Source organism: Bauldia sp. (genome assembly GCF_020442045.1).
Taxonomy (GTDB): Bacteria; Pseudomonadota; Alphaproteobacteria; order Rhizobiales; family Kaistiaceae; genus Bauldia.
Map to the genome: position 1 here is coordinate 1 of NZ_JAGRLA010000145.1, position 56,692 is coordinate 56,692.

At 65.2% G+C, this 56,692-nt stretch carries 54 protein-coding genes, 5 tRNA genes and 1 pseudogene (1 of these 60 cut by a window edge); 16 read left to right on the top strand and 44 right to left on the bottom strand.

Annotated elements, in window-relative coordinates:
- The 19 genes from KDJ86_RS16010 to KDJ86_RS16100 form a co-directional block, all read right to left on the bottom strand.
- Nucleotides 1-1,975: CarD family transcriptional regulator (locus KDJ86_RS16010; protein WP_291748031.1), on the bottom strand; the 1,975-nt coding region annotated here is incomplete at its 3' end.
- Between the two features lie 6 nt (nt 1,976-1,981).
- Nucleotides 1,982-2,323, bottom strand: coding sequence for an FAD assembly factor SdhE (locus KDJ86_RS16015; protein WP_291748034.1), 342 nt, complete (start codon nt 2,321-2,323; stop codon nt 1,982-1,984).
- 66 nt (nt 2,324-2,389) lie between these two features.
- A complete protein-coding gene (locus KDJ86_RS16020) occupies nt 2,390-3,214 on the bottom strand; it encodes an aldo/keto reductase (protein ID WP_291748037.1) in 825 nt (274 codons plus the stop codon).
- A 164-nt stretch (nt 3,215-3,378) separates the two neighbouring features.
- Nucleotides 3,379-3,507: a hypothetical protein gene (locus KDJ86_RS16025; RefSeq protein ID WP_291748040.1), complete on the bottom strand. Its 129-nt coding sequence runs from the start codon at nt 3,505-3,507 to the stop codon at nt 3,379-3,381.
- A 128-nt stretch (nt 3,508-3,635) separates the two neighbouring features.
- On the bottom strand, nt 3,636-4,802 hold the full coding sequence (locus KDJ86_RS16030) for a DegT/DnrJ/EryC1/StrS family aminotransferase (RefSeq protein ID WP_291748043.1): 1,167 nt from the start codon (nt 4,800-4,802) through the stop codon (nt 3,636-3,638).
- Nucleotides 4,802-5,767, bottom strand: a complete 966-nt coding sequence (locus KDJ86_RS16035) for a Gfo/Idh/MocA family protein (protein ID WP_291748046.1) — start codon at nt 5,765-5,767, stop codon at nt 4,802-4,804. The genes KDJ86_RS16030 and KDJ86_RS16035 overlap by 1 nt, the downstream gene beginning before the upstream one ends.
- Before the next feature lie 132 nt (nt 5,768-5,899).
- A complete protein-coding gene (gene mgtE, locus KDJ86_RS16040) occupies nt 5,900-7,315 on the bottom strand; it encodes a magnesium transporter (RefSeq protein WP_291748049.1) in 1,416 nt (471 codons plus the stop codon).
- Nucleotides 7,316-7,436: 121 nt separating this feature from the next.
- Nucleotides 7,437-7,523 (bottom strand) — tRNA-Leu (locus tag KDJ86_RS16045).
- Nucleotides 7,524-7,585: 62 nt separating this feature from the next.
- The gene (locus tag KDJ86_RS16050; protein ID WP_291748051.1) at nt 7,586-8,812 is read right to left on the bottom strand and encodes an MFS transporter; all 1,227 of its coding nucleotides are present in this window, start codon (nt 8,810-8,812) and stop codon (nt 7,586-7,588) included.
- Nucleotides 8,813-8,862: 50 nt separating this feature from the next.
- Nucleotides 8,863-9,849 (bottom strand): thiamine-phosphate kinase, encoded by a 987-nt coding sequence (gene thiL, locus KDJ86_RS16055; protein ID WP_291748054.1) that lies wholly within the window; start codon nt 9,847-9,849, stop codon nt 8,863-8,865.
- Nucleotides 9,850-9,855: 6 nt separating this feature from the next.
- Nucleotides 9,856-10,347, bottom strand: coding sequence for a transcription antitermination factor NusB (gene nusB, locus KDJ86_RS16060; protein WP_291748057.1), 492 nt, complete (start codon nt 10,345-10,347; stop codon nt 9,856-9,858).
- Nucleotides 10,344-10,799 (bottom strand): 6,7-dimethyl-8-ribityllumazine synthase, encoded by a 456-nt coding sequence (gene ribH / locus KDJ86_RS16065; RefSeq protein ID WP_291748060.1) that lies wholly within the window; start codon nt 10,797-10,799, stop codon nt 10,344-10,346. Before ribH ends, nusB begins: the two co-directional genes overlap by 4 nt.
- Before the next feature lie 35 nt (nt 10,800-10,834).
- Nucleotides 10,835-11,440: a riboflavin synthase gene (locus KDJ86_RS16070; protein ID WP_291748061.1), complete on the bottom strand. Its 606-nt coding sequence runs from the start codon at nt 11,438-11,440 to the stop codon at nt 10,835-10,837.
- Nucleotides 11,441-11,450: 10 nt separating this feature from the next.
- On the bottom strand, nt 11,451-12,581 hold the full coding sequence (ribD, locus tag KDJ86_RS16075) for a bifunctional diaminohydroxyphosphoribosylaminopyrimidine deaminase/5-amino-6-(5-phosphoribosylamino)uracil reductase RibD (protein WP_291748064.1): 1,131 nt from the start codon (nt 12,579-12,581) through the stop codon (nt 11,451-11,453).
- Complete coding sequence (nrdR, locus tag KDJ86_RS16080; RefSeq protein ID WP_291748066.1) at nt 12,581-13,063, bottom strand: transcriptional regulator NrdR; 483 nt, start codon at nt 13,061-13,063, stop codon at nt 12,581-12,583. Before nrdR ends, ribD begins: the two co-directional genes overlap by 1 nt.
- A gap of 27 nt (nt 13,064-13,090) precedes the next feature.
- On the bottom strand, nt 13,091-14,398 hold the full coding sequence (gene glyA / locus KDJ86_RS16085; protein ID WP_291748069.1) for a serine hydroxymethyltransferase: 1,308 nt from the start codon (nt 14,396-14,398) through the stop codon (nt 13,091-13,093).
- Nucleotides 14,399-14,651: 253 nt separating this feature from the next.
- On the bottom strand, nt 14,652-15,920 hold the full coding sequence (locus KDJ86_RS16090) for a L,D-transpeptidase family protein (protein ID WP_291748071.1): 1,269 nt from the start codon (nt 15,918-15,920) through the stop codon (nt 14,652-14,654).
- Between the two features lie 246 nt (nt 15,921-16,166).
- Nucleotides 16,167-16,679, bottom strand: a complete 513-nt coding sequence (gene ldtR / locus KDJ86_RS16095; protein ID WP_291748073.1) for a transcriptional regulator LdtR — start codon at nt 16,677-16,679, stop codon at nt 16,167-16,169.
- A 185-nt stretch (nt 16,680-16,864) separates the two neighbouring features.
- Nucleotides 16,865-17,284 (bottom strand): DUF6163 family protein, encoded by a 420-nt coding sequence (locus tag KDJ86_RS16100; protein WP_291748076.1) that lies wholly within the window; start codon nt 17,282-17,284, stop codon nt 16,865-16,867.
- Between the two features lie 151 nt (nt 17,285-17,435).
- Between KDJ86_RS16100 and hemB the strand changes: the two genes are divergently transcribed.
- The 4 genes from hemB (at nt 17,436) to KDJ86_RS16120 (ending at nt 21,788) form a co-directional block, all read left to right on the top strand.
- Entirely contained in the window at nt 17,436-18,476 is a 1,041-nt protein-coding gene (hemB, locus tag KDJ86_RS16105) for a porphobilinogen synthase (protein WP_521085305.1), read from the top strand.
- 125 nt (nt 18,477-18,601) lie between these two features.
- On the top strand, nt 18,602-19,096 hold the full coding sequence (locus tag KDJ86_RS16110; protein ID WP_291748079.1) for an RDD family protein: 495 nt from the start codon (nt 18,602-18,604) through the stop codon (nt 19,094-19,096).
- A gap of 85 nt (nt 19,097-19,181) precedes the next feature.
- A complete protein-coding gene (locus tag KDJ86_RS16115; protein ID WP_291748082.1) occupies nt 19,182-21,017 on the top strand; it encodes an SLC13 family permease in 1,836 nt (611 codons plus the stop codon).
- Nucleotides 21,018-21,041: 24 nt separating this feature from the next.
- Complete coding sequence (locus KDJ86_RS16120) at nt 21,042-21,788, top strand: arginyltransferase (protein ID WP_291748084.1); 747 nt, start codon at nt 21,042-21,044, stop codon at nt 21,786-21,788.
- 87 nt (nt 21,789-21,875) lie between these two features.
- Here KDJ86_RS16120 and KDJ86_RS16125 read toward each other — a convergent pair whose 3' ends face one another.
- The 5 genes from KDJ86_RS16125 to KDJ86_RS16145 all read right to left on the bottom strand — a co-directional run bounded on the left by KDJ86_RS16125 (nt 21,876) and on the right by KDJ86_RS16145 (nt 27,269).
- Nucleotides 21,876-22,961 carry a glycosyltransferase gene (locus tag KDJ86_RS16125; protein ID WP_291748087.1) on the bottom strand — a complete coding sequence of 362 codons (1,086 nt, stop codon included), beginning with the start codon at nt 22,959-22,961 and terminating at the stop codon, nt 21,876-21,878.
- The gene (locus tag KDJ86_RS16130; protein WP_291748091.1) at nt 22,958-23,677 is read right to left on the bottom strand and encodes a hypothetical protein; all 720 of its coding nucleotides are present in this window, start codon (nt 23,675-23,677) and stop codon (nt 22,958-22,960) included. Before KDJ86_RS16130 ends, KDJ86_RS16125 begins: the two co-directional genes overlap by 4 nt.
- Entirely contained in the window at nt 23,674-24,441 is a 768-nt protein-coding gene (locus KDJ86_RS16135; protein ID WP_291748093.1) for a sulfotransferase family 2 domain-containing protein, read from the bottom strand. The genes KDJ86_RS16130 and KDJ86_RS16135 overlap by 4 nt, the downstream gene beginning before the upstream one ends.
- A 272-nt stretch (nt 24,442-24,713) precedes the next feature.
- Nucleotides 24,714-26,975, bottom strand: coding sequence for a DNA topoisomerase IV subunit A (gene parC / locus KDJ86_RS16140; RefSeq protein WP_291748096.1), 2,262 nt, complete (start codon nt 26,973-26,975; stop codon nt 24,714-24,716).
- A 36-nt stretch (nt 26,976-27,011) separates the two neighbouring features.
- Entirely contained in the window at nt 27,012-27,269 is a 258-nt protein-coding gene (locus KDJ86_RS16145) for a hypothetical protein (protein WP_291748098.1), read from the bottom strand.
- Between the two features lie 159 nt (nt 27,270-27,428).
- On the opposite strand from KDJ86_RS16145, the gene KDJ86_RS16150 reads away from it, so the two are divergent.
- The 7 genes from KDJ86_RS16150 to sseA all read left to right on the top strand — a co-directional run bounded on the left by KDJ86_RS16150 (nt 27,429) and on the right by sseA (nt 33,643).
- A tRNA-Asn gene (locus tag KDJ86_RS16150) sits at nt 27,429-27,504 on the top strand.
- A gap of 266 nt (nt 27,505-27,770) precedes the next feature.
- On the top strand, nt 27,771-28,103 hold the full coding sequence (locus KDJ86_RS16155; RefSeq protein ID WP_291748100.1) for a hypothetical protein: 333 nt from the start codon (nt 27,771-27,773) through the stop codon (nt 28,101-28,103).
- 181 nt (nt 28,104-28,284) lie between these two features.
- Nucleotides 28,285-29,307, top strand: coding sequence for an acyltransferase family protein (locus KDJ86_RS16160; protein WP_291748101.1), 1,023 nt, complete (start codon nt 28,285-28,287; stop codon nt 29,305-29,307).
- Nucleotides 29,308-29,369: 62 nt separating this feature from the next.
- The gene (locus KDJ86_RS16165; protein ID WP_291748104.1) at nt 29,370-30,800 is read left to right on the top strand and encodes a cryptochrome/photolyase family protein; all 1,431 of its coding nucleotides are present in this window, start codon (nt 29,370-29,372) and stop codon (nt 30,798-30,800) included.
- Between the two features lie 150 nt (nt 30,801-30,950).
- Nucleotides 30,951-31,991, top strand: a complete 1,041-nt coding sequence (locus KDJ86_RS16170; RefSeq protein ID WP_291748107.1) for a cysteine synthase A — start codon at nt 30,951-30,953, stop codon at nt 31,989-31,991.
- 72 nt (nt 31,992-32,063) lie between these two features.
- Complete coding sequence (locus tag KDJ86_RS16175) at nt 32,064-32,786, top strand: alanyl-tRNA editing protein (protein ID WP_291748110.1); 723 nt, start codon at nt 32,064-32,066, stop codon at nt 32,784-32,786.
- Nucleotides 32,783-33,643 carry a 3-mercaptopyruvate sulfurtransferase gene (sseA, locus tag KDJ86_RS16180; RefSeq protein ID WP_291748112.1) on the top strand — a complete coding sequence of 287 codons (861 nt, stop codon included), beginning with the start codon at nt 32,783-32,785 and terminating at the stop codon, nt 33,641-33,643. Before KDJ86_RS16175 ends, sseA begins: the two co-directional genes overlap by 4 nt.
- An 85-nt stretch (nt 33,644-33,728) precedes the next feature.
- On the opposite strand, the gene KDJ86_RS16185 is transcribed toward sseA, so the two are convergent.
- From KDJ86_RS16185 to KDJ86_RS16200, 5 genes and pseudogenes are all read right to left on the bottom strand, one after another.
- Nucleotides 33,729-34,508 (bottom strand): amino acid ABC transporter ATP-binding protein, encoded by a 780-nt coding sequence (locus tag KDJ86_RS16185; RefSeq protein WP_291748115.1) that lies wholly within the window; start codon nt 34,506-34,508, stop codon nt 33,729-33,731.
- Nucleotides 34,509-34,522: 14 nt separating this feature from the next.
- On the bottom strand, nt 34,523-36,004 hold the full coding sequence (locus tag KDJ86_RS16190; RefSeq protein ID WP_521085307.1) for an amino acid ABC transporter permease: 1,482 nt from the start codon (nt 36,002-36,004) through the stop codon (nt 34,523-34,525).
- Between the two features lie 207 nt (nt 36,005-36,211).
- A pseudogene (locus KDJ86_RS20645) lies at nt 36,212-36,634 on the bottom strand (toll/interleukin-1 receptor domain-containing protein); the annotation flags it as partial.
- Nucleotides 36,635-36,638: 4 nt separating this feature from the next.
- Entirely contained in the window at nt 36,639-37,841 is a 1,203-nt protein-coding gene (locus tag KDJ86_RS16195) for an amino acid ABC transporter permease (protein WP_291748120.1), read from the bottom strand.
- Nucleotides 37,842-37,916: 75 nt separating this feature from the next.
- Nucleotides 37,917-38,933: an amino acid ABC transporter substrate-binding protein gene (locus KDJ86_RS16200; RefSeq protein ID WP_291748205.1), complete on the bottom strand. Its 1,017-nt coding sequence runs from the start codon at nt 38,931-38,933 to the stop codon at nt 37,917-37,919.
- A gap of 220 nt (nt 38,934-39,153) precedes the next feature.
- Between KDJ86_RS16200 and metC the strand changes: the two genes are divergently transcribed.
- Nucleotides 39,154-40,347: a cystathionine beta-lyase gene (gene metC, locus KDJ86_RS16205; protein WP_291748122.1), complete on the top strand. Its 1,194-nt coding sequence runs from the start codon at nt 39,154-39,156 to the stop codon at nt 40,345-40,347.
- Here metC and KDJ86_RS16210 read toward each other — a convergent pair.
- From KDJ86_RS16210 to KDJ86_RS16235, 6 genes are all read right to left on the bottom strand, one after another.
- Entirely contained in the window at nt 40,344-41,222 is an 879-nt protein-coding gene (locus KDJ86_RS16210) for a phosphatase PAP2 family protein (protein ID WP_291748125.1), read from the bottom strand. The two genes, metC and KDJ86_RS16210, sit on opposite strands and share 4 nt — an antisense overlap.
- 114 nt (nt 41,223-41,336) lie before the next feature.
- Nucleotides 41,337-41,413 (bottom strand) — tRNA-Arg (locus tag KDJ86_RS16215).
- Between the two features lie 14 nt (nt 41,414-41,427).
- Nucleotides 41,428-41,733 (bottom strand): ETC complex I subunit, encoded by a 306-nt coding sequence (locus KDJ86_RS16220; protein WP_291748128.1) that lies wholly within the window; start codon nt 41,731-41,733, stop codon nt 41,428-41,430.
- A 119-nt stretch (nt 41,734-41,852) separates the two neighbouring features.
- A tRNA-Pro gene (locus KDJ86_RS16225) sits at nt 41,853-41,929 on the bottom strand.
- Between the two features lie 75 nt (nt 41,930-42,004).
- A complete protein-coding gene (locus KDJ86_RS16230) occupies nt 42,005-43,042 on the bottom strand; it encodes a hypothetical protein (RefSeq protein ID WP_291748130.1) in 1,038 nt (345 codons plus the stop codon).
- A 263-nt stretch (nt 43,043-43,305) separates the two neighbouring features.
- Nucleotides 43,306-44,160 (bottom strand): hypothetical protein, encoded by an 855-nt coding sequence (locus tag KDJ86_RS16235; protein ID WP_291748133.1) that lies wholly within the window; start codon nt 44,158-44,160, stop codon nt 43,306-43,308.
- A gap of 165 nt (nt 44,161-44,325) precedes the next feature.
- On the opposite strand from KDJ86_RS16235, the gene KDJ86_RS16240 reads away from it, so the two are divergent.
- Complete coding sequence (locus KDJ86_RS16240) at nt 44,326-45,345, top strand: spermidine synthase (RefSeq protein ID WP_291748136.1); 1,020 nt, start codon at nt 44,326-44,328, stop codon at nt 45,343-45,345.
- Nucleotides 45,346-45,358: 13 nt separating this feature from the next.
- Nucleotides 45,359-46,012 carry a fused MFS/spermidine synthase gene (locus tag KDJ86_RS16245; protein WP_291748139.1) on the top strand — a complete coding sequence of 218 codons (654 nt, stop codon included), beginning with the start codon at nt 45,359-45,361 and terminating at the stop codon, nt 46,010-46,012.
- Nucleotides 46,013-46,075: 63 nt separating this feature from the next.
- Here KDJ86_RS16245 and KDJ86_RS16250 read toward each other — a convergent pair whose 3' ends face one another.
- Nucleotides 46,076-46,654, bottom strand: coding sequence for a cold-shock protein (locus KDJ86_RS16250; RefSeq protein ID WP_291748142.1), 579 nt, complete (start codon nt 46,652-46,654; stop codon nt 46,076-46,078).
- Between the two features lie 220 nt (nt 46,655-46,874).
- Between KDJ86_RS16250 and KDJ86_RS16255 the strand changes: the two genes are divergently transcribed.
- The gene (locus tag KDJ86_RS16255) at nt 46,875-47,294 is read left to right on the top strand and encodes a VOC family protein (RefSeq protein WP_291748144.1); all 420 of its coding nucleotides are present in this window, start codon (nt 46,875-46,877) and stop codon (nt 47,292-47,294) included.
- Between the two features lie 156 nt (nt 47,295-47,450).
- Nucleotides 47,451-47,526, top strand: a tRNA-Glu gene (locus tag KDJ86_RS16260).
- 226 nt (nt 47,527-47,752) lie between these two features.
- On the opposite strand, the gene KDJ86_RS16265 is transcribed toward KDJ86_RS16260, so the two are convergent.
- The 8 genes from KDJ86_RS16265 to KDJ86_RS16300 form a co-directional block, all read right to left on the bottom strand.
- Complete coding sequence (locus tag KDJ86_RS16265) at nt 47,753-49,219, bottom strand: mannitol dehydrogenase family protein (protein ID WP_291748146.1); 1,467 nt, start codon at nt 49,217-49,219, stop codon at nt 47,753-47,755.
- 153 nt (nt 49,220-49,372) lie between these two features.
- Nucleotides 49,373-50,452, bottom strand: a complete 1,080-nt coding sequence (locus KDJ86_RS16270) for an ABC transporter ATP-binding protein (protein ID WP_291748149.1) — start codon at nt 50,450-50,452, stop codon at nt 49,373-49,375.
- Nucleotides 50,453-50,466: 14 nt separating this feature from the next.
- Nucleotides 50,467-51,294 carry a carbohydrate ABC transporter permease gene (locus tag KDJ86_RS16275; protein WP_291748209.1) on the bottom strand — a complete coding sequence of 276 codons (828 nt, stop codon included), beginning with the start codon at nt 51,292-51,294 and terminating at the stop codon, nt 50,467-50,469.
- The gene (locus KDJ86_RS16280; RefSeq protein ID WP_291748151.1) at nt 51,294-52,118 is read right to left on the bottom strand and encodes a carbohydrate ABC transporter permease; all 825 of its coding nucleotides are present in this window, start codon (nt 52,116-52,118) and stop codon (nt 51,294-51,296) included. Before KDJ86_RS16280 ends, KDJ86_RS16275 begins: the two co-directional genes overlap by 1 nt.
- 138 nt (nt 52,119-52,256) lie before the next feature.
- Complete coding sequence (locus KDJ86_RS16285) at nt 52,257-53,576, bottom strand: ABC transporter substrate-binding protein (RefSeq protein WP_521085308.1); 1,320 nt, start codon at nt 53,574-53,576, stop codon at nt 52,257-52,259.
- 347 nt (nt 53,577-53,923) lie between these two features.
- Nucleotides 53,924-54,691, bottom strand: coding sequence for a GntR family transcriptional regulator (locus tag KDJ86_RS16290; protein WP_291748153.1), 768 nt, complete (start codon nt 54,689-54,691; stop codon nt 53,924-53,926).
- A 9-nt stretch (nt 54,692-54,700) separates the two neighbouring features.
- A complete protein-coding gene (locus KDJ86_RS16295) occupies nt 54,701-56,077 on the bottom strand; it encodes an FGGY-family carbohydrate kinase (protein ID WP_291748156.1) in 1,377 nt (458 codons plus the stop codon).
- 12 nt (nt 56,078-56,089) lie between these two features.
- Nucleotides 56,090-56,692, bottom strand: the 3' portion of a protein-coding gene (locus KDJ86_RS16300) for a class I fructose-bisphosphate aldolase (protein WP_291748159.1). It continues 192 nt past the right edge of the window; only the last 603 of its 795 coding nucleotides appear in the window; the start codon falls outside the window, past its right edge; the stop codon is at nt 56,090-56,092.

Genomic DNA, 56,692 nt, shown 5'->3' on the forward strand with positions numbered 1-56,692 from the left:
CGCGCAGCGCCACCTCGGTCTTGCCGAAGCCGACGTCGCCGCAGATCAGCCGGTCCATCGGCTTGCCGGCGGCGAGATCGTCGAAGACGGCGCCGATCGCGGTATCCTGGTCCTCGGTCTCCTCGTAGGGGAAACGCGCGGCGAATTCGTCATAGGCGCCCTCGGGCGGCGTCATCACCGGGGCGGCCCGCATGGCGCGCTCGGCCGCGACCTTCATCAGCGCCTCCGCCATGTCGCGGATGCGCTTCTTGAGCCGCGCCTTGCGGGCCTGCCAGGCGGTGCCGCCGAGCTTGTCGAGCGGCGCGTCGGCCTGGTCGGAGCCGTAGCGGGAGAGAAGCTCGATATTCTCGACCGGGAGATAGACCCGGTCGTTGCCGGCATAGACGAGCTCGAGGCAGTCATGCGGGGCGCCGGCCGCCTCGATCGTCTTCAGCCCGACGAAACGGCCGATGCCGTGGTCGGCATGGACGACCAGATCGCCCTCGGCGAGGCTGGTGACGTCGGTGAGGAAATCCGCCGGACGGCGCTTGGCATGCGGCCGCACCAGCCGGTCGCCGAGGATGTCCTGCTCGCCGATGATCGCGAAATCGGGGGTCTCGAAGCCATCCTCGATGCCGAGCACCGCCAGCCCGACGACATCCTTCGGCAGCGCCGCCGCTTCGGCCCAGTCGGAAACCGCCTGGATCCCGGTCAGGCCGTGGTCGGCGAGGACCTGCCCCATCCGGTCGCGCGAGCCCTCGCTCCAGCAGGCGACGATGGCGCGCTTGCCGGCCGACTGCAGCGCCGCGACATGGGCGATGACCGCGTCGAAGATATTGACCTCGGCGGCCTGCCGTTCCGCCGCGAAATCACGGCCGCGGCGCGCCTCGAGGTCCATGACATCGGCGCGGGCCGGCTGCGCGAAGGGCGACAGCCGCACCAGCGTGTGGCCCGAGAGCGCCTCGTCCCAGGTCTGCCGGGTCAGGTAGAGGCTGTCCGGCGACAGCGCGTTATACGGAACATGCCCCGTGTCGCCGACCTCCATGACCTGGAGCCGGGCGCGATAGTGATCCTCGATCTGGGCGAGCCGCTCGCCGGTCGCCTCGTCGTCGAGGTGGTCGAGCACCACGGCCGCCCCGCCGGCGTGGTCGAACAGGGTTTCCATGCTCTCGGCGAAGAGCGGCAGCCAGTGCTCCATGCCGACATAGCGCCTGCCCTCGCTGACCGACTGGTAGAGCAGATCTTCCCGGCTCGGTGCGCCGAACGCGGCGACGTAATTCCGGCGGAAGCGGGCGATGGTCTCGGGCGAGAGGTGGAGTTCGTTCGCCGGTACGAGGTCGATCCGCTTCCGCGCCGCCACCGTCCGCTGGCTTTCGGGATCGAAGGTCCTGATCGATTCGAGCGTGTCGCCGAAGAAATCGAGCCGGACCGGTTCGCCCGCGCCCGCCGCGAAGAGATCGACAATGCCGCCCCTGACGGCATATTCGCCCGGCTCGCGGACGGTCGGACTGCGCAGGAAGCCGTTATCCTCGAGCCATCCGACAATCGCATCCATCGGCTTCTGGTTGCCGACGGCGAGCGACATCGAGCCGCGGGAAACGAAGGCGCGGGTCGGCACCTTCTGGAGGACCGCGTTCACGGTGGTGAGGACGATCGAGGGACCCGACGGCGGCACCGTCAGCGCGGCCAACGCCGCCATCCGCCGCGCCACGACCGCCGAATGCGGCGATGCCCGGTCATAGGGCAGGCAGTCCCAGGCCGGAAAGTCGATGATCCCGGTCGCCGGCGCGAAGAAGCGGATCGTCCGCTCGACTTCGGCCAGCCGCTGGCCATCCCGCGCGACGAAGACGACCCGGCGGTCGGCGACCGCGGCGACCTCGGCGAGCGCCTTGCCGACCATCCCGTCCGGGACGGAGGTCAGGGTGACCGGCGCCGAAGCCGCCAGCGCGGCCTTGATCGACGGTCTGGCATACGGCCGGGAAAGCGTTTCGGACATGTCGGGTCAGCGAACCTGGTTGTGAAAGGCGACGAGACGGTCAAGCACCGGTGAAGCGCATTCTTCCGGCACCGGCTCGGCGCCGGTCACCCAATTGAGGATGTCGGGATCGGGCATATCGAGAAGCCTCTCGAACGCCGCCACCTCGCTTTCGGAAAATGATGCCAGGTGGGCATCGGCGAAGCGCCCGAGAATCAGGTCCGTCTCGCGGGTGCCGCGATGCCAGGCACGGAACGCCAGCCGCTTCCGACGCGTATCCAGAGCCGCCCGGACCTGTTCCACGATATCGACCTGCCAATAGAAGACCTGCGCCGAGCCCTGTCCGGCCCGTCGCTCATGTCCGAGCATATAGCGTCCGGGCGGGCAGTTGTCAGCCGTTGCGGCCGTCAGGAACCGAAGACGGGTTGAAAACAGTCAGTCATTCCAGTCGGCGATCAGCGACGAGCCGCAAATCCGCTCGTTCCGGGTCCGGCTGAGAGCGGAAATCGCCGCCATTTCGGCGTCGTCGAGGCGAAAGCCAAAGATATCGAGATTGGTCCGCAGCCGGTCGGCGCGGGTCGTCCTGGGAATGACGACGGCTCCCTGCTGGTTCTCCCAGCGCAGGACGACCTGGGCCGGCGACACCGCGTGCCGGGTGGCAATCTCCACGATCGCCGGCTCGTCGAACGACCGCCCCCGACCCAGCGGACAATAGGCGACGAGCACCGTCCCCTTGTCCTCGCAGGCAGCGATCAGCCGATCCTGGTTGAGATAGGGATGATACTCGCACTGGTTCGCGATGATCGGGAATTCGGTGCTGACCCACGCCTCGTGGAGGCGACGCGGGGTGAAGTTGGACACGCCGATATGAAGCGTCAGCCCGCGGCGGCGAACGTCGTTCAGGGGGCGCATCATCTCGGCAACGCTGAGAGTGGGACTGGGCCAATGGATCAGGACGAGATCGACATGATCCATCCCGAGCCGCTCGAGGCTCGCCTCGAGCGATCGCTGGAAATCGCCGTCGGCGAGGTCGCGGGGACCCACCTTGGTGGTCATGAAGAGCTCGCCCCGCGGGATGCCCGATGCCCGGACGCCCTCTCCCACCCGCTCCTCGTTGCCGTAGGCGGACGCGGTGTCGATATGGCGGTAGCCGGCGGCGATCGCGTCATGCACCAGTCGCGCGCAATCCTCGCCGCCAAGCGTCCAGGTGCCGATCCCGACCGAAGGGATCGCGGTGTCGTAGGAACGGATCGCTTCCATCTCGCTTCCTCCCGGAGGAATAAAGGTTGTCCTCCAACCGGACACGGTCAAGCGCCATCAAAAAGGGCAGCCGCCTTAAGCGACTGCCCTCTCCTGCGTCCACGTCCTGCCGGTGGCTCGGCGTGCCGTGGTCCGCCGCATCTCCATCGACCGTCGACGGCCTGCTAGCCGATCCAGCCGATGTCCTTGCGGATCTCCGGGGGGAGAGCCTCGACCACGCGTCGCGTGTGGCGCCGCCGGCGAGCCTCGTTCACTCGTTCCGCCATGTCGCGAATCCGCTCGAATCCGACCATTCCGTACCTCCTTGCGACGTGCCGAAGGGCCCCGCCGCTCTCGATCTGATTGTCGAATGCGTCAATAGGCAAAGCCCGAGCGCCGGTCTGTGACCGGCTTCACACATCGCCGGAGGCTGTGGATATCCTCAGGCGTCGCGGACGGCAGCCAGCACCGCCTCGATCACCCTGTCCGCCTCCGGATCGGTCAGGTCGGGGTGCAGCGGCAGGCTCAGCACCTCGCCGGTCAGCCGCTCCGAGACAGGGAGCTCGTCGCCGACATAGTCGCGGAAGGCGGGATGCTGGTGGAGCGCCAGACGGTAGAACAGGCCGGTGCCGATGCCCGCCTCGTCGAGGCGCGCCTTGACGCCGTCGCGATCGCGGACGCGGATCGTATAGAGGGCAAATGCGCTTTCCGCGTCCTCGCCGATCGTCGGCACGGTCACCGCCGCCGCAAGCGCCTTGTCATAGCGCGCGGCGATCGCCCTCCGACGAGCCAGTTCCCGCTCGAAAACCTCGAGCTTGGCGAGGAGGACCGCCGCCTGGATGGTGTCGAGACGGCCGGTCAATCCGAGCTCGGTCGCTTCGTCGCCGGTGCCGGTGCGGCCATGGGAGCGGATCCTGCGAACCGCCTCGGCCAGCCCCTCATCCTCGGTGAGGATCGCGCCACCGTCGCCGTAGCAGCCGAGCGGCTTCGTCGGATAGAAGCTGGTCGCCGAGATCGGCGCCAGCGCACCGGACCTGCGCCCACCGAGCTCGCCGCCGAAACTCTGCGCCGCATCGGCGAGCACCGTCAAACCATGGCGACCCGCCACCGCACCGATCGCCGGATAGTCGGCCGGCAGCCCGTAGAGATCGACCGGCATGACCACGCGGGGCACGAGCTTCCCAGCCTTGCTGACGGAGACGATCGCCTCATCGAGCGCCGCCGCGTCCATGTTGAAGCTGTCCTCGTCGACATCGACGAAGATCGGGGTTGCCCCGATCGACGCAACCGACCCCGCGGTCGCCGCGAAGGTGAAAGCCGGCACGAAGACCGCATCGCCGGGCTTCACGCCCATCGCCATCAGCGCGATCATCAGGGCATCGCGACCGCTGGAGACCGCGATCGCATGTCTCGCGCCGGCGAAACGGGCCAGCCGCTCCTCGAGCAACGTTACTTCCGGACCGAGGATGAACTGGCCGTGGTTGAGGACCGCGTCGATCCTGGCCTTGATCTCTCCCTCGAGCCGCGCCTTCTGGCGCTGGAGATCGAAAAGGGCGATCCGGTCGTCATTCGCGGCCGGGAGCACTGTTGCGGTACCGACCGGCGCCATTACGCAGGAACTCCGTTGGTGAGATCGGGGGACGAAATCTGCCCCCTCGAGATTGCGGCGAGGATCATATCAGCGACTTTCATGGCGTCGAGTCCGGCCATCCCGTCCACCGGCGGCGGCGCTCCGTTGCGGACGCTCTCCAGGAACGCGGAGATTTCCGAACCGAGATTGTCGGCGGCGGCCAGGGTCATCGTTTCGGAGCTCGCGGTCCCGTCGACTCCGGTGACGATCGACAGCGTCTGGCCGGAGAGATCGGCGGCAAGATTGCGCCCGATCTCCGAGACGCTGACGGAACGTTCCGCGACGGCCGCGACGCGGCTTGCCGCGAGCGTCGCCACCACGCCATTCGCGAAAACCAGGCGCGCCTCCGCGACATCGTTCGAATCCGTCGCGATGCGCGCTCCCGATGCCTCGGCCGAAACGACCGTCGAACCGGCAACGGTCAGGGCGAGATCGATGTCGTGGATCATGAGATCGAGCACCACATCGACGTCGGTGGCGCGACCGGTCCATGTCGTGTGCCGCACGCATTCGATCAGCCGCGGCGCCTCGACCCGGTCCAGCAATGCGCGAAACGCGGGCGCATAGCGCTCGATATGGCCGACCTGGAGGATAACCCCCGCCCCCCGCGCGCGTTCGACGAGGTCAGCGGCTTCCCGTGCATCGATCGCGATCGGCTTCTCGACGAAGACATGGATGCCGGCGTCGATCAGATCGCCCGCGACGCGATGGTGAAGCGAGGTCGGCACCGCCACCGAGGCCGCCTCGACCTGCCCGATCAGGGCGCGGTGATCGTCAAGCGCGGCGGCGCCGAAGCGTCGCGCCGCGGGACCAGATCGTTCCGGGTCGGAATCGACCACGGCGACCAGCCTGGCCTCCGGATGCGCCGCATAGTGCCGCGCATGGTGCGAACCGAAATAGCCGAGCCCGACAACGCCGACCTTAACTTCACTTCCCGCCGGCATTACCGGAGGCCACCCCTTGCAAACCAGTGCATGTCATCGAATCGGCTGCGAATTTAGACGGCGGCGTCGACGGAGCGAATAAACAATTGCTCACCGGTGAAACATCACGCGAGCGGCCAATTCCCGGTCCCGCTAGAGGAATCCGAACCACCAGCCGGCAAGCCCGAGGAAAACGAAGAAGCCGGTGACGTCGGTCACGGCGGTCAGGATGACGCCGGACGCCACCGCCGGATCAATGCCGAGACGGTCGAGTGCAAGCGGAATCATGGCACCGACGAGCCCGGCAACGACAATATTGACGATCAGCGCGACGGCGATGACCGTGCCCAATGCCGGCGACGCGAACCAGAGCCCCGCCCCGAGCCCGACGCAGAGGGCAACGACGAGCCCGTTGATCAGGCCCACCATCGCTTCGCGGCCAATCACCCGATAGGCCGCCCGCGCCGCGATGTCGCGGGTGGCGATGGCCCGGACGGTGACGGTCATCGCCTGGGTCCCGGCATTGCCGCCCATCGACGCCACGATCGGCATCAGGACGGCGAGCGCGACCATCTGCTCGATCGTCCCGTCGAAAAGGCCGATGACCGCCGCGGCGAGGAACCCCGTCAGGACGTTGACCAGCAGCCACGGAACGCGGCTCCGCGCCACATGCGCCACGGCGTCGGTGGTCTCCTCGTTGCCGATACCGGCAAGGCGGCGGATGTCCTCCTCCGCCTCCTCCTCGATGACGTCGACGATGTCGTCGACCGTAATGACGCCGACCAGGCGCCCGTCATCGTCGACCACCGGCGCCGTCACCAGATTGTAAAGCTCGAAGAGCCGCGCCACGTGCTCCTGGTCGTCGGCCGCCTTGACGGCGTGTATGTCCGAATCGGTGATGTCGCTGATCGCGGTCGGCCGCTTGCTCCTCAGCAGCCGGTCGAGCGCCACCATGCCGATTGGATGGAAGCCGGCATCGATGACGATGAGCCGGTGGAATTCGTCGGGGAGGTCCTCCTCCTCGCGCAAGTAGTCGATGGTCCGCCCGACGTCCCAGAACGGCGGCACGGCGATGAATTCCGTCTGCATCAGACGGCCGGCCGAATCCTCCGGATATTCCAGGCTTCGCGAAACCGCGGCACGGTCCGGATGCGGCAGCCGGCCGAGGATGATCTGCCGCTCTTCCTCCGGAATATCCTCGAGGATCGTCACCGCGTCGTCCGAATCGAGGCGTTTGACCCCCTCGACGATCTGGTCGGGAGGCAAGGCCTCGATCAGGCGGGCGCGGAGCTTGTCGTCCAGTTCGGTGAGGACGGCGAAATCGAAGTCATCGCCGAGCGACCGCACCAGGCCGGTCCGCTCGTCGGGGCTCAGGGCTTCGAGGAGGTCGCCGACATCCGCCTCGTGGAGCGGCGCGACAAGGCTTTTCAGCTCGGCGACATCGCCGGTTTCGATCGCCGGCCGGATCGAGGCGACGAACCGGGGCGAGAGATCGCCCCGCTCGTTGCGGATCGGGGAGGACGCACCTTCGGCAAGCGATTCGTCCACGCTGGCAGATGGTTCGGCCATGATCTTCCTCGACTGCCGCAGGCATGCCGGACGCGCTGGCATCCGACGCCGTCGCCCGGAACCCGAAAAGGCGAACGGCGGCCCGCGGGGGCCGCCGATCATCCAATCGTTCTCAATAGTCTGGTGCGGTCGAGAAGACTCGAACTTCCACGGGTTTTACCCCACAGCGACCTCAACGCTGCGCGTCTACCAATTCCGCCACGACCGCGGGAAAATCGCGGGGTGATGTAGCAAATCGATTCAGTCCTTACAAGGCGGTGCGGGTATCGATCAGACAGGCATCCGCCGCCTGGCGAAAACCGCGACCATCACGCCGAGCAGGCAAAGCCCGACCACCGGGAAGACCACGATGTTGATCCAGTCCCATCCCAGGGTGCTGAACAGCGTCCCGGAGCTGAAAGACGCGACCGCGACGGTTCCGAAGACCAGGAAATCGTTGAGACCCTGCACCTTGCCGCGCTCTTCGGGGCGATAGGTCTGGGTCAGCATCGCGGTCGCGCCGATGAAGCCGAAATTCCAGCCGACCCCGAGCAGAATCAGCGCCAGCCAGAAATTGGCCAGGTCGATTCCGGCGAGCGCCACGGCACCGCAACCGGCGAGCAGGGCGAGGCCGACGGTGATGATCGTTTCGGCACTGAAGCGCGCAATCAACCGCCCGGTGATGAAACTCGGCCCGAACATCGCCAGGACATGCCACTGGATGCCGAGCGCCGCATTGTCCTCGCCGAGGCCGCAGGCGACCATGGCGAGCGGCGCGGCGGTCATCACCAAGGCCATCAGCGCGTAGGATCCCATCGCGCAGACGACGGCGACGATGAACCGCGGCTGGCGGGCGATCTCCGAAAGCGGCCGCCCGCCGGACATCGCTTCGACCTTCGGCGCCTCCCGCGCGCCGCCACCAAGGAGCGTCAGCACGAGGAAGCCGATCACCGCCAACGCCGACATGGCGAAGAAGGAGCCGGCGAAGGGGATCGGGTCGAGGAGGTTTCGGGTGAAGATGACCGTCTGCGGACCGATTATCGCCGCCGCGATGCCGCCCATCATCACCCAGGAAATCGCCTTGGCCCGAAACGCCGCGTCGCCGCTGTCGGCGGCCGCGAAGCGGTATTGCTGGACGAAGGAAGTCGACAGGCCGACGGTCAGGAATCCGGCAAACAGGATCCAGAACTGACCGAGGATCACGGCCATCCCTGCAACGATCCCGCCGATCATCGCGAACAGCGTACCCGTCATGAACCCGTAGCGCCGCCCGATCCGGCGCATGAGCAGGGCGGCCGGTATCGCCCCCGCGGCCACGCCGAGGTTGAAGCCGCTGACCGGCAGCGTCGCGAGCGACTTGTCGGGACCAAGCAGATAGATCCCCGCCAGGCCGCCGAGCGTGATCCCGATCGGCGGGATGCCGCCGTTGATGGCGGAAGCGGCCGACAGGATGAAGGCGTTGCGGCGTGCGTGGGAGTCTTCCGACGCGGAAGAGATTTCAAGGGCCTGTTCGGTCAAGAGACGTCTCCCGTATGGCGGGTATCTGGTCCGCTTCTATCGTTCCGCGGCTAGAAATGTACGTGGCTCGTCCCCTGTAGCGTCAATACGTCGCCCTCGGCATCGCGGACGACCGGCGGCCCCTCGCCCTCGACAATGCGCCCGATCCGGGTCACCGGAACGCCCGCCTCGGCTGCTTCCTCCGCATATTGCTCCGCATCCGGCTCCGGCACCGCCGCGAGGATCTCGTAGTCGTCGCCCCCGGCGAGGATCGTCGCCATCGCCGTCCGGTCGTTCGCGACCAGGGCGCGGGCGCCGGCCGAAAGCGGCACCGCGGCCGCGTCGATCTCGCCGCCGACCCGCGATGCCCGGCAAAGATGGGCGAAATCGCCGACCAGGCCGTCTGAGACGTCGAGCGAAGCGGTCGCAAAGCGCCGCAGGACCGGCGCGAGTTCCGTGCGCGGCTGGGGATAGAGATACCGGTCGAGGAGATGGTCCGTCGCCTTGCCCGCCGGCATGGCGTCGATCGTCCCGAGCCGGACACGCAAGCCGAGCGCCGAATCGCCGACGGTCCCCGAAACGAACACCACGTCGCCCGGCGCCGCGCCCGAGCGGCGTATGACGCCGCCCGCCGGCACGAGGCCGAAGGCGGAGATCGAGACCGTCAGCCCGCCCGCGGCCCGGTTGGTGTCACCGCCAAAGAGGGTGACGCCGAAGCGCTGCTGATCGGCCGCGAGCCCGTCCGCGAATGCCCGGATCCAGTCCTCGGTCCAGTCCTCCCGCAAGGCGATCGACATCAGATAGCCGACCGGCGTCGCTCCCTTGCCGGCAAGATCGGACAGATTGACCCTCAGCGCCTTGGCGGCGATCGCCTCGGGCGGATCCTCCGGGAGGAAATGGATGCCCTCGGCGATCAGGTCGGCCTTGAGGACGAGATCCTCGCCGTGGGGCGGCGCATAGACCGCGACGTCGTCGACGAGGCCGAAGGCACCCGGATCGGAAGCAAGCGGACGGAAATAGCGCGCGATCAGCTCGAATTCGCCGGGACGCTCAGCCATCTCCGGTCACGTCCGTTCGGGCGCGGCTGCAAATTCGGCGGGACGGCTGGATCGGGCGAGCTTGTCGAGGACGGCATTGACCATGCCGGCGGCATCCGCGTCGAAGAAGGCGCGCGCCACATCGACATACTCGGTGATCACGACCCGACCCGGCACGTCCGAGCGGCTTGCCAGTTCATAGGCGCCGGAGCGGAGGATCGCCCGCAGCGTCGCGTCGATCCGGGTCAGCGGCCAGCCCGGGGTCAGCGCCCGGTGGATTTCCGGATCGAGCGTCCTCTGGTCGCGCACGACGCCGGAAACGAGATCGCGGAAGAAAGCTTCGTCGGCGTCGCGATATTGCTCGCCATCAACGACCCGACCGAGCCGGAATGCCTCGAATTCAGCCAGAACGTCGGGAAGCGTCGCCCCCGCCAGGTCCATCTGGTAGAGCGCCTGGACCGCGGCAAGGCGCGCCGCGCCGCGCTGGTTCGCGGGTCTTGCCGATCGGACGGCGTTCATTGCCCGGCGCCAAGTCGTTGCCGGATCGCGATCATGGCAAGCGCCGCCTCGGCGGCGGCACCGCCCTTGTTCTTGCCGTCGACCCGCGCCCGGACCATGGCCTGGTCGCGACTGTCGACGGTCAGGATGCCGTTGCCCACAGCGAGCGGACCGGCAACCGCGAGGTCCATGATCGCCCGCCCGGATTCGCCCGCAACGATGTCATAGTGGCTTGTCTCGCCCCGGATGACGCAGCCGAGCAGCACGAAGCCGTCGTAACGGGTTCCGCCATTCGCCATGGCCGCCGCGGCCATCGCCATCGCCGCCGGGATCTCGAAGGCTCCCGGCACCGAAATATGGTCGTAGGTGGCCCCCGCGGCCGAGAGTGCCGCGTCGGCTCCGCGGACCAGCTCTTCGGCAATGTCCTGGTAGAAGCGGGCGTCGATGATCAGAAGATGCGGCGAAGTCGCCATGGCCGTTCGACCTGTTTCGTGATGCAGGTCGCGACTTAGGCCGTTTCCGCCAGCCGTGCAACATATCGGGCGATCAGATCGACCTCGAGATTGATCCGATCGCCTTTCTTCCGCTCGTTCCAGTTGGTGACCTGGAGGGTGTGCGGGATCAGCAGGCAGTCGAATCGGTCCTCCTTGACCGAGTTCACCGTCAGCGACGTCCCGTCGAGCGCCACCGACCCCTTGGGAGCGACCAGCCGGCCGATCTTCTCGGGCATGTCGAACCAGAAACGCGTCGTCTCCCCGAGATCCTCGCGCTCGACGACGGAGACCACGGCGTCGACATGGCCGCTGACCAAGTGGCCGGACAATTCGTCACCGACCTTGAGCGGTCGTTCGAGGTTGACGCGCCGGCCGATATCCCAGTCGGAAGCCGTTGTAACCTCCAGCGTTTCCGGCGCCGCATCGACCTCGAAGACGGTATCGCCATCGTCACCGCTGTCGCAGGAAACGACGGTCAGGCAGATGCCGCTGCAGGCCATCGACCCACCGATGACCAGGTCCTCCGGCTTGAACTTGCAGGCAATCGCGATGCGTTGGACATCGTTGCGCTGACCGTTGCCGATGACAGTTCCGATGTCCGAGACGATTCCTGTAAACATCGCCCCCCGCTCAGGCTCTCACGTAGCGTCGCATCTGGTCGTCCCCGACGATTGCGGCGTCGATTTGGCGAAACCGCGGACTGCGCTCGATCGCCGACAAGGCATAGCCCTCCAGGGCGCGAACCCCGTCGGGCCCGACCACGACCGGGGCGCGGAAAAGGATGATCTCGTCGAGCAGGTCGTCGGCAAGCAGCGATGCCGCCACCCGCGCACCTCCCTCGACCAGAATTCGCGTCAGCCCCTCCCGTGCGAGCTCCGCCAGGGCTTCCGGCAGGTTGAGCCCGTTCGGCCCGTCCGTCGTCTCGATGACCTTGACCCCGGCTGCCGTGAGCGCCGCCTTGGCGTCGGCGCCGGCCGCGGGGCCCACGACGACGAGGACCGGCACGTCCCCGGCCGTCGTCACGAGCTTGGTGTCGAGCGGCAGCCGCGCCGACGGATCGAGGACGATACGCATCGGAGAGCGTGGCTCGAGACCGGGCAAGCGGACGGTCAACCGCGGATCGTCGACCAGGACCGTCCCGATGCCGATCATCACGGCGTCCGACTCGGCCCGCATCGTCTGTACCGCGGTCAGTGCCGGCTTGCCGGTGATCATCATCCGCTCGCCCTCGCGGCGGCCGATCATGCCGTCGGCGGAGACCGCGAGCTTCAGCGTGACCTGGGGCCGTCCACGGGTCACCCGGGAGATGTGGCCGGCATGGTCGCGCCGCGCGACATCGGCAAGGACGCCGGAATCGACCGTGATCCCGGCTTCCTCCAGCATCGCCCGGCCCTTTCCGGCGACCCGCGGGTCGGGATCCTCGATCGCCATCACAACGCGGGCGACCCCGGCCGATTTCAGCGCCGAGGCGCATGGCGGGGTCTTGCCGTCATGGGCGCAGGGTTCGAGCGTGACATAGACCGTCGCGCCGCGCGCCGCCTCGCCCGCCTGTTCGAGCGCCACCGTCTCCGCATGGGGCCGACCGCCAGGAGCGGTCCAGCCACGACCGACCACGATGGCGTTTCCGTCCTCCACCCGCGCGACGATGGCGCCGACGGCCGGGTTGGGATGGGTACGGCCAAGATTACGCCGGCCGATCCGCAGCGCCGCCGCCATCAGCCGCCGGTCGAGCTCGGCCGAAACGCCAGCGCCGGCGCCCATCACTCGTTGCCTCCCCCGATGCCGACCCGCTGCTCTTCCGAGAGCTCGCCGACAAAAGCTTCGAAATCCTTGGCCTCGCGGAAATTCTTGTAGACCGATGCGAAGCGGACGAACGCCACCGTATCGAGCCCGCGAAGGCCTTCCATGACAAGATGGCCGATCGTCTCGGAGGGAATGTCGCTCTCGCCCGAGCTTTCGAGCTGCCGGACGATGCCGTTGACCATCCTCTCGACGCGGTCCGGATCGACCTGACGCTTGCGCAACGCCACCTGCACCGACCGCATCAGCTTGTCGCGATCGAAGGGCACACGGCGGTTGTTCTTCTTGACGACCATCAGCTCGCGGAGCTGCACCCGCTCGAAGGTGGTGAAACGGCCGCCGCAATCAGGGCATACGCGCCGCCGCCGGATCGCAGTATTGTCCTGGGAAGGACGCGAGTCCTTCACCTGGGTATCGGGGTTGCCGCAGAACGGACAGCGCATGCGTTTTGGCCGTAATCCGCGCTTTGCTCAGTCCGAATAGATCGGGAACCGGGCGGTCAGCGCATGAACCTTCTGCTTCACCGAAGCCTCGACCAGCGGGGCGGCGCCATCCTCCGACTGCGCGACCGCATCGAGGACCTCGGCGATCAATTCACCGACCTGACGGAATTCGGCAATGCCAAATCCACGCGTCGTGCAGGCCGGCGTACCGAGCCGGATGCCCGACGTCACGAAGGGTTTCTGCGGATCGAAGGGAATGCCGTTCTTGTTGCAGGTGAGGCCCGCGCGAACCAGCGCCTTCTCCGAAACGTTGCCCTTCAGCTGCTTCGGCCGCAGATCGACCAGCATCAGATGGTTGTCGGTACCGCCGGAGACGATTTCGAAGCCCGCGCTGCGCAGCGTTTCCGCAAGCGCCCTCGCATTGTCGACGACATTCTTCGCGTAGACCTTGAAGTCCGGGCGAAGTGCCTCGCCGAAGGCAACCGCCTTGGCGGCGATGACGTGCATCAGCGGCCCGCCCTGGAGCCCGGGGAACACCGCCGAATTGAACTTCTTGGCCAGCGCCTCGTCGTTGGTCAGGATCAGTCCGCCACGCGGGCCCCTGAGCGACTTGTGCGTCGTCGAGGTCACGACATGGGCATGCGGGAACGGTGACGGATGCGCCCCGCCGGCGACGAGGCCGGCAAAATGGGCCATGTCGACCATCAGGTAGGCGCCGACCGAATCGGCGATCTCCCGGAAGCGCTTGAAGTCCCAGATGCGCGAATAGGCGGTCCCGCCGGCGATGATCAGCTTCGGCTTTGCTTCCTCGGCGATCCGCTGGACCTCGTCATAGTCGATCAGGTGATCGTCCGGCCGGACACCGTATGGCGCGACCTTGAACCACTTGCCGGAGAGATTGACCGACGATCCGTGGGTCAGGTGGCCGCCAGCGGCGAGATCGAGCCCCATGAAAGTGTCGCCCGGCTCAAGCAGTGCCAGGAAGACCGCCTGGTTCATCTGGCTGCCGGAATTCGGCTGGACGTTGGCGAAGGCGCATCCGAACAGCTTCTTCGCCCGCTCGATCGCAAGCGATTCGGCGATATCGACGAATTCGCAGCCGCCGTAATAGCGCTTGCCCGGGTATCCCTCGGCATATTTGTTGGTGAGGACCGAGCCCTGCGCCTCGAGCACAGCGCGCGACACGATGTTCTCGGACGCAATCAGCTCGATATCGTCCTGCTGCCGCTTCAGCTCCTTGCCGATGACATCGGCGATCTCGGAATCGCTCTCGGCGAGCCCGGCAGCAAAGAAAGCCGGCGGCGCGCCGGCGGCGAGTGAATCGGTCAACGACATCAATCGACCCCAGTGAAGAAGGAGGACCCGACCGCCTCGAACGCGTCTTCCGCGAAACGATCACGCTTGCCGCCCGGCTTAACATATGGCTCGGGACGCGCCAAGGACCGGACACGCCCCCTTCCCCGCCCGTGGGACAAGCCAGGGATGCCGGAGCGGAACGCAAATTGCGGCACGACACGGCACGGCGATTTGCCCGGTCAGTGCGGGATGAGGCCGGCCGGGGTGGCGCGGCGCCTGCAACCGCCCCCGATCAGAGCGGGGCGGAGGCTTGCAGCGCGTACTGATCCAGTCCGTCGAGACCGTAGATGTCGTTCCGGAAGTGAACGACGCCGTCGGGCATCGCCCAGGCGGTGAGGTAGGTCCAGAACAGCGGCACGGGCCTGGCCACCTGGACATCGAGCCTCTGGCCGTCGGCGAATTGCTGGTCGATAACCTCGCGCGTCTGGCCGGGCGTGTCCTTCAGCAGCCAGACGATAAGGTCCCGGATGCCCTGGACGCGAACGCAGCCCGACGAGTCGAAGCGGTATTCGTCGTAGAACAGCCCCTTGTGCGGCGTGTCGTGCATATAGACGCCGTCCGGGCTCGGGAAGTTGATCTTCACGATCCCCAGCGAGTTCTCCTCGAAGGGATCCTGCCGGAACATGTATTTGGTCGCTTGGTCCGAATACCAGTCGATCTGGTTCGGCTGAATCTCGTTGCCCTGCCCGTCGTAGATCCTGATCCGGTACTCCGTCAGGTAGTCCGGCCGCTTCTGCATCGTCGGGATCAGGTCCTTCTTGATGATGCTGGCGGGCACCGTCCAGAAGGGGTGGAAATTGATCTGGGTGATCTTCGAATTGACCAGCGGCGACGGGCGGTCGACCTTGCCGACGATGGCGGTGTGACGCTGCGCCACGTATCCGCCCTCCACGGCCTCCACCTGGGCGGCAGGGATATTCACCATCACGAAGCGGTCCGGAATCTTCCGGGTCAGCTTCTGCAGCCGCTCGAGGTTCTTGCCAAGCTGGTTGAGCCGGACCTCGGCCGGGACATTCAGGGCGGCGAAGGTGGTTTTGCCGACCACGCCGTCCGCCGGTATGCCGTGACGGGCCTGGAAGCGCTTCACCGCGGCGTCGACATACGTGTCGAAGGCGTCGGACATGCCGTAGGCCGGATCGAGGTCGCCGGAAATGATCAGCCGCTGGCGAAGCGCCAGCACCGCCGGCCCCCGAGCCGCGATGCGCAGCGTCTGGTCAGCCGGCACCATCGGCCAGCCGCCACGCGCGACGATTGCCGAATATTGCTGGATGGCGCCCTCGACCGCGGACACGATGTCGGGCGAGAGGATCGGCACGTTGGTGCGCACTTCCGGTGCGCTGACCACGGCGGCATCGAATCCGTCCGACCACTCGGTGGCCCGTTGACGCAGGACGTCGTCGATCGGGTCCGCCATCGTCGTCCCGACAAGGCAGCCCAAGGCAACGACCGCGCCGGCGACCGTCGGCAGGGACACCCTAGATGCAGACTTCGCGAAACTCATTCTCGACCACCCGTCCCAAGACCCCAAATGGCATGCCACCTCGACGTCGCGGCTATCCCGCGACGCGCATGGCCAATGCACATCTCTACAGGATTTCCCTTTCGCCCGGTTAATATGGCGCTTTCGTGTCCCGGGTCGATGGCTGACGGCGTGGAGAACCACACTGTTGCAGCGAGGCAACAGGAAGGGTCATGGAGACGAGCACATCCCCCACGGCTGGCTCGTCCCCGGACAGCGGTCGGCTGATCAGAGCCGATAGAGGATCTGGTCGGTCCAGAAGCGCTCCAGCCGCTGCAGCGAGCGGTTGAGCTCCTGGAAATCCTCGATCGCGATACCGCCGACCTGATGGATCGAGCGGATATGACGCTCGTAGAGCGCATTGACGATATTCGCCACCTCGTGGCCCTTGTCGGTCAGGCTGACGCGCACCGACCGGCGGTCCATCCGCGAGCGCTGGTGATGGATATAGCCCATCTCGACCAGCTTCTTCAGATTGTAGGAGACGTTCGAGCCGAGGTAGTAACCGCGGGTCCGCAACTCGCCGGCGGTGAGCTCCGATTCCCCGATGTTGAAGAGCAGCAGCGCCTGGACGGCGTTGACGTCCGACCGGCCCGACCGTTCGAACTCGTCCTTGATGACGTCGAGCAGCCGCCGGTGCAGGCGCTCCACGAGCGTGAGAGCTTCAAGATACAGAGGCTTGATATCCACGCCTTCCTTGTCGGTGGAAATCGCCTCTGCAGCCCCTTTTGAATTTGCCATTTCTCTTCGCCTCGCTGTTTTCCCGGCAGGTATGCTCCCACCTGAGTCAGCGGGCAGATTATGCCCCGGCACTGAAAATCCGCTTAAACTTCAAGATTAATCGGGCCTTACCCCGGCATCGCGGGTTTGCCTCAAATTGTCCGGATTTCTCCTAGCGTTTTCAATGATTTGACAGGCCAGCCGGATCACCGGCCCTCGGCACGTCTCTCAATCATGTATAACGCGAGGTATACGACCAGCGTCACCGTATGGAAGGCGACGATCGGGATCTCGCTGCCATAGGTGCCGACGAAGACCGTATGCATCGCGATCTGGGCAAGGGCGGCATAGATCCACACGACGTTGCCCCAGGCGACGCGCTGCCACAGCCCGACAGCCGCGACGAGATCGACGACCGCGAGATGCATCGTGGCGAGCTTCCACGGCGTGGACATCGTCTCGAACATGCCGCCCGGCCCGGCGGCGACTCCGACGATGATCGCCCATTGATAGAGCCCGAGCAGCATCATCACGCCGGCCAGGATCCGGCCGTAGATACTCATGATGACGGGAAGCCGCTCGGCGAGCGAAGGCGGTGGACTCTGATCTTTTTCGGTGGCGGACATTTCCGGACGGCTTCAAATCCGCTATTGGGCAGGGATTAGCTCATCGACGCCCTTACACCGTCAAAGCCGCTGTGACCAGCGTCGAAGCCCCCGCCCCTGCAGGCAGGCGACCCGAGCCGCCAGGACGTATCGAAATCGATCGAAGCAAGTCATGACCCATCCTCGCCCCCTCGCCCCTTCCAGGCCGATCGCCGCGCCCGACATGGCCGAAATCCTCGCCGGCCGGCGTATGCGCCGCAATCGACGGACGGAATGGTCGCGCCGGATGGTGCGCGAAAACGCCCTTTCCATCGACGATCTGATCTGGCCGCTCTTCCTCGTAGAGGGGAAAGGCGTCACGCAGCCGGTCGAATCGATGCCGGGCGTCGAGCGCTATTCGGTCGACAAGGCGGTCGCCGCGGCCGAACGCGCTGCAACGCTCGGGATTCCGGCCATCGCGCTGTTTCCCTACACCGACCCGGCGCTTCGCGACGAAACCGGCTCCGAGGCCCTCAATCCGGAAAACCTCGTCTGCACGGCCTGCCGCGCGATCAAGGCGCGGGTGCCCGAGATCGGGCTGATCACCGACGTCGCGCTCGATCCCTATACGAGCCACGGCCATGACGGTCTGATGATGGGCGACGAGATCGTCAACGACGAGACGATCGCCGTCCTGACCTCGCAGTCGCTGATCCAGGCGGAAGCCGGAGCCGACATCATCGCGCCGTCCGACATGATGGACGGCCGGGTCGGAGCGATCCGCCGCGCGCTCGACGCCGCCGGCCACGCCAACACCCAGATCATGGCCTATTCGGCCAAATACGCCTCCGCCTTCTATGGTCCGTTCCGCGACGCGATCGGCACCTCGGCGACGCTGAAAGGCGACAAGCGCACCTACCAGATGGACCCCGGCAACACCGACGAGGCGCTTCGCGAGGCCGAACTCGACCTCGCCGAGGGCGCCGACATGGTGATGGTCAAGCCCGGCCTGCCCTATCTCGACATCATCTGGCGGATTCGAGACACCTTCCAGGTGCCGACTTTCGCCTATCAGGTGTCGGGCGAATACGCGATGATACAAGCCGCCGCCGGCAACGGCTGGATCGACGGCGACCGCGCGATGCTGGAAAGCCTGCTCGCCTTCAAGAGAGCCGGCGCGAACGGCATCCTGACCTATTTCGCGCCGCGCGTGGCCGAGCAGCTGGGCGGATAGCCGCGCCGGTCGATCCCGACATCCGAGGGCGACGAAACGCGCGCTGTCGCGTCTTGCTTCTCGACGCCGAAGCGACGATGCTTGCCGCGGCTGCGCCGGGAACCGGCCGGCCCGGGGGAAACCGAATGAGCGACGAAACGCCGATGCGGGCGGCACCGGGGTTATACGATCCGGACGACCAGCCGGAGCTTTACGATGCCATCCTCTCAAAGCGCATCGTCGCTTTTGTGGTCGACGCCATCATCGTCGTCCTGCTGATGGTTCCGGCGGCCCTTGTGGTTTTCATCGTCGGTGTGGTGACCTTCGGAATCGGATGGGTTCTGTACGGAGCGCTCTTCGCCATCGTCGCGCTGGGCTATGTCGGGCTGACGCTCGGCGGCCCGCAATCGGCGACGATCGGCATGCGTTGGACCGCGATCGAGATGCGGACGTGGAATGGCGGCCGCTGTTTTCCGCTTCTCGCCGTGATGCACGCGCTGATCTTCTGGTTCTCGGTCGGTCTTCTGACGCCCCTGATCCTCCTCGTCGGGCTCTTTACCCGGCGTCGGCAGTTGCTGCACGACCTGCTGCTCGGCACGCTGGTTCTCAACTCCGGGCCGCTTCGCGCACGCGAAAGATGAGAATCGTGCTCGCGGAAAGGTGGCCGACGGACGTCCTGGCGGGCGCATCGGGCCTTTCGGACCCGGACTGAGCCGGTAGCGGATCATGGCGGCACAGACCATCCTGATGTGGCTGACCTTCGCGATGATCATCGCGATGGTGGTGGCCTATGCGCTCGAGCGCTGGTCGATCGAACTCGTTTCCATAGCCTCCGTCGTCGCCTGGCTGGTTCTGTTCTGGGCGGGACCGATGCTGCTCGGCGTCGACAGCCCGCTCGGCCCGGACGACCTCCTTGCCGGCTTCTCCAACCAGGCCCTGATCACCGTGCTCGCCATGCTCGTGGTGGGCCAGGGCCTGTTCCAGACCGATGCGCTCGAACGACCGGCGGCGCTGCTCGCCCGCGCCGGCGGCGGCACCGGCCAGGGCGCGGTCATCCTCATCCTCTTCGTTGCCATGGTGACGAGCGCGGTGGTCAACGATACGCCCGTGGTGGTGATGTTCCTGCCGATCGTCACGGCGATCGCAGCGACCCGGGGAATCGCCACGTCGAAGGTGCTGATGCCCCTCAGCTTCGCGGCGCTGCTCGGCGGCAAGACGACCCTTATCGGCACCTCGACCAACCTGCTCGCCGCCGGCGTCGCGGAAAAGATAGACGGCCTGGCGATCGGCTTCTTCGAGTTCACAATCCCGGCCGCGATCATGGCGGTGTTCGGCTTCGCCTATGTGGCGCTGGTCCTGCCGCGCTTCCTGCCGGCGCGCGCCGGCATGGCCGACCAGATGACCGGCGGCAGCGGCAAGCAGTTCATCGCCCAGATCGACGTCACCTACGGCCATCCGCTGGCGGGTATCGCGTCGGTCTCCGGCATGTTCCCGGCGCTCAAGGACATGACCGTCCGGCTGGTCCAGCGCGGCGAGCATCCCTTCCTGCCGCCGTTCGAGAACCTGACATTGAGACCGGGCGACACGGTGATCGTCGCCGCGACCCGGAGCGCGATCACCCGCGCGATATCGGAAGGCGCGGCGGCCGCCGCCCACGAATCGGGCGACGCGGCGAACGAAGCCGCGCCGACCATGCCGACCAAGGACGTGACCCTTGCCGAGGCGGTCGTCGCCCCGGGCTCGCGTCTGATCGGCCGGACGATCGAGCAGGCCGCCATCCATCTCGACACCGGCACCGTCGTGCTCGGCGTCGAGCGGCGCAGCCGGATGCCGAGGATGCCGCTCAGCGACATCCGGCTCGAGGCCGGCGACGTGCTTCTGGTCGGCGGGACGCGGGAGGCGATCGAGGGGCTGCGGCTCAATCGCGACCTCCTGCTTCTCGAATGGTCGGCAGCCGACCTGCCGACGCGCCGTTACGCCAAGCGGGCACTGGTCATCTTCTCGCTGATGGTGCTGTACGCGGCGAGCGGCATCGGCCCGATCGTCATCGGCGCGCTGGCCGGCGCCTTCGCCATGATCGCCGCCGGGTGCCTCAATATCCGCCAGGCGATCCGCTCCTTCGACCATCGCATCTACCTGATGGTCGGCGCTTCCCTCGCGGCCGCGGCGGCGCTGGAAGCGACGGGAGGCGCCGTGTTCATCGCCAATTCCGCCATCGAGGCGGTATCGGCATATCCCGTCAGCGTCACCCTCTCGGTGATGTTCCTGATCGTCGCGGTCCTGACGAATTTCCTCAGCAACAACGCCACGGCCGTGCTGTTCACGCCGATTGCCGTCCAGCTCGCCCTCAAGACCGGCAACGATCCGATGCCCTTCGTCGTCGCGGTGATCCTGGCGGCGAGCTGCGCCTTCGCGACTCCCATCGGATACCAGACCAACATGCTGATAATGGGACCCGGCCATTACCGGTTCCGCGACTATCTTATCGGGGGGTCGCCGTTGGTTCTTCTCATGTGGTTGGTCTATTCCGTCGTCGGCCCTTGGTATTATGGTTTGTGGTAGCGCAGCTTCGATCCACCTGACGGCATGACCCACCAGCCGACCGACACACCGCAATTCTACCTGACCGCTCCGGCGCCCTGCCCCTATCTGCGCGACCGTCTGGAGCGCAAGGTCTTCACCCACCTCGTCGGAGAACGGGCGGTTGCGCTGAACGACATCCTGACGCAAGGCGGCTTCCGCCGGAGCCAGAACATCGCCTACCGGCCGGCCTGCGAAGGCTGTCGCGCCTGCATCTCGGTCCGCACGGTCGTCGACGCCTTCGTCCCGACCAGGAGCATGAACCGCGTCACCCGCCGCAATCGCGACATCGTCGGCACGAGCACCGCGGCGAGCCCCTCCTCCGACCAGTATTCGCTGTTCCGCCGCTATCTCGATTCCCGCCACGCGGAGGGTGGCATGGCGGACATGTCGGTCCTCGACTATGCGATGATGGTCGGCGAATCCTATGTGACGACCGAGATGATCGAATACCGCTTTCGCGGTCCCGACACCGCCTTCACGGGACGCGGCGAAGGCCCGCTGGTCGCCGCCGCCCTGACCGACGTCCTCGCCGACGGACTGTCGATGGTCTATTCCTTCTACGATCCGGACCACACCGACCGCGGGCTCGGGACCTACATGATCCTCGACCACATCAACCGCGCCCGGAAGATGGGCCTGCCCTACGTCTATCTCGGCTACTGGGTCGAGGATTCGCCCAAGATGGGCTACAAGCGCCGCTTCAAGCCGCAGGAGCACCTGATGGCCCGCGGCTGGGTCCGGGTCGACTAGGACCAATCGACATCCAGGAATCTCGCCGCTTCGCGGACGGACGGGAATCGGCGCGCTTGCGGGGCCGAGCGTGTTTCGCCGTCGCCGTCAAACCCGGTCGATCAGGTCAGCGACAATCTTCGCGGCTTTGGCCGCGCCGTCCCCGGCGGAACTATCAGTAGCGGCGAAATCCGCCGCACGCCGTCGCATTTTTGCGAATTCGGTAGCGTTCAGTTTGGCGCGCCAGTCAGGCTTGTCGAGATTCAGCGCAGCGCCGTACTGTTCAAGAAGATCGCCAAGCACCGCATGATTGCGATGCGTCGGCCAGACGAATACAGGCTTGCCGACCATCAAGGCCTGATAGGTGGCACCGGTGCCGCCTTGCGTGATGACGGCGTTCGTCCGGCCCAGGATCGTCTCGATCGGCATCCAGTCGAAAGCGTAGTCAACGGACGGGTCGGACCGGAACCGGTCCGCATTGACGCCGGCATAGACAGTCGCGTTCGATCCCGTCACGTCATAGACGGCGGACAGTATGCCGGGCGGAATGTCGCTCGTGCCGGTCGATCCCATCGACAACAACAGCACGGATTCGAGATGGGCTAGCTCCCCTGGAAGCGGCGACATTTCCGGCAATGTGATCGGGCCGCAGACCACATGGTTCGGCGCCAGGTCGCCGAATTGTTCGACCAATGCTGGCGGGTCGGCAAGCAGCACCCGATCCGCCTCGTAGAATGCGAACGCGCTTTCTGCCGCCGAGAGGCCTCTGGCGGCCCTGATGTCATTTATCGCGTCGCGTCCGCTCGCAAACAACTCGGTCTGGAAAGTCTCCGCCCGGCCGTATCCTGTCAGAAACACATTGGTGACGTTGACGCGCGGGCAATCGGGAAACCGGACCGCCGAGAGCCATTGAACCGGGCATATGTCGGTAACGATCGCGTCGAACTTGCGTTCCTCAAACAGACCGTCGAGCCTTTCGGCCATCGCGACATTGCGCGGCCGGCCCCGGCTCAAATCGACCTGCAGGTCCTGTACCGTAAGCTTGCCTCTGTGGAGACGCTCCAGATGAACGCTTTTCTTCGGCGTGAAGATCGTGATGTCGAAATCGCCCAGGCGCTCCAAATTCCATGCGATCTGGAATACCCTGGCGAGATGTCCCAAGACGGGGCCCGAGAAAAACGCGACCTGTTTCACTCGGCGTCGCTATCGGAGCGATTCAGGCGTAGCGAGCGCCATTCGGGGCAATCGCAGGGGTCGAGGCCCAGCGACTCCAGAAAGGCGGGGATAACGCTTCCCATGCGGGCAACCTCCTCTTCGTATCGCAAATAAGAGCCTCGCGGGCCAAAAAAGGAACGTATTTCTTCGTGCTGAACGAGCCAGGACTCCGGCGAAAAATCGAAGATGCTTCCGGCGGTCCCCTCGTTCGGATTGTGTGACAGCCCGGCTCTGTTCAATTGCGCCGCCCAACTCCGAAGCCAAGCCGTGCTTTCACGGAGGAACCCGATCGGATGCTCGCTTATTCCATCGAACATTCGGTCGAGGTCTTCGCGTTCCTGCCCGGTTCGCAGGAAGGAGAATGCCTCCGCGGACAGGATGATGTCGTCGTGCACTTCGGCCCGGAGTGACTTGTTCACCGACCGAATCGCCAAACCCAGTTGCTCGCCGGACAAAGGCGGGCAAACGCCGGCGATCCGTATCGGTGTGTACAGCGAAGGGCGAACAACGAGATGTGAAATTCGAAAACAATTCGCGCCGAACTTTTTTTGCGCATCAGGATCGTCCAGCGGATCGAAATCGCGGACGACGGCAAACCCCGCTGACGCGAAGAAATCCTGATTCGTCGCCAGATAGGCCTGGATCGACGTGGAACCCGTCTTGTGCGTTCCAAAATGCAGGTGCAAGCGCTTCATTTATAGTATTCGAACAACAGCTTGCCTGGGTCGATGCGAGACTTGTAGAGCTCAATATCCTGGCGGTAAATCTCAGAAACGGCGGCTATCATTTCATCCGAATAGACCGCCTTCTCGGAAGGGATCCTGCCCTCTTTTTTCATACGAAGAATCTCGAAGGCAGTCATGTTGGCGTAACCAGCGCCATCATCGATTTTTTCAAGTTCACTAATGGAATGTGCGGTCAGCGGCCGGGCGTCGTGCACCACAAAGCCGATTCGCTCTTTCAAGTCGCGCACGCAGGCACCGAAGTCCTCCACTGAGTAATAGACGTCGTACTCCTTAAATAACTGGAACGCCGACTGCGGTCTCCAATGAACATTCGCATTGAGGATGCCCGGCTTCCGCAGCATCGAGACAAAATCCACGAAACTCAATTCATGGGGATGAACCAGGTATTGACTGATCCTATGTAACTCCCAAGACTGGATATCCATATCCACCAGTTTATCCATATAAGCACTGTATATTCGCCTATATGGGCAGCGCAAGATGATGAAAGAAAAAGACGCCAGCATGGCTTCGCGGTTGTTGGCGACGAACGCGTCGTTGTTCTGATGGATCCAGTTAATCTGAGACGGGCCCTCGATAAAACCGTTGTCGATCGCCAGCGAATATCGCATGGTCGAACAGGCATTTTTCGGTATGAAACTATAGATTGCGTTTGCCTGATAGATTGTCAGCGCGTGTCGCCGGGCCAGATTGTGCGGATGGTTCGCGTTCAAGTTGACATAACTGGACCCGGAAAAATTGAATTTCCGTCTCAATTACAATGTCTCCGTCCCTTTCCTAGCGGGCACACTTCGAAAGCCCGTCTTCGTGTAACTGGTCAGCTCCATCCAGTTTTATCAGGTCATGATCGTGGGCGGAAGCCTCCGCACCAGCCGTGGTCAACCGGGGAATCCGGGAATCCACCCGCTCATCGGGGACGCTCAAGCCCCGCAATTGCTCTCGGCGATTTCCGGACCAGCGCTGCCGTCCGCAGCGCCAACGCACGTCAAGCGAGCGTCGGCGTCCCGAACTTGTTCGATCGCGGGAAACCCTGCGGCGGCAGGCGGCCGGCCTGGGCGCGTTCGCCGGCCCAGTCCTTCAGCTCCTTCATCGACCGGTTGAAGCTCCGCCCGGACGAATCCATCCAGGTCAGGCCGTCGGCCGCCACGAAGACCCGCGCGTCGGACACGCCACCGTCCTTGTATTTCTGGAGGCGCACGCCCTTGCCGCGGTTCATCTCCGGCACCTGCTGGAGCGGGAAGAGCAGCATCTTCCGGTTCTCGCCGAGGATCGCGACGGTGTCGCCCATGACGCCGACGCAGAGCCGCATCTCCTCGCCGCCGGAGACGGACATCACCTGCTTGCCCTTGCGGGTATTGGCGAAGATCTCCGATTCGGGAACGACGAAGCCCCGCCCGTCCGTCGATACGACAAGCAGCTTGCGCTCCGGATCATGGACGAAGACGGCGACGATATCGTCCGCGGCATCCATGTCGATCAGCACGCGGATCGGTTCGCCGTGGCCGCGACCGCCCGGGAGCCTGTCGCCCTGCAGCGTGAAGAACCGCCCGCCGGTGGTGGCGATGATGACGCGGTCGGTGGTCTCGGCCGGAAAGGCGAAATTCAACTTGTCGTCGCTCTTGAAGGCAAGCCCGCCGGTATCGGCGACATGGCCCTTGAGCGCCCGTATCCAGCCCTTCTGCGAGACGACGACGGTGATCGGCTCGCGCTCCACCGTCGCTTCGAGCATCGCCTCCTCGATCTCCGCCGCCGGGGCATCGGCGAAGCTCGTCCGGCGCCTGCCGAGCGGCGTGTCGGGCCCGAAGGTCTTGCGGACCGCGCGAATCTGGTCCGCCACGGCGGACCATTGCTGTTCCTCGGACTTCAGCAGCGCCTGCAGCGACTTGCCTTCCCCGGTCAGGTCGCCATGCTCGCCCCGGATCTCCATCTCCTCGAGCTTGCGAAGGCTGCGGAGCCGCATGTTGAGGATCGCCTCCGCCTGGACGTCGGAGAGCTTGAAGGTCTCCATCAGCACCGGCTTCGGCTCGTCCTCGTTGCGGATGATCCGGATCACCTCGTCGAGATTCAGGTAGGCGATCAGGTAGCCGTCGAGCACTTCCAGCCGATGCTCGATCTGGGCCAGGCGGTATTTCGATCGGCGGATCAGCACATCGCGACGATGGGCCAGCCATTCGTTGAGGACCTCGCCCAGCCCCATCACCCGAGGCACCACCCCGCGCGACAGCACGTTGAGGTTCAGCGGGATGCGGCTTTCGAGGTCGGTCAGCTTGAACAGCGACTCCATCATCACCGCCGGCTCGACCGTGCGGCTCCGCGGCTCGATGACGAGGCGGATATCCTCGGCGGATTCGTCTCGGATATCGGCGACCAGCGGAAGCCGCTTGGCCTCCATCAATTCGGCGATCTTCTCGATCAGGCGGGCCTTCTGGACCTGATACGGGATCTCGGTCACCACCACCACGTAGGTGCCGCGCCCCTGGTCTTCCGTGTTCCAGCGAGCGCGGACGCGGAAGCCGCCGCGTCCGGTGGCATAAGCCTCGACGATGCTGGCGCGGTCCTCGACGATGACACCGCCCGTCGGCAGGTCCGGTCCCGGCACATGGTTGTTGACCAGCGTCTCGACCCGCGCGTTCGGCGTCTTGATCAGATGCAGCGCCGCGTCGCAGAGCTCGGCCGCGTTATGCGGCGGGATGTTCGTCGCCATGCCGACGGCGATCCCCGAGGCGCCGTTGGCGAGCAGGTTCGGAAAGGCACCCGGCAGGACCACCGGCTCGGAATCCGAATCGTCATAGGTCGGCCGGAAGTCGACGGCGTCCTCGTCGATGCCGTCGAGCAGCAGCCGCGCCACCTCGGTCATCCGTGCCTCGGTGTAGCGCATGGCGGCCGCGCTATCGCCGTCGATATTGCCGAAGTTGCCCTGTCCCTCGATCAGCGGATAGCGGACAGCGAAATCCTGGGCGAGACGGACCAGGGCGTCATAGATCGCCTGGTCGCCATGCGGATGGAAGTTACCCATCACGTCGCCGACGATCTTCGCCGACTTCTTGAACGCGGCCCGCGGGTCGAGCCGGAGCAGCCGCATGCCGTGGAGGATTCGGCGGTGGACCGGTTTCAGGCCGTCGCGAACATCGGGCAGCGCCCGATGCATGATCGTCGAGAGCGCATAGGCGAGATAGCGCTCCTCGAGCGCTTCCCGCAGATTGATCGGCTCGATCGAGCCCGGCGGTGGAATCAGGTCTTTTCCCATGATTCGGGAGTATCGGCGGATCACCGCCGGCGCAAGCTATGTCGATTCAGACTTGGCGCCGCGCTTGGTGCCCGTCCACCACCGCTTGACCGCGACGCTGGTGCGGCGGTTCATCCTCCGAACCGCCGGAATATCGGTCGCCAGAACGATAAAGCCGAGCGGCAGCATCCAGAAGCCGAGGACCGGAAGAAAGCCAAGCAGGCCGCCGAGGATCAGCAATCCCCCGATGGTCAGCCTGTGGACCCGGCTCTCCGGCAGATTGAAGGTGCGATTGGCCAGCCGAATTTTCGACACGCCCGCAATATCTCCTGTCCTGGACGCCCTCATTCGGGACGCGTGATTACAAATGGAGGGAAACCGCACGTGCGACAAGTCCGGAACAGCGCAATTCGCCCTTTGCAACGCCGCCAACCCTTTGCTATACGGCTTGCCACTCGGCAGGACGAATGCCGATCCCCGGTAGCTCAGTTGGTAGAGCAAGCGGCTGTTAACCGCTGGGTCGCTGGTTCGAGTCCGGCCCGGGGAGCCAGTTTTCTCCAAGGCAAAAGTCCGTCCGAGGACCGCATGCAGGCCAGTCAATGGTATTGACTTGGCCTGCGGCGTGGCGAATGAAGGGCTCGCATGGCGGATCCGGGCAGCCGGGTGCGTTGCGCGGTGATACCTTTGATGCAGCTTGATACTTGTTGGTAGGTCAAGGGGTTACGGGGCGACGGCGGTCCGTCGCCGATCTGCTCGCAATCCGGGCGATTCGGCGGGGACCGGATATCCACTCAACCGACCAAAAGGAGGTCGCAGGTGACAAACAACGACAACACGTCCGGAAGTGGCGGCGGCGGCCGCTCGATCATCTACATCATTGTCGCGGTCATCGTTCTGGCGATCATCTACTATGCCGCGACCACCTACATGAAGGACGAACCGGCCCCGCCAGCCGAGCCTGCAACGCCTGCGGAGCCGGCTGAACCGGCACCGGCGGAACCGGCTGAGCCGGCGCCAGCCGAACCGGCAGAGCCCGCGGCACCGGCGGAGCCTGCCGAACCCGCGCCGGCCGAGCCGGCTGAACCGGCGCCCGCGGAGCCCACTACGCCGGCACCTGCCGAGCCGGCCGAACCGGCCCCGGCGCAGTAACATCGCGACGCCTTCGGGCCGAAAGGCCCGGACGCTCGTTTGCCGAACAGGACCGACGCTCCCTCGGGGCGTCGGTCCTTTGTCGACGGCTTAACCCTAACCCCGGAAATCCGACGCGAATTAGCTCCGTTTTCGCCGGCGCGTTCTATCTTGAGCCCGACCATTCTCAAGAGCCGGGATCATGCAGGCTGACGGACATCGCGTTGCGTGGGTCGACTACGCCAAGGGATTCTGCATCATCATGGTGGTGATGATGCATTCGACGCTGGGTGTCGAGAAAGCGGCCGGCGGCGAAGGCTGGATGCATTACCTGGTCGAATTCGCGCGGCCGTTCCGGATGCCCGATTTCTTCATGATCGCCGGGCTGTTCCTTGCCCGCGTGATCGATCGCGACTGGCGCACCTACCTCGACAAAAAGGTAGTCCATTTCGCCTATTTCTACGTTCTCTGGCTGACCATCCAGTTTGCCTTCAAGGCACCCGGCATCGCCGCCGATGTGGGCATCGCGGGCACGCTGGAAGCCTATGCGATCGCCTTCATCCAGCCCTTCGGCACGATCTGGTTCATTTACCTCCTGCCGATCTTCTTCGTCGTCGCCAAGGCGAGCCGCGGCCTCCCCTGGTGGCTGATATGGATCGCCGGAGCCCTGCTCGAGGCAGCGCCGATCCATACCGGTTCGGTGCTGATCGACGAATTCGCCTCCCGCTTCGTCTATTTCTACACCGGCTACATCTTCGCGCCGCACATCTTCCGGGTCGCCGACGCGGTCATCGCCCATGGCTGGCTGGCCGGCGCCTATCTCGTCGCCTGGGCGCTGGTCAACGGCGCCGCGGTCTTCGCCGGCATCGCCGATCTGCCCGGCATCAGTCTCGGCCTCGGCCTCATCGGCGCCGTCGCGGTGGTCAGTGTCTCCGCGCTCCTGTCCAAGTCGAACCTGATGGAACCCGTTCGCTACTGCGGGCGCAATTCGATCGTCATCTACCTCGCCTTCTTCCTGCCGATGGCAGCGACGCGTACCGCGCTCCTGAAGCTCGGCATCGTCGACGACATCGGAACGATGTCGCTGATCGTCACGGCCGCCGGGGTGATCGGGCCGCTGGTCCTTTACTGGATCGTGCGCGGCACGTGGTTCCGCTTCCTGTTCGAAAGGCCCGACTGGGCGCACCTGCGCCCGGCGCAGCGGACCCTCGTCCCCGCCGAATAGCCCGGCGAGTCCCCTGGAAATAGCCGGTTGCCGGGCGGCTTCCGGCAGGCGACCATGGTGTCATGGTTTCCGATAGCCCCGCCCTGTTCTGGTTCCGGGACGACCTGCGGCTGGCCGACAATCCCGGCCTTGCCGCTGCCTGCGAGGCGGGCAGACATCTCATTCTGCTCCACGTCCTCGACGACAGCGGCGACGGCACGAGGCCGCTCGGCGGCGCCAGCCGCTGGTGGCTTCACCATTCGCTGAAAAGCCTTTCCGCCGATCTCGCCGAAGCCGGTCAGACGCTGATCCTCCGACAGGGCCAGGCGCGCGACGTCGTTCCGGAGATCGTCCGCCAGACGGGGGCGCGCCGCGCTTTCTGGAGCCGGCGCTACGGCCATGCCCGCGCCCTCGACGCCGGGATCGAGACGGCGCTCGCAAAGCATGGTTGCGAGACGACGGCCTTCGCCGCCAATCATCTCTTCGAGCCCGGGACCATACGCAACGCGGACGACAAGCCATTCAAGGTCTTCTCCGCCTTCTGGCGCGCCGCGCGCCGGAGGGAGCGCGATATCCGCCCGGCGATCGAGCGTCCGCGGACGATCCCTCCGCCATTCCCCGGCATATCCGGCGCATCGATCGAGCACCTCGGCCTCCTCCCGACCGCGCCTGACTGGGCCGGCGGCCTCCGCGAAGCATGGCAGCCGGGAGAGGACGGTGCGAAGGCCAGGCTCATGGCCTTCGTCGATGGGCGCCTCGCCGATTACGCGGACCGTCGTGACTTTCCGGCGGAGCCCGTCACGTCGATGCTGTCGCCGCATCTCCGTTTCGGAGAGATCGGCCCGGCGCAGATATGGCGGACGCTGGCCGGCAACGACACCGCCGACAAGTTCAGATCGGAGCTCGGCTGGCGGGAATTCGCCTGGCACGTCCTCGACGAGGCGCCGGACCTCGCGACCGGAAACCTTGTCGCGGATTTCGACCGCTTCCCGTGGGCGGCGCCGGACAAAGCCCTGCTCCATGCCTGGCGGAAGGGCCTGACCGGCTATCCGATCGTCGATGCCGGCATGCGCCAGCTCTGGCAGACCGGCTGGATGCACAATCGGGTGCGCATGGTGGTCGCCTCGTTCCTCACCAGGCACCTGCTGACCGATTGGCGGCGGGGCGAAGAATGGTTCTGGGATACGCTCGTCGATGCCGATCCCGCCAACAACCCCTTCGGCTGGCAATGGGTCGCCGGTTCGGGCTTCGATGCCCAGCCCTATTTCCGCATCTTCAACCCCGTCCTCCAGGGCAAGAAGTTCGATCCGGACGGCGCCTATGTCCGGCACTATGTCCCGGAGCTCGCGAAGATGCCGGATCGCTTCCTCCACGAGCCCTGGGCGGCATCGCCGATCGAGCTCCAGGCCGCTGGCATGACACTCGGCGATGACTATCCGGAACCGATTGTCGATCACGGCCAGGCGCGCGCCCGTGCGCTCGCCGCCCATCAGGCAATGCGCCAGGGGAATTGACCGCTCCGGGCAAACCGATTTTGCGGAAACCGGCAGCTCTGGGCAAACTTTCTATGGAATGCGCCACCCGCCAAGGAGCCGCACTTGAAGCTCAGGGTGCCAGCCATTAGCTTCCGCGCCACGCTGCCGCCATCCGCAAGAACCCCGGTCATGAACGCAAATCCCTCCGTCGTCGAAGCCATCGGCAATACGCCGCTCATCCGCCTGCGTCGCGCGTCAGAGGAAACCGGCTGCGATATCTACGGCAAGGCGGAGTTCATGAATCCGGGCCAGTCGGTGAAGGACCGCGCCGCCCGCCACATCATCCTCGAGGCGGAAAAGCGCGGCGACCTCAAGCCGGGCGGGCTGATCGTCGAGGGGACCGCCGGCAATACCGGCATCGGACTGGCGCTCGTTGGCAAGGCGCGCGGCTATCGCGTCGTCATCGTCATCCCCGAGACGCAGAGCCAGGAAAAGAAGGACATGCTGCGGCTCGCTGGCGCGACGTTGATCGAGGTTCCGGCGAAACCGTTCCGCGACCCGGACAACTACCAGAAGGTCGCGCGGCGTCTCGCGGATTCCCTCCGCGAGACGGAACCCAACGGCGTTCTCTTCGCCGATCAGTGGAACAACCTCGACAACCGCAACGCCCATTTCCTGACGACGGGCCCCGAAATCTGGGAGGCGACCGGCGGTGCCATCGACGGCTTCATCTGCTCGGTCGGCACAGGCGGCACGCTCGCCGGCACCTCGACCTACCTGAAGAGCAGGAAGCCCGGGATCACGATCGGATGCGCCGACCCGCAAGGCGCCGCCATGTACAGCCTTTTCTCGACCGGCGAGGCCAAGGCGAGCCCGGGCAACTCCATCACCGAGGGCATCGGCCTCGGCCGATCGACCCCGATCGTCGGCGACATCACGGTCGAGAAGCCCTACATCGTCCCCGATACCGAGGCCCTGCCGGTGATCTTCGACCTCGTCCAGCATGAGGGCCTGGTGCTCGGCGGCTCGTCCGGGATCAATGTCGCCGGTGCCGTTCGCCTGGCGAAGGACCTCGGGCCCGGCCATACGATCGTCACCATCCTCTGCGACCTCGGCACACGCTACCAGTCGAAACTCTTCAATCCGGATTTCCTTCGCGCCAGGGATCTTCCCGTCCCGGCCTGGCTCGAAGACCGGCCCGATATCGCGGTTCCCTTCGAGGCCGCCTGACCGCGTCGCCGTTCCACCTACCCAAGCGGGGTTCCGGAGGGCTAAGATCGCGCCCGAGAAGGGAGCCTCGTCGTGTCGACCACACTTCTATTCCGTGAAGATGCCTACCTGCCCGAGACCGATGCCACGGTGCTCGACGTGACGGACCGACGCGGGATCATCCTCGACCGCACCGTCTTCTTCGCGACCGGCGGGGGCCAGCCCGGCGATACCGGTATCCTCAAGCGCGCCGGCGGACCCGGGATCGCGATAGCGGCGACCGTCTACGGCGACGACAAGAGCGAGGTCGTTCACGTTCCGGGCGAGGCCGAGCCGCTCCCCGAACCGGGCGAGGCGCTGACGGCGTCCCTCGACTGGGCGCGCCGTCACCGCCACATGCGCATCCATACCGCCCTTCACCTCCTGTCCGTCGTCCTCCCCTACCCGGTGACCGGCGGCCAGATCGGCGCCGAGGAAGGCCGCCTCGACTTCGACATCGACGGCGACGTCCCGCCGAAGGAAGAGATCGAGGAGAAGCTGAACGCGCTTGTCGCCGCCGGCTATCCGGTCAGCGACGAATGGATCACCGATGAGGAACTGCTCGCCAATCCCGACATGGTGAAGACCATGAAGGTCAAGCCGCCGATCGGCACCGGCAAGGTCCGCCTCGTCCGCATCGGTGGCATCGACCTCCAACCCTGCGGCGGCACTCACGTAAGGTCGACGGCCGAGATCGGCCCGCTCGCCGTCGGCAAGATCCAGAGCAAGGGGCGCCAGAACCGCCGCGTCCGCATCCACTTCGCCGATCCGTCATGAGCGACCGTTCCCGCTGGTTCGTTCCCACCGAATGGCTGGCCGGGAGGCTGGACGATCCGGATATCGTCGTGATCGACGGGAGCTGGCATCTCCCCGGACAGGGTCGTGACGCGCGTGCCGAATACGACAAGGCGCATATCCCCGGTGCGATCTTCTTCGACATCGACGCCGTCGCCGATACCGGGAATCCCCTGCCCCATATGCTGCCGACGCCGGAGGCTTTCGCCGCCGCGGCGGGCGCGCTCGGCATCGACGAGCGCCAGCGGATCGTCGTCTATGACTCGGTCGGCCTGTCGTCGGCGCCGCGCGTATGGTGGACCTTCAGGACAATGGGCGCCACCGACGTCGTCCTGCTCGACGGCGGCCTGCCGGAATGGCTGGCCGAGGGGCGTCCGGTGACCGGCGCGCCGGCCAGCCGCAAACCGCGCGTCTTCAGGCCGCGGTTCGACGCCACGGCGGTCTTCGACCTCGTCGGCGTGCGTGACGGGGTTGCGGATGGCGCCATCCAGCTCGTCGATGCCCGGCCTCGGCCGCGTTTCCTCGGCGAGGCACCGGAACCCCGGTCATGGGTGAAAGCGGGACGGATCCCCGGCAGCCTCAGCGTCCCCTCCTCCGACGTGATCGCCGACGGAACAATGGCTACGCCGGAGGCAATCGCCGCCGCCTTCGCCAAGGGAGGCGTCGACCTGTCGAGGCCGGTCGTCACGAGCTGCGGCTCGGGGGTCAATGCCGCGATCCTCACCCTGGCGCTCGAGATGATCGGCGTCGAAAAAAGCGGGCTCTACGACGGTTCCTGGACCGAATGGGGTGGCCGCGACGACACGCCGGTCGCGGTCGGAGACGACAATGGCGACTGACGCGCGGCCGCGGGACCGGGAGGTCAGGTGACGCTGTCGATCGCGTCCCCGGTCATCGCGAGCGCCGGCCGCGTCGGCGCTCCGCCTAATGCAGGATCTGGCTGAGAAACAGCTTGGTCCGCTCGTGCTGCGGATTGTTGAAGAATTCTTCCGGATCATTCTGTTCGACGATCTGGCCGGCGTCCATGAAGATGACGCGATTGGCGACCTGGCGGGCAAAGCCCATCTCGTGCGTGACCACGATCATGGTCATGCCCTCGTTGGCGAGGTCGACCATCACGTCGAGCACCTCCTTGATCATCTCCGGATCGAGCGCCGAGGTCGGCTCGTCGAACAGCATGATCCGCGGGTTCATGCACAGTGCCCTGGCGATGGCGACGCGCTGCTGCTGTCCGCCGGAGAGCTGCCCCGGATACTTGTTGGCCTGCTCCGGAATCTTGACCCGCTCGAGGTAGCGCATGGCGACATCCTCGGCCTCGCGCTTCGGCATGCGCCGGACCCAGATCGGCGCCAGCGTGCAGTTCTGGAGAATGGTGAGATGCGGAAAGAGATTGAAATGCTGGAACACCATGCCGACCTCCCGCCGAATCTCGTCGATCCGTTTCAGGTCGCTGGTCAGCTCGATATTCTCGACCACGATGCTGCCGGTCTGGTGCTCTTCGAGACGGTTGATGCAGCGGATCATCGTCGACTTGCCGGAGCCCGAGGGCCCGCAGATGACGATCCGCTCGCCGCGCCCGACCTGCAGGTTGATATTCTTCAGGACATGGAAGTCGCCATACCACTTGTTCATGTCGGCGATGTTGATCGCGACCTCGGCATTGGCGTCCTGCGAAGCGGCGTCGGCGGCGACTTGCTGCTGCATTCCCGTGCTCCTGACTAATTCCTGTAGCCGGTATCGAGGCGGCGTTCAGTGTAGATCGAGTAGCGCGACATCCCGAAGCAGAATATCCAGAATATCACGGCAGCGAAGACATACCCCGTCGCCGGCGTGGCCGGCGACGCCCAATTGGAATCGGTGAAGTTGGCCTGGACGATGCCAAGCAGGTCGAAGATGCCGATGATCAGGACCAGGCTCGTGTCCTTGAACAGGCTGATGAAGCTGTTGACGATCCCCGGGATGACGATCTTGAGCGCCTGAGGCAGGATGATCAGCCGCATCGACTGCCAGTATTTGAGGCCGACCGCGCGGGCCGCTTCGTATTGTCCGGCCGGAATCGCCTGCAATCCGCCGCGCACGACCTCCGCCATATAGGCGGCCTCGAACAACGCCACGCCGATCAGCGCGCGGAGCAGCTTGTCGAAGTTCACGCCAGGCGGCAGGAACAGGGGCAACATGACGCTCGCCATGAACAGCACGGTGATCAAGGGAACGCCGCGCACGAACTCGATGAAGGCGATCGAGGCGAAACGGATCACGGGGAGCTGCGACCGCCGTCCGAGCGCGAGCGCGATCCCGAGCGGCATCGACGCGCCCATTCCGCTCAACGCCACCACAAGGGTCACCAGGAGGCCGCCCCAGAGCGGGGTTTCGACGTGGGTAAGGCCGAAGTCGATCGCGAATATGCCGAGCAGGACGGTGACCGTGCCGATCCCCAGCCACAGGCCGAGAATGGCCCGGCCCCCTGGCAGGTCCGAGCGGCCGGCAATCGCCATCAATCCGGCGATGAAGCCGACGCCGCCGCAGATGATGAAGACGAGCGTCGAAAGCGACACCGCGACACTTCCGACGTTCAGCGCCGGGTTCCCGAGGAAGAGCGTTCCGACCCACACTGCGATGGCAAGGACGACGGCCGCGAGGGCGATGGTTCCCCGACCGAGGGAACGCGCCGCATTGCTCACCACCGCCGCGACCAGCGCGGTCAGCAGGCAGCCCAGGACGATGAACGCAATCACGGTCCAGATCGAGATATCGAAATTTCCCCCGGTCAGGAGCACCAGCGCGATGATCGGGAAGATGGCGAAGAGATAGATCGCGCTCTCCCGTTTGTAGGGGATCCGCGGCACCGCCATCAGGACGATACCGATGATCAGCAGGATGGCGGTGAGGTCGACCCGCCAGCGCTCCCCTAAGGGATAGCGGCCATAGATGAACTGGCCGAACTTCGCCTCGACGAATGCCCAGCAGGCCCCGGCACCCGGAACGACGCAGTCCTCGCGGCCGTCGCCCACCCAGACCGCGTCGATGAAGGCCCAGCGGATGATCGGCGGCAGAATGAGTGCGATCAGCACGATGCCGACGATGGTCAGGATCGTGTTGCCGACCGAGGAGAAGAGGTTCTGTCGGGCCCAGCCGACCGCACCGACGCTGCTCCGCGGCGGCGGCAGGACGGGTTCTTCCTCGCGCCGCACATACATCATCGTGCCGGCGAAGCCGGGCTCGACCTCCGCCGCCTCTCCGGGCGTGTGGCCGTCGTCCCGGTCACCCCTGTGCGAGAAATATTCTGCCTCTTCGGCGGGATCGAAGCCGGGATCGGCCGGCACGTCGGACCCGGTCTCCACGACGGCATCCGCCGCGCCCGGCGCCGATGCCCCGGCCAGCGCATCGATGGCGCCGACAAGGCGCTCCATGTCGTTTTCGAAGCCATCGCCGCCGTCGATCGCGACGGGATTCAGGCGGGCGAGCGCGGCAACCGGTTCCGGAAGCGCGGTCGCGTCGGGCATGGATGCGCTATCGACCAGAACCGGAATGATGGAAACGCCGGTCTTCAACGCGGCTTCGACCTCCAGCCGCGTCGGATCGGCGGGGTTCCGAAGGCGGCTTCCGCCATCAGCGCGAGCCCCGAGCCAGTCGTTTCCAATGATCACCAGCAGCAGGTCGACCTTCCCCAACTCCTCTTCGAGATGGGCGCGGAAATCGACACCGAATGGAATGCTCTCGACGTCCATGAAGACGGAGTGGTCGCCGTACCGCGCGACCAGCCGATCGAATATCCGGCCCGCAATAGCCGCCGAATCCTGCCTCCGGTACGAAATGGCGATCCGCGTCATGGCGTCATCGCTCCACCAGGGCGACGCGGTTGTTAAACCAGTTCATGAACAGCGACGTCGCTATGCTGATCGTCAGGTAGACCAGCATGGTCAGCAGGATTGCCTCGACCGCCTGGCCGGTCTGGTTGAGGACCGTTCCGGCAAAGACCGACACGAGGTCGGGATAGCCGACTGCGACCGCCAGGGACGAGTTCTTGATGAGGTTCAGATACTGGTTGGTCAGCGGCGGAATGATGACCCGCATGGCCTGCGGGATGATCACCAGCCTGAGTGTCGGACCCGACCGCAGGCCAAGCGCATGGGCGGCTTCGCTCTGGCCGCGCGCCACGGCGAGAATGCCGGCCCGGACGATCTCGGCGATGAAGGTCGCGGTATAGATGCTGAGCCCGAGCAACAGCGCCACGAATTCAGGCTGGATATGCAAACCACCGACGAAGTTGAACCCCTTGAGCTCGGGGTAGCTGAGCGTCAGGGGGGCGCCGGTGACGAGGAAAACCACGATCGGCAGCAGGATTATCAGCCCGAGCCCGGTCCAGAAGGCCGGAAACGGCCTGCCCGTCGCCAGTTGCCGCCGGCGGGCCCAGATGCCGACCCCGACCGCCAGGACGATCGCCACCAGCAGTGCCATGAGCGTGTCGGAGAATCCCGGTTCGGCAATCGGCCACGGCAGCAGCAGCCCGCGGTTGCTGAGGTTGGAACCGACCGGCAGCGCGATCGCCTGGCGCGGACCGGGCAGCACCGCCAGCACCGCCTTGTACCAGAAGAGGAGCTGGAGCAGCACCGGAACATTGCGGAACGTCTCGACATAGACGGCGGCAATCCCGGCGATCAGCCAGTTTCGGGACAGACGCGCGACACCCGCGAGAACACCGAGGATCGTCGCCAGGACGACCCCGAGCAGGCCGACCAGCAGCGTGTTGAGCAACCCGACGACGAAAGCGCGGGCATAGCTGTCGTCCGACGTGTAGGAGATCAGCGACTGCGAGATGGCGAAACCTGCCCGGCTCCAGAGGAAATCGAAGCCGGAAGCAATATTGGCGCGCTCGAGATTCTCCCTTGCGTTGTCGATCACCCACCAGAAGAAGACGACCAGCCCGACGGCAAGAAGCACCTGGACGACAACGCCGCGAACCTTCGGATCGTAGAGCAGTGAATTCCGAACCGGACCGCGCACGCCGCTTTCGGGCGCCATGTCTTGGATCGCCATCGACCGGTCCTGTATGGAGTGACGGACGGGATCCCGGCCGAGGCGTCCCGGCCGGGATCCGCAGATATGAGCCGCCTAGCGGATCGGAGGCGCGTACTGGATGCCGCCCTTTGTCCACAGGGCGTTCAGGCCACGGGCAATCTGAAGAGGCGAACCCGAACCGACGTTGCGCTCGAAGATCTCGCCGTAGTTGCCCACTTTCGAGATGATATTGACCACCCAGTCGTTGGACAGCCCGATGTCTTCACCGAACGTCCCGTCGACGCCGAGGATGCGGCGGATTTCCGGATTATCGCTCGACTTCATCTCCTCGACATTTGCCTGGTTGATCCCGAGCTCCTCGGCATCCAGCAAGGCAAAGCCAACCCACTTCATGATGTTGAACCACTCTTCGTCACCCTGGCGGACCACCGGTCCGAGCGGCTCCTTTGAGATGATCTCGGGCAGAATAATGCTGTCGTCCGGATTCTTGAGCGTTAACCGCACGGAATAGAGCTGGGAGGCGTCGCTTGTATACGCGTCGCAACGTCCGGAGTCATAGGCGGCGATGGCTTCATCCAGCTTTTCGAAAACAACCGGATTCAGCTCCATGTTGTTGCGGGAGAAATAGTCCGCGAGGTTGAGTTCGGTGGTCGTACCCTGCTGGACGCAGACGGCGGCGCCGGAGAGCTCGAGTGCCGAGGTGATACCGTCTTCGCTACGGATCAGGAATCCCTGGCCGTCATAGTAGGTGACGACCCCAAAGGCGAGGCCGAGGGCGGTATCGCGGGACATCGTCCAGGTCGTGTTGCGCGACAGAAGATCGATCTCGCCCGACTGCAATGCCGTGAACCGGTCCTTGGCGCTCAGAGGCGTAAACTTGACCGCATCGGCGTCGTTGAAGATGGCCGCCGCGACGGCGCGGCAGAAGTCAACATCGAATCCCTTCCAGTTGCCGGCATCATCCGGGGCGGAAAATCCGAGGAGGCCGGTATTAACACCGCACTGGATGAATCCCTTTGCCTTGACGTCTTCGAGCGACGTGGCGCCCGCGCTGCCGGCAAGCAGCGAGAACGCCACGCCGGCAACCGTCGGTATCAGAAGCGACTTCATTTTCGAAACTCCCTCACTTTGGTTCTGAACGGTCAAAATCCTCTCCCTTTTTCCGAGCATCCGAAGCGCCAGACGCCCCTGGATCGTGGCCCTGTCAGCTCCATTCCCGATTTGACCGGAGCATCACAGGCGATTATGCGACAACGGTCAAGAGTGACCGCCGCTGCCCCTTCCCAAGCAAACCTGCGGCCAGTTTTCCCTCCTCAGGTACCGCAAACCAATGAATTCCTCCGAAAAAGACACAAAGAAGCGCGCGATCGCCTCCCGACTGGTGCGGGCCGGACGCGATCCCGACCTGACCGGTCCCTTCGTCAATCCACCGGTGATCCACGCCTCGACCGTCCTTTTTCCCGATACCGACACGATGCTCGGCCGCCGGCAGCGCTACCATTACGGGCGCCGTGGAACACCGACCAGCGAAGCCCTCGAAACCGCCATCAGCGATATCGAAGGGGCGGCCGGCGCGGTGATCTGCCCCTCGGGCCTCAATGCCGTATCCACAGCGCTACTTAGCGCCCTCTCGGCCGGCGACGAGGTGCTGATCGTCGATTGTGTCTACGGACCGGTCCGCCACTTTGCCGATACGGTGTTGAGGCGCATGAATATCGACACCGTCTATTACGACCCTGCCGTCGGCGCCGATATCGGCGCCCTGTTCACCGAGCGCACCAGGGCTGTCTATCTCGAGGCGCCGGGCTCGCTCACCTTCGAGATGCAGGATGTGCCCGCGATAGCGGCAATTGCCCGCGAACGCGGCGCCGTCACGCTGTTCGACAACACCTGGGCGACGCCGCTCTATTTCCGGCCTCTGGAAGCCGGAATCGACCTGTCGATCCAGGCCGGCACGAAATATATCGGCGGCCATTCCGACGTGAATCTCGGCTTTGTCGCCGCCAACCAGCGGCACTGGCCGGCCCTCAAGGAAACCCACGGAACTCTTGGCCTCTGCGCCGGACCGGACGACATCTATCTCGGCCTCAGGGGATTGCGCACCCTGGCCGTCCGCATGGAGCATCAGATGCGGTCGGCGCTGACGGTCGCGACCTGGCTGGAGCAGCGCCCCGAGATCGCGCGGGTGCTCTACCCGCCGCTGCCGAGCGATCCCGGCCACGCGCTGTGGAAGCGCGACATGACCGGCGCCTGCGGGCTGTTCGGCATCGTTCTCGCCGGCTGGGAGCTGGCCGACGCCAAGGCTTTCGTCGACGGGCTGGAGCTGTTCGGCATCGGCGCGTCATGGGGAGGCTTCGAGAGCCTCGCCATCCTTGCCGACCCGCGCCGGTACCGCACCGCCGCTCCCTGGACCGGCGAGGGTCCGCTCATCCGGCTCCACATCGGCCTCGAGGATCCGGACGACCTGATCGCCGACCTTGATGCCAGCTTCGCCGGGGTCGCCGAAGCCAAGCTGTCGCGCTAGCGGCGGCTGCCACCCGGCAGGGCGCGCCACAGCCCGGACAGCATTGCCCGCGGACCGGCTTCGTCGGCGATCCGCCGGATCGCGATGGTCTTCGGCATCAGGGTGCCGTCCGCGAGGCATTGGAAGGCCACGCCGCTGCGGCCGAGCGCATAGGCATAGATCACCGTGAACGATGCGCCGATGAAGACGCCGGCGCAGACGTCGCTCGGGAAATGCGCCCCCACGGCCACCCTGCTGACGGCAACGACACCGGCCATGAGACCGACAAGGCCGACGACAAGCGGTTGCCCCCTGAAGATATAGGCGCAGGCGGCAAAAGCCGCGGCCGCCGTCGTCGCATGGCCGGACGGAAAGCTCACATGCTCATAGGCAAAGGAGATCGGCTGGAAGCTGAGGATTCCGTCTTCCCTGAAGCGGATCGGACGCGAACGGCCCAAGGTCCACTTGATGATGTTGGTGACCATCCCGGCGCCCGCGAGGTTGAAGAAGAAGAAGCCGCAGATCTCGCCGACCTCTACCCACGCCGCCGCCATGCGGCGGCCGATACGGCTCCAGTCGGCGAGGAACAGCAGGATCAGCCCGAAGACACCCGTGGGGATCAGCATCCATCCCGATTTTCCGAAGTCGGTAACGAACCGGAACAGGTTCGCCACGAGCGGCGACAGCTTCCTTGCCCAGCGCGGGGCCTCGGAATCACCGGCGATTAGGGCAAGCGCTATCAGCATCGCGAGAAGTGCCGCGCCCGCCCACACGATGCGGATGCGCGGATAGGCCGACAGCGCCAGCCGCGGCACCCTCCGCCGCCGCAGGCGCATCTTCAATACCGCGAGATTACCGGTGAACCGGCGAGGTTCCACCGCCGTCACACCGTCCATCCCGATTGACTCGCTCGAATGGGTCACAACGGCGCCGGTGTACCTTCCTCTTCCTGACAGGTTCCCCACAAACAGGAACCGAATGGGGCCAGGGACCGACTATGAAGGGAATTTTGGCGACCCCGGCAGGATTCGAACCTGCGACCTGTGGATTAGAAGTCCACTGCTCTATCCAACTGAGCTACGGGGCCGTCTGCGGCCCGTATCAGTGCGTCCAGGGCTGCGGCCGGTCGTATCTGAAATTGTCGGAATAGGACTGCAGCTTGACGTCCCGTTCCTGTGCTTCCAGGACGCGATAGGGAATGCCGCTGCGTTCGGCATAGGCGACAGCCTCGTCCCGTGTCTCGAATTCGAGGTGGATCTGCCGCCGCATGTCCGACGACGACGTATAGCCCATCAGCGGATCGACCTTGAGCGGCACCTCCGGCTCGTATTCGAGGACCCAGAACTCGGTCTGCGCATTGCCTGACTGCATCGCGGTCTTGGCAGGCTTGAAGATTCGCGCAAGCATCGGATGCCCTTCCACGCTGGATGACCTCACACGCCGACGGAAATCCGAAGCGCCGGCCGACCCGCATAAATAGGCCGAGCCGAACCGGCCGATCAAGCCCCGCAACGGCGCGATGAGAATGGTCGGGGCAGCAGGATTCGAACCTACGACCCCCTGCTCCCAAAGCAGGTGCTCTACCAGGCTGAGCTACGCCCCGACACGGCTGGATCGCGGCCACTCAATACACATTCGCTGACGCACCTTCAAGCGGACCGGCCCGCCGCCGGCGCAGCTAGGGTGTCGCCGCCATCGGCACGAAGGCGACGCTGTCGGTCGGGATGACAAAACCCTCTTCGACCGCGGTGCTCAGCGGGTGCTCGGCCAGCGTCTCCTCGTCCTCCGTGACGATTTCCAGATAACGCAGCAACATCAGGAGAGCATCGCGGACGGCCGCGTATTCGTCCCTGCGCCGCGCCACAATCCGCTTCTGCGCCTCTATCCTTGCAGGGACCTTCCGCTTCCTCCGGTTGAACTCGATATTCGCCGGTATTGGTTCGTAGACGACATGCTCCGGACAACCATTGGGGATTCGTCCCGGCGGACAGGCAATCACCACGCGGAGCATCGTTTCGGCCTTGTCGTCCTCGAGCCTGAAGGTGAGCTGATCCAGGTCCGCCAGATCGTCGGAGAGATTGTGTCGTCGCACGAAGCGCGATTCGAGCAGCTTCAACAGATCCTTGTGCGAATCCTCGAGCCTCTCCTTCACCTCAAGGAACAACGGGATGATCATTCCGTGCTTGCCGGTGATCAGGCTCTTGATCACCGGCGCCCCGCGATATTCGCTGGCGACCAGTGCGAATTCACACCAGAAGATGAGGTCGAGAAGCCTGCTGATGCGGTTCTCGTGCAGCACCAGGTAGGTCAACGCTTCGCTGACCCGATCCCACCCGGCGGAGTTGATCCGGTACCGCCGTCGCTCCGCCTCTCCAAGATTGAAGTAGTTGCTGAGAATGGACGTCAGGGTCGCATACCGCTCCTCCAGGAGAGCGACCTCGACGACTTCGGTGACGATCTCCTCAATTTGATCGGGAAGCTCGTCCAGTTTTCGCAGGATTGCCTCGTTCTGCCGCTGGATCTGCCGGATCTCCTGCTCGATCCGCACCAGGTAACCCTTGATCTCCGCCAGGGCATCGATGATCCGCCTGTTCTCGTCTCGCTCGGCAAAGAAACCGACGACCGTCGCTCCGGCTCCGACGACGCTCGCGGCACTGGCGGCGTAAGCCAGATCGGAAGCGGGAATTCCAAGCAATCCTTCGAGCCCGGCCGCCATTGAAAACTCCTATAGCGTGCAATGACAATTATTACTCTCATACCGTCTATTTGTCTTTTCTGCAATTGATGCGTCAACCGGGGAAAGGCGCACTTCCGGCGCCAGGCGCCCGCATCAGGCTGCCCGGGATTCGAGCCACGGCGGCCGGTCGACCGGAGCCGCGACGGCGGGACCGTGAGCCTGCTGGCCAACCAGACCGGGGATGTCGGGAGCATCACCCCGCATCGCGGCGGCGACGGCCACCGCCGCGATCCCTGCGTGGATCAGTGCAGCCGGTCGGCGAGCGCCTGGGCCTCGGCGACGACCGCCGGATAGGCGTCCTCGCCGGGAGCGTGCTCCGCATAGCAGCGACGATAGGCCTCCTCGCCCTCGGCATAGAGCGCGTATGGATCGTCGGTGTCGCTGCCCGTCTGCGCCTCGGCCCGTGCCTCATAGCCTTTCCACACCGCGTCGCACGCGGGGATGGCGTGGACGGGCGCGGTCACTGGCGCGGTCGCCAGGTAGAACCTCCCCCCGCCGATCACCGCGACCATGATCTCATCCGGCACGCCGACCGCGAGATCCTGGGTGCGCATGTCGAGCATCGCGTAAACATGATCGGCTCCAGTCGGCACGGTCACCGGCAGCTCGGCGAAGCGGACGACCGCCGCATCGGCGCTGATCGCCTGGATGTAGAAGCTCTCTTCCCTCAGCGCATCGGGAAGATTATCGGGCATGGTGAAGGTGTCCCACCAGTCGCGGTGGGCGGCGAGCCACACCTCGACAAGAGCGTCGGTCGTCACCAGCGCGCCCGCCTCCATGTCGTCTGCCGAAAAGAGGAGCCCGTCCAGGGAGCCGAAGCCGACGTCGGTGTCGAAAAGCGTGTCGAGGCTGATCGCACCATCGGCAGGAAACCCCTGAAGGGCGGCCGGGCCGACGATCTGCTTCAACTGCGCTTCGAGATCGTCGAGCGCCGCGTCGTGCGCCGCCATGACGTCGTCCCCGAAGTCGCCGGCATCGGTATCGGCGGTGAACCTGGCAATATAGGCGTCGCGGGAGGCGAGATAGTTTTTCACCGCTTCGGGCTGGACAGCAGCGACCGAGGCGAGAACCAGCAAGGCAATCGCGAGGAATCTCATGTGAGGGCGTCCCGATGATGAGGCCCCTCATTCTATCCCGGAGCCCTCGCCCCGGATACGGGGAAGAACGGCGGGATGACGGTATCCGACACCCGGCCGCCGTTGTCTTGCCACGGGCTCCCGCTATAGTCCCTGCCGGCGACGCGAGGAGTAACCGGGATCATCATGGCCAAGGGGAAGACTGCGAAGGAGGCCGGGCCGAGGCCCGCGCCGGGACAGGCCCCGAAAGCCACCGGTTCGCGCGCCGCCATACTGATCGGCATTGCCGGCGCGATCGTCGTCTCGGGCGTCCTCGCCCTGTTGCTGTGGCCACAGCCCAAGTCGGAATTCGTCGCCCAGGCCGGAACCGAACCCGGCCTGATCGCCCGGATCGAGTCGCTCTACAACGACATCTACGTCTACAAGCGCGCCAACGGGAATTACGTCCTCTCCTTCGGCGCCGAGCGGCTGCGATACACCGAATCGGTGGTCAATCCGGACGACGAGCTTGATCTCCCCGTCTATTATACCCAGTCGATGACGGTCGGCCTCGCCTATGCCCCGGCGCTGGAGGATGCCGCGATCATCGGCCTCGGCGGTGGCCGGACCGCCTGGTACCATCACAAGAGCGTCCCGGACCTCCGTTTCACCGCCGTCGAGCTCGACCCATCCGTGGCGCAGGTCGCCGAGCAGTTCTTCAAGGTCGAGCCGGAGAAGAATTTCGACCTGGAGATCATCGACGGGCGGGTGTGGTTGACGAAGTCCGACCAGGCCTTCGACCTCATCCTGATCGACGCTTACCGTGGGCCTTTCGTGCCCTTCCACCTGCTGACGACCGAATTCTACCAGGAGGTCGCCGGGCACCTGAAGCCCGGCGGCGTCGCCGTCCAGAATGTCGAGCCGTCGACGATGCTCTTCGACAGCGCCGTCGCGACGATCGGCGCCGCCTTCGACAACCTCGATTTCTACAGGGGCAACGGCAACATCGTCATCGTCGCCTACGACGGACCGAAGCGCGACCCGGAAGAGCTCAAGCGCATCGCTGCCGAGCGTCAGGCCGAATACGGTTTCCGCTACGACCTCACCGAGATCGTCTCACGCGGCTATCAACCGGACGTCGACGCCACCGCCGAACCGCTCACCGACGATTTCGCACCGGTCGAGTATCTGAAGGCGATCGACCGCCATAACCGGAAACAGACCTGACCGGCCCCGCCACATGACAACAGCGATAGCGCTCCCCCTTCATCGCCGGCTGGCCGTCGGCCCCGCCGCCGCATTCCTCGTCGTCCTCGACGTGCTGACCCTCGGCTTCGTGACGCTCGGCTTCGAGATGGTCGCGAGCCGTATCCTGACGCCCCTCTTCGGCAGCGGCATCTACACCTGGGCAACGATCATCTCGATCGTCGTCGGCGGGCTGATGGCAGGCTATTTCCTGGGCGGCTTCGTCGCCGACCGCTTTCCCGGATTCGGACTTGCCGCGCTGATCAAGTTCGCGTCGTCGGCCTATCTCTTCTTCGTCTACTGGCTGTCGCAGGGAGGACTCGAAGCGCTGATCGACCAGATCGACGGCGAGTTCACCGCCCTCTTCACCAGCGGCTTCGTCGTCTGCTTTCCGCCGCTGGTCATCCTCGGCATGTATTCGCCGCTCTCCGTCCGGCTGCTCTTGCGCGAGCCGAGCGACGCCGGGCGGATATCGGGAGGGCTGTTCGCCATCTCCTCCTTCGGCAACATCGTCGGGATCATCATCACGACCTTCGTCCTGATCCCCTCGATCGGCACCCGGGCGATCACCGCCGGCTTCGCGACCTTCCTGCTGGCATCCGCCTTCGCGTCGCTCAGCACCCGCGCCGTCTACCGCCAGCCGAATTAAACCAGCGCGCGAAAAAACGCGCCTACCGGCGTTGATCGGACTCTGGAATTCCGGATTGCGCAGCTAGTGCGACGACAGCCCGCCGCTGCCCGTATCCGGCAGCACTTCCGCCGCCATCAGCCCCTTGGCGCCGTCGCCGTAGCGGACCAGCACGGTTTGGCCCGGCCGCAACTCGGCAAGGCCATACTGCCGCAGCGTCTCCATGTGGACGAAGATGTCCTCGGTGCCCTCGCCGCGGGTCAGGAAGCCATAGCCGCGAACCCGGTTGAACCACTTCACCGTCGCGCGCTCGAGACCACTGGTCGGCGTCACCGTCGTATGCGTGCGCGAGGCGACCGTCTGCGGCGGACGCACCGCCGTCGACTCGTCCATGCTGAGGATGCGGAAGGCCTGCATCCCCTTCTCGCGCCTGACCGCCTCGCAGACGATGCGCGCGCCTTCATGCGCGGTCTGGAATCCATCCTGCCTCAGGCAGGTGACATGGAGCAGCACGTCGGGCGCGCCGTCGTCCGGGACGATGAAGCCATAGCCCTTCGACGCGTCAAACCACTTGATGACGCCCGAGACCTCGACCAGTTCGACTGAACGTTCCTCGCCCGCCTCGACGCCGAGAGGAAGTCCGGGTGAGACCTTCGCCCCCATATTGACGTGGTGCCCCTACACGATGCCGCAAATCGGCGCAGCCTTCGCCGAATCTCTTTCGAGCATAACACCCGCTAGGCGAGAGACCAGCCCAAAATGGCACTGTTTCCGCGCCCTGTGTACTCTATGCAACGGTCGCCGATCGGGATCGCGATTTGCCTTTGTCCTTCGTGACCTTATGCTGCCGCCGCAACGCGCCAGACTTCCGGAGGAGTTCTTCATGAAATACCTGCACACCATGGTCCGGGTCACCGACCTCGACGAATCACTCAGGTTCTATCGCGATCTGCTCGGCCTCCGGGAGACGCGCCGGATCGAGAACGAGAAGGGTCGCTTCACCCTCGTCTTCCTCGCGGCGGAAGGCCAGGAAGAGGCGCCGATCGAACTGACCTATAACTGGGACCCGGAGGTCTATACGGGCGGCCGCAACTTCGGCCACCTCGCCTATGAGGTCGACGACATCTACGCCTTCTGCCAGAAGGCGATGGACGCTGGCGTCACGGTGAACCGCCCGCCACGCGACGGCCACATGGCCTTCATCCGCTCGCCCGACAACATCTCTCTCGAAATCCTCCAGAAGGGCGCCTCTCTCGCCCCGCAGGAGCCCTGGGCCTCGATGCCGAATACCGGCGAGTGGTAGCCGATATCGTGACCATGGACCGCGCGGCGGCGGCGTAACACTCCGCTCCGGCGCGGTCGTTTCCGGCCGGAAGACACGAAAATCGACGGACCCGAAAAGATGCCGTCGGTATCCTCTTGTTTCCGGGTGGGGATCGCCTTTATAAGGCAGCGCGTTGCGCCCTTCGTCTAGAGGTCCAGGACGCCGCCCTTTCACGGCGGAAACACGGGTTCGATTCCCGTAGGGCGTACCAATATTTCCGAATGCCTGAACGCCGACGCTCGTCTTGTCTCCGGATGTGTTCCGTCGGCATGGGGCGGACGGGTCCCCGTCTCCGCGACCTTGCGGCGCGATCGCTTCCACCCGACCGGACGCCGGCGCGAGAGCCCCTTCCAGTCTGAACGGGAAGAAGGCATTGCCGTCGACCGGTCCGACGGCCGCGACACCTGCCCCTCACCTGCCCGTGGGTCGAAGCCGCGTCACGAGGCCAGATAGGCCTTCATTGTCGCCTCGACGCCCTCAGCCCAGATCATCCGCAGCCACCTGTCGAAGGCCTCGGCAAAGACCGGCTTGTCGGCGAGGTCGCCGTAGTACTGACGCATCCCGAGCCACGCCCGCGGATCGTGCTTCGCCTGCTTCGCCACCGCCATGAGGTCATCCCAGTGCGGGTCGTTCGCCTCAATGACATGACCATTCTCGCGGGTGCCGTAGCACTGCCGGCACCAGGCGGCTTCGACCAATGCCAGCCCTGCCACCGGGGCACCCGATGCCAGGGCTTCGCGGGCCGTCGGAATGACCATGCCGGGATGGCGCGACGCGCCATCGAAGGCGATCCGCCGGGCGGTATCGACGATGGCGGGATTCGAGAAGCGCTCCTCGATCAGCCTGAAGTATTCGATCGGCGTCTTGCCGGGCACCGGCACCACCAGCGGGACGATCTCCTCGGTCTCGACCTTGCTGAAAAACGCGCGGATCGTCGGGTGCCGCATGATGTCCGAGACCACGGCGATGTCCATGATCTCGGCCACGTTGGCGAAGCACTGGTGGCCGGCATTGAGGATGCGGATCTTCTGCATCTCGTAGCCGTGCACGTCATCGGAGAACTGCGCTCCCACCTTGTCCCACGGCGGGCGGCCCTGACAGAAGGCATCTTCGATGACCCATTGGCGGAAGTTCTCGTGCGTCACCGGCACCGCGTCGTCGATGCCGAACTCGCGCGCGAGTGCCAGCTCCTGGTGCCCGGTGGCCGGCACGATGCAGTCGACCATGGAATTGGGGAAGGTGCAGTTGGCGTCGATCCAGTCAGCCAGCGCCGGATCGGAGAGGCGGGCGAGTGAGACAATGGTCTGGCGCAGGATGTTGCCGTTGCCTTGCAGATTGTCACAGCTCTGGCCGGTGAAGGGTCCGACACCGCGGTCGCGCCGCAGCCTCAGCGCCGCCACCATGGCTCCGAAGGCCGTCCTGGGGCTCTCGGGATGGGCGGCATCGTGGACGATGTCGGGATGGCTCTCATCAAACGACTTCGTCGCCGGGTCAATGTAATAGCCGCCCTCGGTGACCGTGAGCGCAACGATCCGGATCGCGGGCTCCGCCATGCGCGCGATCAGCGGACCGTTGCCATCGACGACCTCGACATAGTCGATCATCGAGCCGACCACCTCGGCCGACTTTCCCGAAGGGTCGAGCTCGATCAGCGTGGTCAAATAGTCCTGGGCCTTCAGTTTCTCCCGCTGCACCGCGTCATAAGGGCGGACGCCGGCACCGACGATGGCCCAGTCATGGGCCAGTCCGCGTTCCATCAGTCGGTGCAGATACCAGGACTGGTGCGCTCGATGGAAGTTGCCGAGCCCGATATGCACAATGCCGGGGGTGAGCTTCGAGCGGTCATAGGTCGGTCGAAGCACGTTGTCGGCAAGACCGGGAAGGGTTGCATTCGAGAGCAGCATCACGGGTCGTCCAGTCTCCGCCTCAATCGTCGAAATCGCGCCGCACGAAATCGGCCGGATCGGCGATCGCCGACGGCGCCTCCTCGCCCTCACCGCGCAGGTAGAGCGTCCCCTTGCGGCACCTTCAGTGCCATGACCTTGGCGATGCGGTCCCTATCGCCGCACCAGCGCCAGGCCTTTGTCGTCGAACAGATGCAGACGGTTGTTGTCTACGCCGAGCAGACGCCGGTCGTTGATTGCGACCTCCGCGTCGTGAGCGACCTCCACGGTGACGAGATCGTCGGCGCCGATGTCGACGTAGCATAGAGTTTCGCTGCCGAGCCTCTCGATCACGTTGATCGCGCCGGCAAATTCGCCCTCGTCGACGAAGTGCAGCGCCTCGGGTCGGATTCCGACTGTGACCTTACGCCCGACTGACAGAGGCATCTCGGCCTCGACGGACAGTCGCGACCCACCCGGCATCGCCAGAAGCGCCCTGTTGCCCTCGATGGCCTGCACGGTGGCGCCGATCAGATTCATCTTGGGCGAGCCGATGAACCCCGCGACGAACGTATTGACGGGCCGCTCGTAGAGTTCAAGCGGTGCGCCGGCCTGCTCGACGATGCCGTCCCGCATCACCACGATCCGGTCGGCCATGGTCATCGCCTCGATCTGGTCATGGGTCACATAGATCATGGTCGCGTCGAGGCTGCGGTGCAGCCGGGCGAGCTCGATCCGCATCTGCACGCGGAGCGCGGCGTCGAGGTTCGACAGCGGCTCATCGAAGAGAAAAATCTTGGGGTTTCGGACGATAGCCCGGCCGATGGCAACACGTTGCCGCTGCCCGCCCGAGAGTTCCTTGGGACGACGCTCGAGGAGATGCTCGAGCTGCAGGATCTTTGCGGCCTCCAGCACCTTGGCGGCGCGCGTCGCCTTGTCGACGCCGGCGAGCTTCAGCGCGAAGCCCATGTTGTCGGCGACCGTCATGTGCGGATAGAGGGCGTAGCTCTGGAACACCATGGCGAGGCCGCGCGCATCGGCCGAGACGTCGTTCACCACCTCGCCGTCGATCAGGACCTCGCCCTCGGTGATCTCCTCGAGCCCGGCGATCATCCTCAGCAGCGTGGACTTGCCGCAGCCGGAGGGCCCGACCAGAACGACAAATTCCCGGTCCTTGACGGCGAGATTCACGTCGCGGACCACGGGCACCGAGCCGAAGCTCTTGCTGACCGATTTCAATTCGAGCGTCGACATTCCTTGTCTCTTCCCTATTTCACGGCGCCGAATGTCAGACCGCGCACGAGCTGGCGTTGCATGATCCAGCCAAAGATCAGGATGGGGGCGACTGATGCCAAGGAGGCGGCCGAAAGTTTGGCCCAGAACAGCCCCTCCGAATTGGCGAAGCTGGCGATCGCGAGGGCCAGCGTTCCGGCGTCGGTAGCGGTGATGTTGATCGCCCAGAACGACTCGTTCCAGGCAAGGATGATCGAAAGCAGCGCCGTCGAGGCAATGCCCGGCGCAGTCAGCGGCACCAGCAGATAGCGAAGCTGCGTGAGCGGCCTCGCCCCGTCCATCCGCGCCGCTTCGAGGATCTCCGACGGGACCTCCTTGAAATAGGAGTAGAGCATCCACACCACCAGCGGCAGGTTCGACAGGCCGATGATGACGGTGAGCGCGAAGGTGGTGTCGAGCAGGCGGACCGAGACCAGGATGAGGTAGATGGGAATGAGCACGCCGACCGCCGGCATGAAGCGGATGGACAGCATCCACAGCATCACGGCCCGCGTGCGGTTGGTGCCATGGAAGGCCATCACGTAGGCGGCCGGAGCCGCCAGCAGGAGGGCGAATATGGTGGAAATGAAACTGACGCTGATGCTGTTCCAGGCGTGACGCAGATAGCCCACGCGCTCGCTCATCTCCGCGAAATTCTCGAGCGTTGGATGAAAGAACAGCAGCGGGGGAAGCGCGGCAGCATCCTGCTCGGTCTTGAACGCCGCGAGGGCCATCCAGAACACCGGGAAGAACATGATCAGCGCCACGAGCCAGCCGACGATGGCCCGCAACAGCTTCTGACGTTTCTTTTTGGTAGCGGACATCACAGTTGCTTGGCGATCGCGCGAATGAAGAAGAACGCCACGATATTGGCGAGTATCACGGCAAGCAGCCCGCCAGCGGACGCCAGCCCGACGTCGAATCCCTGCAGAGCGCGCGAGAAGATATAAAAGGGAATGTTGGTCGTCTCAGTACCCGGTCCGCCCTGCGTCGTCACATAGATCTCCGCGTAGATGGCAAGGAAGAAGATCGTCTCGAGCATCACGACCACCGAGATCGGCCGGTAGAGGTGCGGCAGTACGACGTACCGGAACGTGGCCAGGGACCGCGCGCCATCCATGCGCGCGGCTTCGAGCTGCTCCCGGTCAAGCGATTGCAGGGACGTCAGCAGGATAAGCGTGGTGAAGGGCGTCCAAATCCAGCTCACTATGATGACGATCGCGGTCATCGGATAGGTCGAGAACCAGTCGATGGGCGCCAGCCCAACCGACTTCATCAACCACGACACCAGCCCCCAGACCGGGTGGAGGATCAGGTTCTTCCAGACTAGAGCGGCCACCGTCGGCATAACGAAGAACGGCGCGATGACCAGGAGCCGTGCGATTGGTCGGCCGGGAAAGGGCCCGTCATAGAGGAGCGCGAGGAGCGTACCGAGGACCACCGTCACCCCGATCGGCGCGAAGACGAGCACAAGGGTGTTCTTGAGCACCCGCGGCAGATCGGGATCGGTCAGCAGGAATTCGTAGTTGATCAGGCCACCCCATTCCGGCGGCGGGATCTGCAGATTGTAGTTCTGGAACGAGTACCAGATGGTCAGCGCCAGCGGCACGATCATCCAGATCGCGAGGAGAATGATCGCTGGCAGCATAAGCGGCCAGGCCGCACCGCCGCGTCGCCGCCGCGACGGGACTAACGTCCTTCCTCTAACTTCCCGCGCTGACATCCGCCCCCCGATCGTCCTTTCGTCGTGGGCCGGGCCGCAGTGCGCGGCCCGGCCCCTTGTCGTCTACTTGTAGTAGCCGGCCTTCTGCAGGACGCGGTCGGCGTTGGCCGCGGCGTCGTCGAGCGCATCGGACACCGACATCTTGCCGGTGAGCGCGGCGGCGACCTGCTGGCCAAGGTAGTTGTTGATGGCCTGCATCTCCGGAATCAGCGGGAAGTTGATACCGGCATAGGGCTTCGGCTCCATGGTGTTGTCGACCAGGCTGGCGTTCTCGATGGCCGCCAGGGTGGGCTTGGCGAACGGCGCCGCGTCAAGGTAGTTCTGGTTCTCGTAGGTCGACTTGCGGGTACCGGGCGGAATCGTCACCCAGCCTTCCTTCTCGCCAATCATGTCGATGTAGCCCTTCGAGGTCGCCCACTCGATGAAGGCCTTGGCCTCATCGACCTGCTGCGACGACGACGGGACACCGAGTGCCCAGGCCCAGAGCCAGGCGCCCCCCTTGTTCCACTTCTCGATCGGCATCTGCGCCAGACCGAGCTTGTCGGCCACTTTCGACCGCTTCGGATCGAAAAGGAAACCGGCCGCCACCGTGGCATCATTCCACATCGCGCACTTGCCTTCCGACATCAGCGCGAGGTTTTCGTTGAAGCCGTTGCCGACCACGCCCGGCGGGCCATAATTGTTGGCCAGATCGACGTAGAACTGGACGGCTTCCTTCCAGTTGTCGCTGTTCACGGCCGAATGCCAGTCCATGTCGAACTGGACACCACCGAACACGTTGGCCATCAGGCCGACCAGCGCCAGGTTCTCGCCCCAGCCCGGCAGGCCGCGGACGCAGATGCCGTGAATGTCATTGTCCTTGTCATCGAGCTTGGCCGCGAAATCGGCAATTTGCTGCCATGTCGGCTGATCCGGCATCGTCAGACCCGCCTTCTCGAACAGGTCCTTGCGGTAGAACGTCATTGCGCTCTCGGCGTAGAACGGCACCGAATACAGCTTGCCCTCGTAGGACAAGGCATCCCGAACCGTCGGCAGCATGTCTTCGGCGTCATAATCCGCAGGCAGGTCGTCGAACGGCACCAGCCAGCCCGCCTTCCCCCAGATCGGGGTTTCGTAGGCGCCAATGGTGATGATGTCGAACTGGCCGCCGTTGGTGGCGATGTCGGTCGTAACGCGCTGGCGCAGTGTGTTCTCGTCAAGCACAAGCCAGTTCAGCTTCACTCCCTTCTCAGCTTCGTACTCGGCCGAGTATTTCTGCATCACAACCATGTCCGGGTTGTTCACGGTGGCGATCGTAAGCGTCGTCTCCGCTTGCGCCGCGCCAAGGCCGACGACCACCCCGACTGCCGTGGTTGCCATGAATTTCCAGAAACGCATTTGCATCCTCCTTTGATGTGGTTCTTCAACCGGAGGAATCTCTCCCCCCAGAAGTTGGTCACTGGACATACGTCCGGCGAATCCCGGGCCGGGTCCGAACGCATTGAGGCACAGGAGACGGCGAACGACGCGCTTTCGCTCGCCAGCGCCGAACCGGCATTCGACTGTCGACCGGGTTCCTCCGCTCACCCTGTAAGGCAGGTTCCGGTGCGCGATCGATCCTCCCATGCGCACCAATGTAATGCCTGTACTGTTTGTACGTACAAACCGTGTCACTATTGGGCGTCGAAAGCAAGTATTTTTCAGTGTGACGAAGACGAAATGGCTTTGCGGCGGGCGGTGGGCCGTCGAGCCTATTTCGGGCCCGTCGACGCTTCCACCGTTACGTTGACCACGTCGGTGCGAACCCAGGAATTATAGTAGTCGATAGGCTGGCCGTTCTGCCCCCAGGACACCGAAGTCACCAGCAGCAGCGGCGACGCGACCGGCACGGCGAGCAGCTTGGCCACGTCGGCAGCGGCGGCAACCGCCTCGACCGATCGACGCGCGCTGTAGATGCGGTGCCCCGCCTTCCCAAGCGACTTGTTGAGCGACCCGCCTGAAAGCACGTCGCCGGCGAGCACCGCGTCGCGCATTCCGATTGGCAGATAATTCTTCGAATAGACGGCCTCCTTGCCGTCGAGCTTGCGGAGACGCCGGAGCAGGAAGCCGGGGCTCCCCTCGGCGAGGTCGAGGGCCTTGGCGCAATGGCCCTTGAACGGCTTGACCTCCGCTTCGAGGATCTCGGTCTCGACATTGCGGCGGTTTGCATCGACTTCGCCTTCGAAGAACCCGGTCGCGACCTGCAACCCCCAGCCGGCCTGCCAAGGATCGATGACGAAGGCCCCGCGACGCGGAACAACCCGGATGCGCCGGCGATCCTCGAGCGTGCGAAGGGTCTCGCGGACCGTCGAGCGCGCCAGGTCGAACTTTCTGCAGAGCTCGCTTTCGGATGGCAGCCGCTCTCCCGGCGTGAACAGGCCGCTGTCGATTGCCGCCTCGATCGCGTCCGAGAGCTGCAGGTAGAAGGGTTGAGGCGAAGACCGGTCGATGTCTCGATCAAACAGGGTCGATTGCGCCATACTCACCTCCTATTCCGTCGGTGTCCCTCCGCTTCCGGCTGCCTGCGTCTCCCGAAGAGCGTCGTACGTCTGCATCCATTCTGGCAAGGGTCCAACGCTTTTGATATCGGTTTCGCGCAAAAGACAAGCTGGCTCGCCCGTTGCCGCACCCGCGGCGTATTGCGCGGCCCCGAGCGCTGAGAGCTCCATCTCCTCGACGACCATTATCGCACGCCCGAAGACGCTCGCGCGCATTTCGATGAAGCCGCGCGACCGCGCCCGACCACCGGTGGCGTAGATTGGCCCAGGCGGCACGCCGACAGCGGTCATGCGTTCGATCAGGCGGCGGGCGGCGAAGCTCTCCCGTTCGAGGGCGCGGCGGATGCCACGTGTGCCGGGCAGCATGGCGGCAAGCTCGCCGGGGTTTGCCGGCGGCGCGCCGGCCAGTCGGTCGCGGGCGAGAAAACCGCGGATATCGGCCTCGCGCGCTCCGGCAGCGGCCAGGTCCACGTCCATCTCCAGCACACCGAGACAGGCGATCGCCTCGCCTCCGGCCGGCGGTAGCGACAGCGCGATGGCAGGATCGACCATGCCGGGCCGCACGCCGTCGGTCTCGCCGTAGATGAGATTGGCGGTGCCGAGGGAATCGACGATGGCGCCCGGGTCGTAGCGCCGAACCGCAGCGGCCGCCATCGGATGATCATGTCCGCCCGCGACTACCAGGGTCTCGCCACTGGCGGCGCCACTTGCGAGCAGAGCGCCCCGCGTGACGCCGCCGAGGATGTAGCCGGCGGGGACGATCGGGGGCAGCGGCGGCGCCCGCGCCGCGACGAGCAGCGGCCCGATCCAGTCGCGTTCGAACACATCGAAACAGGCGGTGCGCGGCGCAAGGCTGGCACTCATGAAGGGGCGGCCGGACCACCAGGCCGCCGGATAGTCGGTCAGGGCGACCCAGGACGAGGCTTCCATCAGCTCGTCCGGGCGATGGGTGGCGAGCCACAGCCACTTCGCCGCCGTGCGATCCGGCCCGATGGCGATGCCTGACCGGGCGATCAAGGCGCCGAACCGGCCCGCGAGGCGCGCCGCCTCGTCCCGCGCGCGGACATCGAACCAGGGGATCGCAAAGCCGGTCGGAACCATGCCGGCGTCGACGCCGACTCCGTCCTCGCCAACGCCCGAGGCGGCGATGCTGCGCAACGGCGGGCCGCCGCCCGCCTCGCGCCATCCCGCGATGATCAATTCCTCGAGCAGCGCGACCAGGGCCGTCGCATCGGTCACCGGTCCAACGCCGTCGTCGCCCCGCGGCGACGGGACCGTCCTGGTGTCGACGACCGTCCCGTCCGGCGCCACCAGCACGACCTTGAGATTGGTACTGCCGATATCGATCCCGCAGTCGAGCGTCGGCATGGGGAGCGGTCGCTACCAGCGTCGGGTGAAGGACGTGCGCGTGATCTCCGCGATTTCCTTGATCATGTCGGAAGCCTCCCCAGGATCGCGCTGCCAGATCTTGCGGCCGACGACAACCCCCTGGGCACCGGCTTGGATCGACTCCCTGATGGCGCGCACCGTAGAGGCGGCGTCGCCCTCCTTCGGCCCCCCCGCCACCACGATCGGGATGTCGAGCTCATCGACAAGCTTCGCGGTCGCGTCGATGCCGGGGAAGGTGATCTTGATAATGTCGGCGCCGAGGTCGTAGCAGACCCGCGCCACCTCGAGCTCGGCCTCGATGATCTCCGGCGTGCGGGGCGCATTGAGGAACACAGGCTCCAGCATGGTCGGGATGTTCCAGCAGCTTGCCGCATTGACGGCAGCGCCAACCCGGCTGAAATAGCGCACCTTCTCCTCGTCGGTGACGTTGAAGGGCATCAGCATCTTGATGCAGTCGACTCCGAGACGCACGGCGTCCTCGACGGTGGAGACCATGCAGCCCGTCCCGGTCTCCGGCGCGTGCGTCGGCCAGAATGCGTCGATGGCAAGCACGCGGGCAAGGTGGGAGGCCCGCGCCAGATCGACCTCGGACTG

Coding starts and splice junctions, on each gene's coding strand:
- KDJ86_RS16100 (WP_291748076.1), bottom strand. CDS start 17,284: ATGTCCGCCACCGAAAAAGATCAGAGTCCACCGCCTTCGCTCGCCGAG.
- KDJ86_RS16235 (WP_291748133.1), bottom strand. CDS start 44,160: ATGAGATTCCTCGCGATTGCCTTGCTGGTTCTCGCCTCGGTCGCTGCT.
- KDJ86_RS16190 (WP_521085307.1), bottom strand. CDS start 36,004: ATGATGTATGTGCGGCGCGAGGAAGAACCCGTCCTGCCGCCGCCGCGG.
- KDJ86_RS16195 (WP_291748120.1), bottom strand. CDS start 37,841: ATGGCGATCCAAGACATGGCGCCCGAAAGCGGCGTGCGCGGTCCGGTT.
- ldtR (WP_291748073.1), bottom strand. CDS start 16,679: ATGGCAAATTCAAAAGGGGCTGCAGAGGCGATTTCCACCGACAAGGAA.
- KDJ86_RS16115 (WP_291748082.1), top strand. CDS start 19,182: ATGGCGGCACAGACCATCCTGATGTGGCTGACCTTCGCGATGATCATC.
- KDJ86_RS16270 (WP_291748149.1), bottom strand. CDS start 50,452: ATGTCGACGCTCGAATTGAAATCGGTCAGCAAGAGCTTCGGCTCGGTG.
- KDJ86_RS16170 (WP_291748107.1), top strand. CDS start 30,951: ATGAACGCAAATCCCTCCGTCGTCGAAGCCATCGGCAATACGCCGCTC.
- thiL (WP_291748054.1), bottom strand. CDS start 9,849: ATGGCTGAGCGTCCCGGCGAATTCGAGCTGATCGCGCGCTATTTCCGT.
- glyA (WP_291748069.1), bottom strand. CDS start 14,398: ATGTCGTTGACCGATTCACTCGCCGCCGGCGCGCCGCCGGCTTTCTTT.
- KDJ86_RS16030 (WP_291748043.1), bottom strand. CDS start 4,802: ATGGCGCCGGTCGGTACCGCAACAGTGCTCCCGGCCGCGAATGACGAC.
- KDJ86_RS16280 (WP_291748151.1), bottom strand. CDS start 52,118: ATGCTGCCAGCGATCATTCTCCTCGCGATCTGGATGATCGTGCCGCTG.
- ribD (WP_291748064.1), bottom strand. CDS start 12,581: ATGGGCGCCGGCGCTGGCGTTTCGGCCGAGCTCGACCGGCGGCTGATG.
- KDJ86_RS16290 (WP_291748153.1), bottom strand. CDS start 54,691: ATGGCGCAATCGACCCTGTTTGATCGAGACATCGACCGGTCTTCGCCT.
- KDJ86_RS16245 (WP_291748139.1), top strand. CDS start 45,359: ATGACAACAGCGATAGCGCTCCCCCTTCATCGCCGGCTGGCCGTCGGC.
- nusB (WP_291748057.1), bottom strand. CDS start 10,347: ATGAACGCCGTCCGATCGGCAAGACCCGCGAACCAGCGCGGCGCGGCG.
- KDJ86_RS16025 (WP_291748040.1), bottom strand. CDS start 3,507: ATGGTCGGATTCGAGCGGATTCGCGACATGGCGGAACGAGTGAACGAG.
- KDJ86_RS16110 (WP_291748079.1), top strand. CDS start 18,602: ATGAGCGACGAAACGCCGATGCGGGCGGCACCGGGGTTATACGATCCG.
- KDJ86_RS16255 (WP_291748144.1), top strand. CDS start 46,875: ATGAAATACCTGCACACCATGGTCCGGGTCACCGACCTCGACGAATCA.
- KDJ86_RS16250 (WP_291748142.1), bottom strand. CDS start 46,654: ATGGGGGCGAAGGTCTCACCCGGACTTCCTCTCGGCGTCGAGGCGGGC.
- KDJ86_RS16090 (WP_291748071.1), bottom strand. CDS start 15,920: ATGAGTTTCGCGAAGTCTGCATCTAGGGTGTCCCTGCCGACGGTCGCC.
- KDJ86_RS16230 (WP_291748130.1), bottom strand. CDS start 43,042: ATGGCGGCCGGGCTCGAAGGATTGCTTGGAATTCCCGCTTCCGATCTG.
- KDJ86_RS16240 (WP_291748136.1), top strand. CDS start 44,326: ATGGCCAAGGGGAAGACTGCGAAGGAGGCCGGGCCGAGGCCCGCGCCG.
- metC (WP_291748122.1), top strand. CDS start 39,154: ATGAATTCCTCCGAAAAAGACACAAAGAAGCGCGCGATCGCCTCCCGA.
- mgtE (WP_291748049.1), bottom strand. CDS start 7,315: ATGGCCGAACCATCTGCCAGCGTGGACGAATCGCTTGCCGAAGGTGCG.
- KDJ86_RS16275 (WP_291748209.1), bottom strand. CDS start 51,294: ATGTCCGCTACCAAAAAGAAACGTCAGAAGCTGTTGCGGGCCATCGTC.
- KDJ86_RS16130 (WP_291748091.1), bottom strand. CDS start 23,677: ATGAAGCGCTTGCACCTGCATTTTGGAACGCACAAGACGGGTTCCACG.
- KDJ86_RS16285 (WP_521085308.1), bottom strand. CDS start 53,576: ATGCAAATGCGTTTCTGGAAATTCATGGCAACCACGGCAGTCGGGGTG.
- KDJ86_RS16035 (WP_291748046.1), bottom strand. CDS start 5,767: ATGCCGGCGGGAAGTGAAGTTAAGGTCGGCGTTGTCGGGCTCGGCTAT.
- sseA (WP_291748112.1), top strand. CDS start 32,783: ATGAGCGACCGTTCCCGCTGGTTCGTTCCCACCGAATGGCTGGCCGGG.
- KDJ86_RS16165 (WP_291748104.1), top strand. CDS start 29,370: ATGGTTTCCGATAGCCCCGCCCTGTTCTGGTTCCGGGACGACCTGCGG.
- parC (WP_291748096.1), bottom strand. CDS start 26,975: ATGGGAAAAGACCTGATTCCACCGCCGGGCTCGATCGAGCCGATCAAT.
- KDJ86_RS16200 (WP_291748205.1), bottom strand. CDS start 38,933: ATGAAGTCGCTTCTGATACCGACGGTTGCCGGCGTGGCGTTCTCGCTG.
- KDJ86_RS16120 (WP_291748084.1), top strand. CDS start 21,042: ATGACCCACCAGCCGACCGACACACCGCAATTCTACCTGACCGCTCCG.
- KDJ86_RS16015 (WP_291748034.1), bottom strand. CDS start 2,323: ATGCTCGGACATGAGCGACGGGCCGGACAGGGCTCGGCGCAGGTCTTC.
- KDJ86_RS16185 (WP_291748115.1), bottom strand. CDS start 34,508: ATGCAGCAGCAAGTCGCCGCCGACGCCGCTTCGCAGGACGCCAATGCC.
- hemB (WP_521085305.1), top strand. CDS start 17,436: ATGACCCATCCTCGCCCCCTCGCCCCTTCCAGGCCGATCGCCGCGCCC.
- KDJ86_RS16070 (WP_291748061.1), bottom strand. CDS start 11,440: ATGTTTACAGGAATCGTCTCGGACATCGGAACTGTCATCGGCAACGGT.
- KDJ86_RS16210 (WP_291748125.1), bottom strand. CDS start 41,222: ATGGACGGTGTGACGGCGGTGGAACCTCGCCGGTTCACCGGTAATCTC.
- KDJ86_RS16220 (WP_291748128.1), bottom strand. CDS start 41,733: ATGCTTGCGCGAATCTTCAAGCCTGCCAAGACCGCGATGCAGTCAGGC.
- KDJ86_RS16020 (WP_291748037.1), bottom strand. CDS start 3,214: ATGGAAGCGATCCGTTCCTACGACACCGCGATCCCTTCGGTCGGGATC.
- nrdR (WP_291748066.1), bottom strand. CDS start 13,063: ATGCGCTGTCCGTTCTGCGGCAACCCCGATACCCAGGTGAAGGACTCG.
- KDJ86_RS16160 (WP_291748101.1), top strand. CDS start 28,285: ATGCAGGCTGACGGACATCGCGTTGCGTGGGTCGACTACGCCAAGGGA.
- KDJ86_RS16265 (WP_291748146.1), bottom strand. CDS start 49,219: ATGCTGCTCTCGAATGCAACCCTTCCCGGTCTTGCCGACAACGTGCTT.
- ribH (WP_291748060.1), bottom strand. CDS start 10,799: ATGGCGACTTCGCCGCATCTTCTGATCATCGACGCCCGCTTCTACCAG.
- KDJ86_RS16295 (WP_291748156.1), bottom strand. CDS start 56,077: ATGCCGACGCTCGACTGCGGGATCGATATCGGCAGTACCAATCTCAAG.